Genomic DNA, 57,671 nt, shown 5'->3' on the forward strand with positions numbered 1-57,671 from the left:
TTCTTCAGTTTTGTAACTAAGTTCATCTGTACGCGTTTTGACTTTTAGCTCTAGGTCAATGTTGAGCTTAACTAACTCACTCTGTGTCTTAGTAAGCTCAGTATTAGCTTGATTAATTTCTGCTATATGTGTGTTGACTTGCTGATAGACAAAATTTAGCTCAGTAATGATTGGCGTGAATTCGTTTTGCTCGTCATAAACAATGTTTTCAACGGTTACTTTTTCGTTATCAGTATGCTTGATAGACCCTTTGATCTGGCTAAGCACTAAATCAAAAGGCTTAAAAAGATGCTTCATGATAAAGATAATCAAGACGATGAAAGTGATACCGATAGTTGCACCTCCCAATAAAGTGACTTGAGATACCGCTCTAACTTCTTTATCAATGTCTTTATGTGGGCTGAAAAAACCCAATATAAAACCGCTTTTTGTCTCGAGAAAATACAAGTCATACAGCTTACCGTTTATTTCTAAGCTTTTAAAAGTATTGAACTTAGTATTGGATGAGCCACGATACATTGGTTTAACCCATACTTCATCGGGTGTGGTTTGCATCACCAACTCTGATTTTAATGGAAAACTGATAATTCTATTTGATGCTTTATGGATCAATCGTGGTGATGAGTTATCGGTAATCTTCACTGTTTCTAAAAAAGCAGTTAGTGCAGCCAATGACCAATCTACGGTTGCCATACCAATCATATCGCTATTGGTTAGAATGATAGGCGCATCAACTGTCATTATAGAAGCCAAGCTACCCCCTTCGTCGACATAAGGATGTGTCCAGACAACTGGAAACGCATTTTCTGCAGCTTGTATTCCTAACTGATACCAATCTTGACTATGGTAATCATATTGCTCACCACTTAACTCCCTTTTAAATAGTATACGTTTATTATCTCGATAAACATATGGTCCGAAATATTGTGTATCTTGGAACACTCGCATAGGTTCAAACCAAACACCACCACCTAAGGCAAGTTCAAAAAATGAAAAATGCTGCTCTAAGATGGTACTAAACTTCTGCTTTAATTCTGCTTTTTCAAATTGCGATTTATTGTGCTCAAGATAAAGAGAGACCATGTTGTGCTAGGTTGTAGGCACTTTGTTCCATCAATGTGATTGTGTGGTCAATTTTATTAGCGCTAGATTCGAAGGTTTGAATGATTTCTTGTTCTTTGACATTAGATAACGCGCTGCTGTAGTAAACATTACTAAAAAGTACAATTGACGAATATGCCAATATTTCAAAAATAACCACAAACAGTAAAATACGTGTTTTGAAATTTAAAGTAGGCATATTCACTAAACGAGATTTTATCTGTCTTAAGCATATATCAAAGTGAAAGATGCGCTATTAATATGCCAAATTATTATTTCTCTAAATGCAATTTTATTTTCTCTATTGAGAAAATAAAAAAATCTTCTGCGAGAATTAAATTTCCACAATAGCAGTGATTAGCTTCTAGCCTTAAACATTCAAGTCCATGCTCTCCATGATATCGGACACTAAAATGAGTTAGAATTAGCGTTGGGATTTGGTGAAGCTGCGCAAACTCTGCAACTCTTTTCGCATCTGAATGGCCTGTATGAAAACCCACCTTGTGTAGGTCACTATGTGTAAAAGTTGACTCATGCACTAACACATCAATATCATAACACCAATTAGCAACAAGAGTAGGTTTTTCGTTATCACCGCAAACAATGACTCGACGCGTTTGCCAGCTTTGAAATGTGTAATCTTTACTTAAAAGTAGCTCTGAACCAAATTCAACATCTTCTCCTTTTTGCAATTTATTGTAATGAGGGCCACTTTTAATGCCGTCTTTTGTTAGCTTTTCAATTTTAAGCTTTTTTGGGATCAGCTTTTCAGAAACCTTAAAACCAAAGCTGGAGACTCTATGCTTTAAGGGGATAACTTCAATATCACAAAAATTGAAATCAGATGAACCAGCCATTTCACTAATATCATGCGTGATTAAATCAAAGTTCAATTTGGTATCAGACATATGAAAAGTGGCGTGTAACCATGAAATTACTTCTTTGGGCGCGATTAGGTGAACAGCAGATTTTTTTCCATTCATCGCCATAGAAGAAAATAACCCAGGCAAACCATAGCAATGATCTCCATGAACATGACTAATACAGATAACATCTAAATAAAAAAAAGACAGAGGAGACTTTTGTAGTTGATGCTGTGTTGCCTCGCCACAATCAACCATGACCCATGATTTTGTTTTATCGAATGAAATTGCTGTAGACGATGTGTTTCTAGTTTGACTAGGTACACCTGATGAAGTGCCAAGAAAGTGAATGTGCATATTAAAGACGGTTAACGTTTAGTTGAGTCTATATTGCCAAATTGTCAGGTTTTCGTCATGGTGTTTGTCCTGTTTTTACTGTGAATTAACGGTAAAAAAATGATTTCAAATTAAAAAAGTGGTAGGTTATGCGGCAATTTTGGTATTGAGTATTTTTCATTATGTCGAACGCAGTTGAGACAAAGCCTGAAAATCAACAATCAACAGAACAAAAACCACAGGGTTTGTTTAATCGCTTTTTAGCAACTGTTGAATTTTTAGGTAATTTGTTACCCCACCCTATCACTTTATTTGCTATGTTTTGTATTGCCATTGTCATTTTCAGTGGAATAGCAGATTGGTTTGGCTTAAGCGCCATTGACCCTCGCCCAGAAGGCGCTAAAGGACGTGATCCAGATGGGGTCATTGAAGTTGTAAGCCTTTTAAGTGCTGAAGGTCTACAACGTATTGTTACAGGCCTTGTAACTAACTTCACAGGCTTCGCACCTCTAGGCACTGTATTGGTTGCACTTCTGGGTGTAAGTGTTGCAGAGCACTCAGGTATGCTTTCTGCTGCGATGCGCGGTATGGTGATGGGTGCTTCAAAGCGCCTTGTTACTTTCATGGTTGTTTTCGCCGCAATCTTATCAAATACTGCATCTGAATTAGGCTATGTTGTATTAATTCCGCTTGCTGCAATGATTTTCCATAGCCTAGGTCGTCACCCACTTGCAGGTCTAGCTGCGGCGTTTGCTGGCGTCTCAGGTGGCTATAGTGCAAACCTTTTACTCGGCACAATTGATCCGCTACTTGCAGGTATTACAACACCTGCGGCACAGATGATTGACCCAACTTATGAAGTCGGCCCTGAGGCGAACTGGTACTTCATGATGATATCAGTATTCCTAATTGCCATCGTTGGTACATTAGTTACAGAAAAAATTGTTGAACCGCGTCTTGGCAAATACAACCCTGACGAAGCAAGCATCGACTTAAGCGAAAACAACATTGAAAAATTAAGTGCGAAAGAAAAATCTGGTTTGAAATGGGCTGGTGTTTCTCTGCTTGTTGTATCTGTGCTTCTTGCGTTAACCATTGTGCCTGAAAATGGTATTTTACGTCACCCTGAAACCGGTGAAGTAGCTGGCTCTCCATTCCTAAAAGGTATCGTAGTATTTATCTTTGTTACCTTTGCAATCCCTGGTTTTGTTTATGGTCGCGTTGTTGGCACCATGAAGAATGACCGCGACGTCATTGACGCTATGAGTAAATCAATGAGCTCTATGGGTATGTACATTGTACTTGTATTCTTTGCGGCTCAGTTCGTTGCTTTCTTCAAATGGACGAACCTCGGTACTATTTTAGCAATTAATGGCGCAGCACTGCTTCAAGCGCTTAATCTAACTGGCCCTGAAGTCTTTGTACTGTTTATCTTTATGTGTGCATTAGTTAACCTAAGCTTAGGCTCATCTTCAGCTCAGTGGGCTGTGACTGCCCCTATCTTCGTACCAATGTTAATGCTAATTGGTTATGCGCCAGAAACTATTCAAGCCGCTTACCGTATTGGTGACTCAGTGACTAACTTGATCACACCTATGATGAGTTATTTTGGTCTTATACTCGCAGTTGCAACTAAGTACAAAAGAGATATGGGTATCGGTACGCTAGTAGCGACCATGCTTCCGTACAGTATGTTCTTCTTTGTTGGCTGGGTTGCTCTGTTTTATATTTGGGTGTTCGGTTTTGGTTTACCTGTAGGCCCTAACTCGCCTATTTACTATACGCCTTAGTGAGTAACTAAATCAGCATTTTAAAGCTATAAAACGGCAACTCAGGTTGCCGTTTTTGTTTGTAAAGTGAAGTAATTTCTTGATTAAACAGATTATCTCACCTAAGTTTTTCAAGTATCATTTAACTGAAAGGACACTGCTATCGAAAAACTCTAACTATCTAGGTGAAGTATGTATACTCTGTTTTACTACCCTTGTAATGCCAGTCTTGCTCCTCATTTTGTTTTAAAAGCAATTAATGCCCCTTATCAACTCGAGCTTGTGGATAGAAAAAAGCTTGCCCAAAAGTCTGCACAATATTTATCAATTAACCCAACAGGACGGATCCCAACTTTGGTTGATGATGAATTTGTTCTCTTTGAAAGCGCAGCAATTTGCTTATACCTTGCAGAAAAACACCCTGAAGCATCTCTTATTCCAGCAGATATAAAACAAAAGGCTATTTTCAATCAGTGGTTGATGTATTTAACTAGTACACTGCAAACTGAACTGATGACTTACTTTTATCCAGAAAGACATACACAAAACGCATTAATTTACGATGATATCATTAGAACACAGCAAACTAGATTAAAAGATGTATTACAGATCATTGATAAACAACTCAACGACAATACCTATTTAGTTGGTGAATCAATTACTGTCTGTGATTACATTTTATTTATGCTGTGTATTTGGGCCGACGAAATTAAGAATCCACCATTGAGCTTTAATAATCTTAATAGATATTTAAAAACCATGGCAAGAGATGATGCAATACAACAAGCCAGCAAAATTGAAGGGATAAGCCTAGCGGCATATGCTATTTAATCAATGTAGTGAAAAAACTAAAAAAGGTTGCACTTAGCAACCTTTTGGATATTTTACTTAAAAAGGATTTATTTACTCAACTTTAAAGACTTACCTTTAATCTGCTTTCTCACATTCGCGATACGCGCTCTGTTTTTCGCTCTCGCTTCACCACTTGCCTGATTACTAGGGCGGTTAGTTTTTGGTTTTCTACGTTGATGTGAAGGTTTTTTAGTTAAGTTTTTAATCAGACTTTCACGACTGCTTACTTCATAGCCAGGTAAATAATAGCGCTTAATTTGTTGCCCAATTAACTCTTCAATATGCAGTAATACTTGCTCTTCTTCACGTGCAACAAATGAAATTGCTTGGCCCTGCTGACCAGCACGACCTGTTCTACCAATACGGTGTACGTAATCTTCTGCAAGATAAGGAAGATCATAGTTAACAACACGAGGTAAACCTTCGATATCAATTCCGCGCGCCGCAACTTCAGTGGCAACTAATACGCGAACCTTGCCTTCTTTGAATTCACGAAGAGCACGACGTCTAGCACCTTGCTTTTTATCGCCGTGACAAACAGTGGCAGGAATTCCATCAAGGTTTAGCTCTTTAACAATGTCGTCAGCAACATCTTTCATGTTCACAAATACAAGAACTTGTTGCCAATTCTTTTTGCCAATCAACTCAGAAAGCAGCTCTTGCTTTCTACCTTGCTCAACGGGATAAACAATATGCCTTACCGTTTCTGCTGTCGTGTTTTCAGGTGTAACTTGAACAAACTTAGGGTGCTTTAAAACTTGACGTGCAAATTGTTTCATTGTCGTTGGGAAAGTTGCCGAGAAGAATAATTGTTGTTTATCTTCATGACATAGCTCTATTACTTTTTGGATGTCAGTAATAAAGCCCATATCAAGTAGTCTGTCTGCTTCATCTAACACTAAATGCTTTACCTGAGACAGATTTACACTGCCAAGACGTAAGTGATCAAGAAGCCTTCCTGGTGTTGCAACCAAAATATCACAGCCAGAGTTCAATTGTTCTTCTTGGCCAGCAGTATTCACACCGCCAAATAAAGCAACCACATTAATGTCAGTATATTTAGCAAATTGTTTGCAGTTATTTGCAATTTGTTCTGCTAACTCACGTGTTGGCGCTATGATCAAAGCTCTAGGATGTTGCTCAGCATGTTCAAAAATATTCTGTATGATTGGCAAACTAAAAGCGGCTGTTTTACCTGTACCAGTTTGAGCAGTAGCAAGTACATCATGCCCTTTTCTTACAACAGGGATAGCAACTTGCTGAATTGGTGTAAGGGTGTGAAAATCTAATTCGTCTAGTGCTTGCAGAATAAGCGGAGAAAAACTAAAAGATTTGAAATTCATAACATAAACCTGCGGCCAATCATTAAAAGGCCGCAGATTATACGTCAATAAATGTGTTCTAACAAAGAATAATTGACTCAGAGTCTAGTAAACTTGGTACATGACCAACATAACTACCCGTTGCTAGCTCGGAGATTAATTGTAAGCCTTGTTGTTGTTGAGATGTACTTAACGGAACATAAGGTAATCTAAAGACAGGTTTTACAGCACCAGTCATCATAAGCGCCGTGTTTATTGCGATCGGGTTAGGTTCGCAGAATAACCAAGAGATTAATGGCTGCAATGATTGATTCAGTTCGTCATTACGTTCGTTCATCAAACTTCTAAACTGCTTAGGCACAATATTAGAAGTAACTGAAATGACACCATGTGCACCATGTAAATGTCTTGCATCGTGTGCTTCATCGTCATTACCCGACCAGCATGCGATACCTTGTTGTTCATATTGAGCAATACGTTCATTACCTGCACACTCTTTAACACCAATAAAATTGTCATGCTTCGAAAGAGGCTCAATGATATCTGGTGTTAAATCCTGGCCCGTTCTTCCCGGTACGTTGTAAATAAATGCAGGGCCAATTTCGAGTACTTTTTCGAAGTGTTTTACAACACCTTCAACTGAAGTGCGACCATAGTAAGGGTTTATCTGTAATGCGGCATCCATTCCCGTTGCAAAACCATATTCTGTTGCTTTAACAGCTTCACGGGTATTGTTACTGCCCGTATTACCGATAACTAAAATTTGTTGCTTGTACTTACTTACAGTGTGCGCAATTAACATTAGGTGCTCTTCCCAATTCATTAATTGGCCTTCACCGGTTGTACCACCTACGATAATGCCGTCGACACCCGCTTCGATTTGTAGCTCAACTAATTTGTCATAGGCGAGTAAATCGATTTCGCCAGTTGCTATGTAAGGAGTTTTTATCGCGGTGATCAAGCTTGCTTGTTTAAGTTTTTCGTTAATCTGCATGTTTACAACTTTTCTTATTCCAAGTGCTAATATTCTTACATAAAACAGTAGCAGTTCCGAGCTTTCTTTAGACTGAATGACTTGTAAATTGGTTGTATTACTGATTAAATACAAACACTGTATATTTAACCAGTGTCGCTATGAGTTTACTTAATCATTTCAATGAGAATTTTTATCAAACTATAGAAATATGCCAGTCTGCGAGAGTCAATGAAGACATCTTATTTGAGTGGCAAGAGTCAGGTTTGTTTCCAGCGAGCAGTTTCGTTATAGAAAATAAACTTAAAGTCAATTCTTACTTAGGGATCACAGATCATACAGAGCAGATTGAATATTACCCGAGAGGATATCAAGCTTGGGCTCAAATACTTATAAAGCAAAATATTGAGTCATCAAGTCAAGCATTCATGTATTTTGGGAGTCTCTATCAACAGACTTTGAATCAGTTAGTGCATGGTTTACCCGAAACACTTATCGCCTCATTTACAGAAGATCTAGAAGAATCTATTCAATCGAGTTGGCAATATTTCTTAGTAGGAAAATATGGCGCAATCAGTTCTACTGGAAAGATAGAAGAAATCGTTGCTATCGATCTATTTAAGTATGTTATTTCATTTTTAACTGAAGATTTTAGCTTAGACATACTCGATGAGGAGACACGAAAAACACTTCATGTTGCACTCAGACAACTTAATAACGCAGTTGCACTAGACAATCCAGTTTTACCAAAACAGCTTATTAGACAGCGTTATATTGAGCGTTTAATTAAGCAATATGATTTATCAGTAAGATGAGCTCACTACTCTAAGTGAGCTCTCATAATTTCAAATGCCTTTAAAACTTTTAATTGATCTTCGCAAAGATCGTCGTACCAAGCGTCAAAGCTTTCATCGTCTTGCTCCGCTAATACAACATATTCTGCAAGTAACTCAATGATGTCACTATGAGTACAACTCAACTGATCAAGCTGTTTGTTAATACCACTGTGATCTTTATTTTTGAGCGAATCAATCACGGTGTTATCCAAGTTATTATTTAGCTCTTCCATTGTTGCTTCCCTTAAAAACTTACACCTTATTTATAACAGGCCTACAACGAATAGCTAGAGACAAGTTGTTTGTTTGCGCAACAAACCATCAAAATCGACAAATTTTACCAAAACCCATTTGCAAATAATTTTCATTTAGAATAAGATGCGAGATATTATAACAAAACAAAAGAGCGTTTTATGAAACCTAATATTCACCCTGATTACGAACAAGTGGCATTTCACGATACTTCTATTGATAAATACTTCATTGTTGGTTCAACAATCAAATCTGATAGAACAGTCGAAATTGATGGCGTAACTTACCCATATGTACCAATTGATGTTTCAAGTGAATCACACCCTTTCTATACAGGTAAGCAGAAAATTACTGCTTCTGATGGTCGTGTTGCTCAATTCAACCGCCGCTTCAAAAATCTTGCAAGCAAATAATATAAGGAATATTTATGAAAGTACTCAGTTCTTTAAAAAGTGCCAAAAGTCGCCCTGGTTGCCAAGTGGTAAAAAGACGTGGCCGAGTATTTGTAATCTGTAAATCTAATCCAAGATTCAAAGCCGTCCAAGGCATGAAGAAAAAGAAGAAATAAAAAAGCGGCATTTATGCCGCTTTTCTCTATCCAAATAATAGCTCCCAGACACTTGGTGGCTCGTGTAGCTCATGATATTTCTCTCGAAGTACATCAACTTTCTTTAATTTTGCCTTAGCTTTAGTAATTTCACCCTTCTCTACAAAGCGCTTTGATTCTTGTAATACGGCGATGACCTTATCTAATCCCTCGATTGATTGCTCTTTTAAATCAGGTTTGAAATTAGCCTTTTTACTTTTTTTAATCAAAATAATCATTTCATCTATTTGACTGATTATTTCTTTATCGTCAGTTGAGCGAACTGCCTTTTTGTAAGCATGACCTATGTTTTTCATTGTTACTGATAAATCGCTTGTCTGTGCAGAAGAACTAAAACTGAACATACTGGCTGAGAAAAGCAATAAAACTAAATACTTCATATAAACTCCGAATATTCTAGTGGACATTATAAGTTTTCTAGAAAAATAAAAAAGCGGTTTGTAAAGCCCCTTTACATGAATAAATAAGTTGCAGACAAAACTAAGCAAACACCCGTTATTTGCTTGCTAGACAAAGTTTCTTGATAAAATACGCGACCAATAATCACAGCAAGTACAATACCAATTCCACGTTTAATGGCCTCTACAACACCAGGGTTTAGATATTCAAGCGCAGCAAATTGAAAAAATACAGCACCAAAAAACACCATTACAGCAATAAGCCACCACTTAAAATTTTTAAACAAAGTCCGCCATTGGTAGTCAATTCGCAAACTAATAGACAAAACTGCAATAATTATGGATGTCAGAAACATGCCATGGAAAGAACTTGAGCCAAAAGTTAACGCTTGTTTATCGAAAACAATACAGGTGCCCCATGCAAATGCAGTAATTAATGCGTATAAGCTTGATTTTTCACGTGTATTAATTGATGTGCCAGCAAGTAGCATGGTTGCAAACACAACTAATACAATGCCTAGCCACTCGAATCGAGAGAGTAGTTCGTCTAAGAATAAGAATGAGAACACTGCTGAAATAAAGGGTGTACAAGCAGTAATCGATAATACAATTGCAAGTTTGCCTTTCGAGATAGCGAACATAAAACAAACACTGCCTATTGCAGCGAGTACACCACTTATTGTTGCAGGAAAATAATAAGAATTACTCGGAAATTGATACCCTTGAAATCCCCACAATAAGAAGAACAAAGGCAGAACACTGACACTCATCGCCAGCGACAAGAACTTTGGATTAATATGCTGCGCCAACTCTTTTCTTGAAATATCAAATAAAGACCAGCAAAGCGCACTTAGTAAAGAAAAAATCATATCTTGTTTAGAACTTCTGAAAACTTATCTTGCATAAATTGCGTTATTTTTTTATGTTCAGGTTTCCAACCATTTAAAAAACGATAGAAATCAGACCATACTATTGGCCATAGAGTACGCCACTCATGCTCTAAAAGTTCACACTCTTTCATACTCATGCTATTACTCAGTGCTTTAAGTAAACTTTCAAAGTATAAATTAAGTATAGATGATTCATATTTTGCACACGCATCACCATCAAACACACTTGTCATAAACAACATGACATCTTGTAACCCAATACCAGAACCGACATATTGAAAATCATAGCCAAGTACAGTGTAATTTGGATCGAATGCGTAGTTTGCTAACTTAGAATCTCCATGTATTAACGTCTGATAGCGAGCATTATAAAGTGAGTCTGCCAAATACCTTGCTTGATGTTTTAAATCAATGAATTCCATCTTTTCAAACTCATCAGGCCTTGTTTCAAGATGCCAATATCCACCTAATGGAAATGGTTCTGATTCGATAAGGGTAAGCCCTTGCGCATGAAACTGTGCTAACCATTTAACAACTGCATAGATATGTTCAAGTTTATGATCATTTATATTTTGAAAACCCTTTGATTTAAAGTCTTCTAAGATCAAAATATTTAAAGAACCTAATCTATTTGCAAAGTAACAATAGGGTCTTACTTTCTCGAAAGCTGTATGACAAGTCGGGTAGTTGTAAAAATTGATTTCGTTAAGATAAGACTTATCTTTTCTCTGTTTGGCAAAATCACTTTGTGAAATGACTTGGTGATTTATGTTTTCAGGAATTTCACTGAGTTTAACTATCACTGGATGTGAATTAAAGAAACCAGATTGAATTTGCCCACACCCACTCCAAAGTGAAATAGATAAATCTGTGAGCTTCAGCTCGGGTATGTACTTTTCTAAATTACGTATACTCAAAGCAATAACTTTTAAATTATTATTAAACTAAGATTTATTGTACGCGCCTAAAATAAAAACGCCCAGCGAATTGCTGGGCGTTGTTCTCCACGATTGTTAACTGGCCTGTTGAATATCAGTATTCAACGGACAATCATCAATAAGGTTTAAGTCGAAATCAAACTCATCAACTCGAATCGCTTTTTCACGCTTCTTGTTGTAATCAATTAACTTAGCATATTGCTCGCTAGTAATAACATTCGCAGCTAAAGCATTATCTAGCGTATCAGCAAAACGCACACCTGGTTTTACTTGTTTTGAACGAAGTGCTTTCTTAAGTACTTTAAGTAAATCAAGACAAGCCATCTTAGCTTTATATGCCTGCTCGTTAATATCGTGACCATCACCAGCAGTTGGTTTAACAAGTTTAGTGATTTGTGATTTAAATGCTGTATCTTGTTGAGCGGCAGCAGCTAACTCACGAATCAAATTGTCGTCAATTTTTGCCATTCTGTGGCTAAATTGTAATGTTGCTACACGTAAGAACTTGCGAGCAAAACTTGCTGGGAAGTTATCTAAGAATTTATGTAATGCGATTTCAGCATTTTGTAATGCCCAACGCGTTCCATAATGGAAATAAGGCGCTGCTTGTGCACGCTCTGACTCAGATACTTTCTGCTCATAATACTTAATAGAAGCCATAGCAGCATATAGGTAACTCATTACGTCACCAAGACGCGCTGATAGCATTTCAGCCTGCTTTAATTTACCACCTAGTACCAATAATGAGAAATCTGCAAAAAGAGCTAATCGAGATGATAATTGCATAACAGCTTTCTCGTATGGTTTAACTTCAGACAACGAACTTTGACTACCAGCCATAAATGGCATTAAACCTAGGCCGAATGCACGTAAGCCATTCGAAATACCATAGCCTACTGTTTGACGGAATTTCTTATTAAACTTCTTATCTGCGTCAGCTTCTTCACTATGAATTGCTTCAACCATTTCTTGAAGATGCGGGTGACAACGCATAACACCTTGACCAAAGATCATCAGGTTTCGAGTTAGAATGTTCGCGCCTTCAACAGTGATTGCGATTGGCTGAGCAACATAACCGCTAGCTAACGTGTTCTGTGGACCGTTTTGGATCGCCTTACCAGCTAGAATGTCCATTGCCGAATCAAGCACATCACGACCAATTTCAGTCATATGATATTTTGCGATTGCAGTAACAACTGATGGTTTCAGGCCCATGCCTAAACCTTCAGTGGTTAACACACGCATAGACTCTTGAAGGTAAGTTTTACCCGCAATATCAGCAAGCTTTTCTTGAATACCTTCAAATTGGCCAATTGATAGACCAAACTGCTCACGAACCGCGGCATATTCTGAAGCTGACTTAAGTGCAACCTGGCTTGTTGAAACACCTAAAGCTGGAAGCGAGATACCACGACCGGCGCCAAGACAGCTAACAAGCATCTGCCAACCACGACCAATGTTATTCTGCCCACCGATGATGAATTCCATTGGAATGAACACTTTATTACCCCGTGTAGTACCATTGTAAAAACGAATACCCATAGGGTCATGGCGATTCCCAAGCTCAACACCTGGATGTAATTTTGGAATTAACGCACACGTAATACCTAACTCTTCTTTACCACCTAATAGACCTTCAGGATCAAATACTTTGAATGCCAGGCCTAATACTGTCGCAATAGGTGCTAAAGTGATGTAACGCTTGTCCCACGTAATTTCTAATCCTAGAACTTCTTCACCATTGTGCATACCCTTAGTTACGATACCCTGATCTGGAATACCACCCGCATCAGAACCTGCTTCAGGACTGGTAAGTGCAAAACATGGAATATCAGTACCATTAGCTAGACGAGGTAAGTAATGTGCACGCTGCTCTTCAGTACCATAGTGCATTAATAACTCACCCGGACCTAATGAATTAGGCACCATAACAGTTACCGCTACAGCTGAAGATTTGGTCGCGATTGTACCTACGATGGTTGAATTAGCATAAGGGCTAAACTCTCGGCCACCATAAGATTTTGGAATGATCAAAGAGAAGAATCTTTCTTTCTTCAAGAAATCTAAAATATGTTCAGGAAGATGCTTACTGTTTTGAATAACAGAATCATCAATCATAGCCATTAACTCTTTCACTGGACCATCAATGAAAGCTTGCTCTTCTGCCGAAAGTGTTGCCTCTGGCACTGCACGAAGTGCACTAAAATCAGGCTTACCTTGGTAGATTGAACCTTCTAACCAAACATCACCTGCGTCTAGCGCTTCTTGTTCTGTAATTGAGATACTTGGTAATACTTTTCTAAATTGTGTTCTTAAACTCATAACTAACTCATCAGACCAGTTGAATATACCTACATTACGGCACAAAAAACGCGTTAGATCAATTACTCTATGCAATTATTTAACAAGAAAATTACTATGCCTTTGCAAATGGTAGTTTAAGTCATTGAAATAGATAGGCTTACACGTGTAAGCTCAACTTAGAAAATTTTTGAATATAAAAATTTGGACTTACAGAGTTTGGTTATTAAAACAACAGAAAAACTCAGAGCCAAGTCGGAATTAAAATCTTTAAATTAAATTTTAGTTTATAAATCAATCACTCTAATTTTATAGCTAAAGAATCTGAATTTAGGTGGTTAGTTCTAAACATTAAATTTTAAAAATACAGCTTAAATTGATTGCCAACATAACATGAATCTTTACTTGAACAATGCCGTTTAAGCATTAGACTAAAGTTTAATACTTATGAAAAAGAGATGTCGCATGTGGCTTAAATCAAAGCTTAAAGGGCTCACTCTTTTCATAGGCATGCTGACGGTTACTTCTGCATTTAGTTTCATGAATAACGAGTATGTCACATGGCGAGACACAATGGCCTGTGAGGCAAAATGCCAATTGTTTGGTTGTAAATCAGGAAGTTTATTTGGTAAAAAGGATGGTCAATCACAAGCATGTCGATGTGAGGGTGAACAAGACTATCTATTAATTTTAGATTAGAAAAGAAAAACGGCGCGTAGCGCCGTTTTTGGTTCAACAAATTTTACTTTGTTAAGTCATCGAAGAACTTCTTAACACCATCAAAGAAACCTTGTGCTTTCGGTCTATTTTTACCGTTGTCTGCCCCCATGCTTTCTTCTAACTCTTTTAACAGTTCTTTTTGTCTGTCATTTAAGTTTACTGGTGTTTCAATTACCACTTTACAAATTAGGTCACCGACTGAACCGCTGCGCACAGATTTAACACCTTTACCGCGCATTCTGAACATCTTACCTGTTTGACTTTCAGCTGGTATTTTAAGGTTTGCTCGGCCATCTAGGGTTGGTACTTCAATTTCACCGCCGACTGCTGCTGTAGTGAAACTAATTGGCACCTCACAATACAAGTTATTGCCATCACGCGTGAATATCGGATGCTCACGCACAGAAACTTGCACATATAAATCCCCAGATGGTGCGCCATGCATACCGGCCTCACCTTCACCCGTAAGACGAATACGGTCGCCAGTATCAACGCCTGCTGGAATTTTTACTGAAAGCGTTTTGGTTTTCTCAACTCGTCCTTGCCCGTGACAACTATCACATGGATCTGAAATAACAGAGCCTGTACCTTGACATGTAGGACATGTTTGCTGAACAGCAAAAAAGCCTTGGCGCATTTGCACTTGACCAGCACCATGGCAAGTTGGACACGTCTTAGGTTTAGAGCCAGCTTTAGCCCCACTTCCGTCACATGGTTCACAACTTACCCAAGTTGGCACCTTGATTTCAACTTCTTTACCTCGAACGGCCTCTTCAAGGCTAAGTTCCATATTGTAACGAAGATCTGAACCACGTTGTTGACGAGATTGACGACGACCGCCGCCACCAAAAATATCACCGAATACGTCACCGAAAATATCACCAAAGTCACCATGGCCTCCGCCAAAGCCACCATGGCCGCCACCACCATTTTGATCAAACGCTGCGTGGCCGTATTGGTCATACATCTGACGTTTTTGACTGTCTGTAAGTACTTCGTATGCTTCTTTTACTTCTTTAAACTTGGCTTCTAAATCCGCATCACCCGCTGTTCTATCTGGGTGGTACTTCATTGCTAAGCGTTTATAAGCTTTTTTTATGTCACGTTCACTGGCATCTTTGGAAACACCAAGTACTTCATAATAGTCACGTTTTGACATAGTTTTTATTACTCTTAGATAAGGATAAGCCTACTTGCTCAAGGCTTAATAAACTGAATTTTAGATAGACTAAGGGCGCGTTAAGCAATGCTTACGCGCCCTGGAAATAACAATTACTTGTTTTCTTTTACTTCTTCGAATTCAGCGTCAACAACATCATCATCTTGCTTAGCTGAACCTTGCTGCTGTGCACCGGCGTCAGCACCTTGTGCTTGTTGCGCTTGTGCATTTGCTTGAGCAATTTCCATAAGCTTCTGAGATTTCTCAGCTAGAGCTTGCACTTTAGCATCGATCTCTTCTTTGCTTTCGCCTTTAATTGCAGTTTCTAATTCAGAAAGTGCAGCTTCGATTGCAGTTTTGTCTTCTGCTGGTAATGCATCACCTGCTTCTTCGATTTGCTTACGCGTACCGTGAACCATAGCATCAGCTTGGTTACGTGAAGCGACAAGTTCTTCGAACTTCTTATCTTCTTCAGCATTCGCCTCAGCATCACGAACCATTTGCTCAATCTCATCATCGTTTAGACCAGAAGAAGCTTGGATAGTGATCTTTTGCTCTTTACCAGTATCTTTATCTTTTGCAGAAACGTGTAAGATACCGTCAGCATCAACATCAAATGTTACTTCGATTTGTGGTACACCACGTTGTGCTGGACGAATACCTTCAAGGTTGAATTGGCCAAGAGACTTATTGTCACTTGAACGCTTACGCTCACCCTGTAAAACGTGGATTGTTACTGCTGACTGGTTGTCTTCTGCAGTTGAGAACGTTTGCGACTTCTTAGTAGGAATAGTCGTGTTCTTCTCAATTAGTGCAGTCATTACCTGACCCATAGTCTCAATACCAAGTGATAAAGGACAAACGTCTAGTAATAATACATCTTTTACGTCACCAGCTAATACACCACCTTGAACTGCAGCACCTACAGCAACCGCTTCATCAGGGTTTACGTCTTTACGAGGCTCTTTACCGAAGAATTCAGTTACTGTCTTCTGAACTAATGGCATACGTGTTTGACCACCAACAAGGATGATGTCGTTTACGTCGCTCACAGAAAGGTCTGCATCAGCAAGTGCACGCTTTAATGGCTCAATTGATTGAGTTACTAAATCTTCAACTAAAGACTCAAGCTTAGCGCGAGTTAGTTTTACGTTCATGTGCTTAGGACCAGTCGCGTCTGCTGTCACATAAGGTAAGTTAACTTCAGTTTGCTGTGCACTTGAAAGTTCAATCTTAGCTTTTTCTGCAGCTTCTTTAACACGCTGCATTGCAAGCGGGTCATTCTTAAGGTCAATACCTTGATCTTTTTGGAATTCAGCTACTAGGTAGTTAATAACACGGTTATCAAAGTCTTCACCGCCTAAGTGCGTGTCACCATTTGTAGCAAGTACTTCAAACGTGTGCTCGCCATCTACTTCATCGATTTCGATGATTGAGATGTCGAATGTACCACCACCAAGGTCATATACAGCAACAACATTGTCACCTTGTTTCTTGTCCATGCCGTATGCAAGTGCAGCAGCAGTTGGCTCATTGATGATACGCTTCACTTCAAGACCAGCGATACGGCCAGCATCTTTTGTTGCTTGACGCTGAGAATCGTTAAAATAAGCTGGTACTGTGATTACAGCTTCAGTTACTTCTTCACCTAGGAAGTCTTCCGCTGTCTTTTTCATTTTCTTAAGCACTTCAGCTGAAATCTGAGGTGCAGCACGTTTTTCTCCACGCACTTCTACCCATGCATCACCATTGTCTGCTTTAGTGATAGTGAAAGGCATGATGCTAATGTCACGTTGTACTTCTTCGTCTTCGAAGCGACGACCGATTAAACGCTTGATTGCAAATAATGTGTTTTTAGGGTTTGTAACCGCTTGGCGCTTAGCTGGCTGACCTACTAAAGTTTCACCTTCTTCAGTGAAAGCAATAATTGATGGGGTTGTACGATCACCCTCAGCATTTTCAATAACGCGTGCGCTATCACCATCTAGTACTGCAACACAAGAGTTAGTAGTACCTAAATCGATTCCAATAATTTTACCCATGAATCTTCTCCGACTTCAAAATTCGTTGTTCGTTTCGATGACTAGTAAATAGGGGCAGTGTTTTTGAATTCAAGCGTAAAAATAAAAAAAAATGCATTTTTTTGAAATTATTTTTAATTTGACTGTTTTGTAGGCATTTTTTTATTAAAAAACCAAATAACGCAATTATCTTGCTTTGTGAACTGCAGTAAATCAAACTTATGAAATATTTGAATAGAATTAAACTAGCTATTTATGATCCTCGCCTGCAAACATTGTGACTCATTAGTTCGTGTATCTTCACTTGGAGAACATCAGCGTGCAATTTGTCCTTGTTGTAAAAATGAGATAGTTAGTTATCAAGCTAATCAACAACAATGGTTGATTGCATTCAGCCTTACCAGTCTATTGTTTCTGTTTTCTAGCCTTTACCCCTCTTTTGTAAGCTTCAGCCAACATGGTCTAGTACAAAATATTAGTTTATGGAATGCTTTTAGTTTGCTCGCAGATGAATATAGTGTCGTTCTGTCAGGTATTTTTGTGTTCAGTACATTTTTAATCCCCCTATTCGTCTGTCTGCTTGTGCTGTTAACGAATAGTCATTATTGGCAAGACCTAAATCCTCATAATGCTCGCTATTTAGCACGTTTACTCAATAAGACAAAAACGCTTAATCTCGCTGATATATTCCTAATAGCCGTTTTAGTCAGTGTTTTTAAATTAATGTCACTCGCCGATATTGGGTTTGGTCTTGGTTTTTGGGCTTATATTCTATTTGTAGTTTGTTTTATAGAGACCTTGTCTTTAATAAATGAAACAGAATTATGGGAAAGGCAGATGCTATTTCAGCCCGCATTGCTTCATGATGGTAAAAGTGCAAAAGCACAAGAGCTAAAACAATGCTTAACTTGCTCCCAGCTAACCAGAGAAACTCACTGCCCACGTTGTTATACTAAAACTTACTTTCGTAAACCAAACTCAGCGCAAAGAGCAATTGTTTGGATGTTAACTGCAACGGTCTTTTTAATACCTGCAAACCTTTTACCAATTATGAATACCGTTAACCTAGGCAATGAAACACCTGCTACTATTTTCTCTGGCGTTGTTGTTATGTGGCAATCAGGATCATACCCAGTCGCTATACTTATATTCTTAGCCAGTATCTGTATCCCAATTATTAAAGCGGCTGCATTGTTCTATTTAATTTTACAATCAAGAAAGTGTACCCACCCAAAACGAGCCAGTACAATTTATCGTTGGTTAGAAATAATGGGGAAATGGTCAATGATAGATGTTTTCGTCGTGATTATTTTGGTTTCTTTGGTACAACTTGGTACTGTGCTCAGTGTTGAACCTAGAATTGGTATCGTATTTTTTACTATCATGGTGTTATGTCAGATCGTTGCCGTGAATAGTTTCGACCCTCGGATCTTATGGGACAAGTTTCACAATCATGAATGAACATGCTTATATTGAATCTAAACCAAAGTTTACTGTGATTTGGATTATTCCGATCATCGCACTGATTATAACGACTTGGATGTTATTTAAATATCAAGCTGATCAAGGTCATACGATTTATGTAAAAATGACAACAGCAGATGGCATCACTGCAGGTAAGACAGAAGTTAAAGTAAGAAATGTCAAAGTCGGTCTGGTGAAAGGCTTAGAATTAGATCTATCTCAAAATGGCGTGTTAGCTAAAGTTCAAATCGGCAATCAATATGGTGATTTACTAACTGAAGATGCCAAGTTTTGGGTTGTTAAGCCACGTATAGACCAATCTGGTATTTCCGGTATGAACACCTTACTCTCTGGGGCGTATTTAGAGTTAGAGCCTGGCCAGAGCCAGAACCTGTCATATTTGTTTACCTTACAAGATGAACCTGCTTTGATAAGTAATGATATAGAGGGTAAGCGTTTCAAATTAACCGCGAGCTCAGCAGAAGTACTCGATGTTGGTACTTCTATCTATTTTAGAGGCTACCGAATAGGTCAAATTGAATCTGGACGATTTGATGTTGATACTTTATCTATGCATTACGGGATCTTCGTCTTTTCCCCTTATGATAGGCTTATCACTAATAACACAATTTTCTGGGTTAGCTCTGGTGTTGATTTCAGCCTTAATACTTCTGGCGTGCAATTTTCAACTGGAAGCTTATCAAAATTGATAAAAGGAGGTATATCTGTTGATTACCCTCCAGAGCAAAAGCCAAATGATATAGCACTCGCTAATAAAACTTATGCTTTGCATAAAAACTTTGCGCAGGCGTTAGAGAAACGCTTTGATGATTTTGACTTTTATATTGTCGAGTTTGAACAGTCAATTCGTGGCCTCAATGCTGGTGCACCTGTTGAATACAGGGGAATGAGGATTGGCACTGTTGAACAAGCACCTGCACAAATAGAGAAAGATGGAGAACCTATATATTTCGAGCAAGATAACACACAAGTGCCCGTTCTGATCAAAATTGAATATGGAAGATTTTATAAAAATGAGCAGTTAGCAAAACAATATTGGCAACAAAATATAGACAAATGGATTAATTCTGGATTACGAGCATCACTAAAAAGTGGTAATTTACTAACTGGTGCGGTATATATAGATTTCGATTTTTATAACAATGCTAATGAGATGAGTTATGTTACTAAAACTGACATATACCCTGTTCTTCCAAGCATATCGAGTGGTTTTACTGCTTTGTCAGAACAAATGACAGCCTTAGTTAACAAATTAAATAAGCTGCCATTCGAACAAACCACCAACATATTGAACAATACATTAGTGGCATACCAATCTCTTGCTGAAGAGTTAAAGGTCATGATCCACGAACTAAATAACAACGAGACTGCAGACAAAGTGGCTAAAAATTTAACACAATTAGAGACAACACTGACTCAACTAACTAATAGCTTGAAACAATTTGAATCCACGTTGTCTAGCTACCAACAAGAGTCTGGAGTTGTTGATCAGTTAACAAATACATTACAAGAGCTAGAAAACTTATCAAATACACTTAAACCTCTTTCTAAGGGCCTAAATGAGCAACCAACAATGCTTATATTTGATAAAAATATTCCGAATGACCCAATTCCAGAGAAGCCATAATGCGTAATTTAACTATTCTATTTGTAATACTGACGTTAACAGCTTGCTCGTCAGGCCATAACATTCAGTTAAAATATTATGACTTTGCGTATCAGCAAGAGGATGGTGTAACGACTTCTAAGCTGACGAAAACTAAATACCTACATATCAACCGAGTAAATATCCAAGGTGTTGCAGATCAACAGCCTCTAATACAGATACTAAGAGGTAACTCAGTCAATATTGCCAACTATCACTTTTGGTCTCAACATCCAAAATATACGTTGACCGACTCCATGACACGTGGCTTAGTAAAAAAAATTTCAGCTTACACCGTTATTCCTGCCGGCAAAACAACGCCTCAAGATGGTGAGTTTATGCTCCAGGTTAAAGTAACGAAACTTGCTGGCCACTATGAGTTAGGTTCATTGATTGAAGGCCAGTGGTTTATTTATCAGACTAATGCTGACGGAAAGAAATTATTAGATTCTGAGTTGTTCTCATTTTCAACCCCACTAAAAGATTCTGGGTTTGATGCGCTCATCAAAGCGCATCAATCTAGCTGGGAAAAACTCACTGATAAACTATCAGTAATAATTTTATCGAAATCTATTTAAGTGTAAGTTGATACAGATTACTCACACCCTGCTCTTCGTTTAAAATAACTTGTGTTTCTAACTTGAACTTACATTTTTTTAGTAAGTTTATGCTTGTCATGTTTTCAGGAGCAGTGAGTGCACAGAGATATTTCAGTTCTAGGACATTGAGCGAGTAATCAATGACGCACCTTGCCGCTTCGCTCGCATAACCTAAACCAATATATTCATCTAAAAACGCATAACCAAGATCTGGATACTGTAATGCTGGTCTTTTGTATAAGCCACATATACCAATTTGCCTAAAATCTTTATCATTACTTTTAAGGCACACAATATATGATGAAAAAGTATCTAACTTATAAGGTGTTAAAAAAGCTGTTTCAATGTAATGCTCTGAATCTTTATGAGTTTTAATGCTTTTATCAGCTATATTTTTTTTAAAACTATCTTGATTCAATAATTTAAAAATAAAACCGGCATCATTTAAAGTTGCATGTCTTAGCAATAATCTTTCTGTATTCAATTTCACGATAGAACCCTAATCCCTTACTCTTGGATATACCAAACCAAAACTGTATACAACCTATAATAAATACTACTAATTAAACAGCTAATTATCTAATGTAGAAAGTAATTCTTAAAACTATAGGTTATTAAAATTAACCTTTCTGTAACGTTTTGTTCTTTTATTTTAATTTGAATTTGGTAGGATGCATTGGCTATAAAAACAACAGAACAGGTTAAGTAATGAATACTGAATCACCTATTTGTGATTTCGGCCTTCATCGAGGCGAGAAATACACTAGTTTGCCTGCAAGCTTTTTAAACTGGATGGTTGAAATTGACCATGAGAAATGTGCATTTGCAAAACAAGAATTGTTAAGAAGAGAAACTGCTGCGCTTAAAAGTTGCTCAAAAAGAAATTAATGCCCACCTGTAGCGCTTTAGAGCATATAGTTTAAACTAAGCGCGTAATTACTTCACACGGGTTTATTATGCGCAAATTTTTAGCTCTCTCGGTAGCTTTAGCACTTTCAGGGTGTGCTACCTATACAGATCAGCAATCAAAAGCTGAATATCTTACTATCCTACATACAAACGATAACCATGGACGTTTTTGGCAAAACGAAAAAGGTGAATATGGCATGTCAGCAAGAAAAACACTTGTTGACAGGCTTAGAAATCAAGCCGAAAAAAGTGGTCATGCCGTGTTATTACTTTCAGGTGGCGACATAAATACGGGGGTTCCAGAGTCAGACCTTCAATATGCAGAACCTGATTTCAAAGGTATGCGTTTACTTGGCTATGATGCCATGGCAATCGGCAACCATGAATTTGATAATCCATTACATATCCTTGATAAACAAATTGAATGGGCTCAATTCCCTATTTTATCAGCGAATATTCTTAATAAAAGTGATTCGTCTCATGCATACCAACCATACACAATTATAGAAAAAAATGGTCTTAAAATTGGTGTGATAGGACTTACCACTGTCGATACAGTCAAGATTGCAAACCCCGAGTATGTTGGGCATTTGGACTTTATCAAACCGAGTATCGCTGCAAAAAAAGTACTGAACGATATTAATAATAAATATGAAGATATCGACGTTACAATTGCTGTTACTCACATGGGCCATTACCACGACGCAAAATTTGGTATTAATGCACCCGGGGATGTCACGTTAGCAAGAGAGCTGCCAAAAGGTGCCCTTGATATGGTCATCGGAGGACACTCTCAAGAACCAGTTTGTATAGATTCACTTGGTAGCCCTGATAAGGACTTTGCGCCTGGAAAAGCTTGTAAGCCTGATAATCAAAATGGTACTTGGATCATGCAAGCCCATGAATGGGGAAAGTATGTTGGTAAAGCAGAATTTAAAATCGAAGGTGAAAAAATTACGCTCGAGAATTATCAGTTAATACCGGTCAATTTAAAAAGTGATAATGGTGAAGTGATCGGGGAATATATTCCAGAAGATCAAGACATGTTAGATCTATTAAGGCCATTCCAAAAAATAGGAAAAGGTCAACTAGATTTACCCATCGGTTTTACTGATGCCTATTTAGACGGTAAACGAGGTACTGTGCGATTTAAGCAAAGCCCATTAGCACGCCTTATTATTAAAGCACAAAAAGAATCAGTAAAAGCAGATTTTGGCCTGATCAGTGGTGGGGGAATACGTCACAGTATTGAAGCTGGCAAGATCAGTTATAAAGACGTTTTAAAAGTTCATCCTTTTAAAAATAGAATTACGTTAATGAATTGGATAGGTAAAGATCTTATTGATTACCTTGAAGTCGTTACTTCTTTTCCGATTGATGCTGGTGCTTATTTACAATATGAAGGTCTAAGTTTTGAAAGAAACGATGGAAAGTTAGTTAATATAAAAATTAACGGTCAAGCTTTAGAACTTAACAAAACCTACAGAATGAGCATCAACAGTTACAATGCAGCAGGAGGTGATGGATATCCAGTTCTTGTTGGACGAAAAGGCTTTGTTCCTTCAGAGCGAACTGATGCCGAAGTATTAAAAGCCTATATTGAAAAATACTCTCCTATTAAGGTGAACGAACTATAAGTTCTAGTCGTCTTGTATTCACTAATGGATGCCAGAGCATATCTGGCATCTTCAACGCGTTATTTACCTCTTATCTCATAATCACTGTCTAACAAACCCTTAAGACCATAGCTATGTAACTTAGAGCGCGACCCTTCACCATGCGCTTTAGGTGGGTAAAGCTTTGATTTTAATTCTGGGCTCTCTCTTAAAATTTCGTCAAGTGCCGCCCTAATTTCACTCAGGGTTTTTTCTAAGCTATTCGAAAAATTTGGTCTTTTTCTAACTGTATGTCCTAGAACAGCTAATCTATGAAAATACTTTTCTGCTATATTAAGAAGTTCAATAGGCACATCTTTATTTAGGTGAAGATTCATATCTGGATGAGCATGGCTAAATTCTATCATTGCCAAATAAAAGCAAAGAGGCTTATTAGCCAATTGGCTTTGACTGTCGGTTTTACCCTCAATAAATAGTGATTTAGAGTATAAATCAATCACTAGCTTAGGCATTACACATTCAACCGTAGCAATTCTCTTTTTTGCTCTACTCTCAATATGTTTTCTAAATACTTTGCGATACAGTAATGCGTTAGCCAAACTAAGCAACAACACTATAATGTATGTGTATTTAATATGACTTCTATCAGTAATCAGAACCAGATAAATTGTTTTATAATTCGCAAATAATTCTAAAAACACTACATTAGTTGGCTTAACAGTTGTTATAGATTCAACTTTTACTCTGGAGTGAAGTGAATCGAGTTGTTGATTCAATTGTTCAATATAAATATCTACTTCTTGCTGATTGCCTGCATAGTTAAAAAGTGGTTCAGCTAATGGTAGGCTGCTGACATCGAGTGAGACACGCTTAGCTACTTGTTCACTCTGCAGTTCAACCGCCTTTGTTATTTTATTCTCTTGGCCCAAATAAAATAGCAAGCTTAACAAAACAAAAACGGCTGCTGTGAAAATATAAATTGGTTTTATGTTCATCATTATTTTTCACCAATAAATTTGTAAGGTGAAAGATCGCACTGCCAGAACTTTTCTAAAGATTCAAAATAGGCACTGCCTACTGATTGCGCGATTTGTGTTGTGATTGTTTGAACGGCACAGGCGAGATCTGTATTGTTTTCTGTCAATTTAAGGTACCAACGGCTACCAGTGATATTATCACCAATGGGAATAATATAGTTATGAGAAAACTTTTCGTCATCAGTCTTATCATTCCAATAAGACGCGATAATATCTACTTCATTATTTGCAAGCTTTTCTCTTAGTGCGCTGTGAGAGCTAACATAGGTAATATTTAGGTTTTTAATATCTAAATCTAATTGCTTAAATGCTTTTTTTGGCAAAATATGGCCAGAACGACTGGTTGGATAATCAAGCAAACCAATACGTTTATCAAGGAAATACGCTTTTTCAAGTTTAGGTTTTTCTTTATTCGAGATAAAAAATGCAGAGTAACTTGAATAGCCAATAATCGGTGTGTAGTTATGTGTCGCATCGGCACGAAGTGCTTGCATAATACTGTCTTTGCTCAATATGAGATCTGCGATACCTTTACCAAAGAACTCGATTTGTTCAGCTAAACTCCCCCCCCAAAAAACTTCAACATGGCCATATTGACGTTTTAGAACACTGTTTTGGCAAAGCGCCGGAAGTATTTGCTCAGCAAGTTTTTTTGTGGGTACTTTAACTCTAAATACAGCTTGGTTTTCACTTGATGCAGTTTGGCAGTGGAATTTGTGTTGCTGTATAGGCACCAGATGTAGGGATGTATCAGTAATAACCAATTGTGATAATAGCCAAACTAACCAAGTGCTTGTAATAACAGACAGGAACAAGATAGTTTTTAACGATAATTTATATTTTTTTAACAAAACAAAAAGTAAGTTTATTGACAACCTGACCATTAGAGCAAATTTACTTACTCATTACAATAGGTAAAATTATTTAAATTTCTTAAACCTTTGATTTATCTACTTTGTTAACAAGTAATGATGAATACACTTGAGTCCTTTATTCAAACTTCAAAAACACGGACAATTGACCTTAATAAGATTACGATTTACACGGGTCTGCCATGTTTAATTTGACAACAGTTACAAAAACACTTGCTTTATCATTGACAATGTTAACAGTACTTAGTTCACACAAGGCACTTGCTTGGGGGCAGAATGGTCACAGAGTGATTGGTGAAATTGCCGATATGCATTTAACAGATGCAACCAAAGTAGCTCTGCAGCCATTATTAGCTGGCAGTTCTCTTGCTCAAATTTCAACTTGGCCAGATGAAATGCGCTCTAATCCAGAGCACTTTTGGAGAAAAGAGTCTGGTAAGTGGCATTACATTAATATTAAAGATGCAAAAAAAATGCATCAATATGTAAACACATCTATTGACTCCAGAGACAAAGTTGCACATATTTTAGACGGAATTTATTATTCTATTAATATTTTAAAGAGCAATAATAAAGACTTGGAATCTAAAAAGTTTGCTTTGAGTTTCTTAGTACACTTAGTTGGAGATAGCCATCAACCCTTCCATGCTGGACGCTCTGAAGACCGAGGTGGAAACTTAATAAAGGTATCTTTCTTTGGCAAAGAAACAAACTTACACAGTACGTGGGACACTCATCTTATTGAAAATGAAAATTTATCTTTCACAGAGTTTGCAGATTTCATAAAAACGTCAAATAAAATGACTATAAAGATGTACTTAAATAGCCAGCCTGCTGATTGGTTGGTTGAATCAAATAAAATATCTCATCGTGTGTACGATGAAAATGAAACTAAGCTCAGTTATGGCTATGTCTATAAACATATGCCTGTTGTCAAAAAGCGTTTATCGCAAGGTGGTATTCGTTTAGCAGGGCTTCTTAACCAAATTTTTGACAGTAACGCAAAGCCGTTAACTGAAGCGCTTATTAAAAAGCGTGGTTAGTGGTATGCAAAAAAGTAAGTTAAATAATCTCAACACGGGAAACAATAAAATGAAAATTCAACTACGCAAAACGGCACTATCGCTTGCAGTTATTGCTGGCATCGGTGCAAGTGGTGTTGCTAGTGCGAACTCTCTTACAGCGACTATCAAAGGGACTGTTGTTGGTCCTAATGGCAACCCTGATAAGTCATCTGTTATAACAATAATCCACGAACCAACAGGTTCTAAGAAGACACTTTCACTGACTGAAAACGGCGTATTTAATGCTTCAGGTTTACGTGTTGGTGGTCCTTATACACTTGTAGTTGATTCACAAGTACACAGAGATAAAACTTTATCTGATTTATATCTAACGTTAGGTAAAACATCTTCACTTGATATTGAACTTAACTCTAACGTTGAGAGAATCACTGTTACTGGTGCTTCACGTCACTCAATTATGAATGCTTCTAAAGATACAATCGGAAGCGTATATGGTGCAGGCGACATCGAAAAAGCACCTTCGTTTGACCGCGACCTTAAAGATATCATTAGACAGAACCCATTAGTGAACATCTCAGATGACTCACGTGGTGAAATGTCAGTAGGTGGTGTTAACCCACGCTTCAACAGCATTTCAATTGACGGTGTTAAACAAAATGATGACTTTGGTCTAAACGATAATGGCTATCCAACTAATGGTTCTCCAGTTTCACTGCTAGCTATTGACCAAGTTTCTGTAGACATAACACCTTTCAATGCAAAAGCATCAGGATTTACTGGTGCATCAGTAAACGCTGTTACTAAATCTGGTACCAATGAGTTTTCTGGCGAATTCTTCTATGAATATGAAGATGACTCTCTAGCTGGCACACCAAAGCGTGAAGATGGCACTGAAGTTGAATTAGACTACGAACGCAAAACATTTGGTGCATCATTAGGTGGTAAAATCATCGAAGATGAGCTATTTTTCTTCGTTGCTTACGAAGAGTCAACAACACCTTTCGTTAATAACTGGGGCGTACAAGGTTCTGGTGCAGCAAATGAACTTGATTGGATAACTAATTCAGATATTCAAGAAATTCAAGATATAGCTAAAAACCAATATGGTGTTAATACAGGTAATACGCCTAGCGGCTTAAACAACGATAGCGAAAAGCTATTATTAAAACTTGATTGGAACATCAACGATTATCATCGTGCTGCATTCACTTATCAAGATTCAACAGATAACTCAATCACACCTCAGAACACTCGTTTCAACCGTTTCTCATTATTGAGTAACTGGTATGACAAAAAAGGTGAGATTACCTCTTATGCTGCACAATTTTACTCAGATTGGACTGATGAGTTTTCAACTCAAGTAAAAGTATCATATAAAGATACTAAGACTCAGCAAGCATCTTTCTCAGATGCATTGAACAACGCTAAAGTTGCTCAAGTACGTATTGACTTTGATGACAATAGATTTTATTTCGGTACTGACCCATACCGTCATGCTAACCAACTTGAAAATACAACAACAACATTTGATGTTGAAGGTGAATACCTTCTTGATTACCACACACTGAGCTTTGGTGTGGGTGTTGAAAAAATTGACGTATTCAACCAATTTGTACCATTCTCTCGTGGTGATTGGACTTTTGATTCTCTACAAGACTTTAAAGATGGTAATGCAAGTAGAGTTTCATACTCAAATGCTCACACAGGCAATGCCAATGATGCAGCTGCAGACTTCTCAGTACAAAACCTACACCTTTTCGTAGAAGATCGTTGGGACGTTCGCGATGACCTTTGGATCAATGCAGGTGTTCGTTATGAGCGCATTTCAACTTCTGGCCTAATTAGAGAGAATAGTACTTTCACAGGCTTATACAACTTCTCAAACACTAACAGCTTGGATGGAAAAGACATTTTCCTTCCACGTCTAGGCTTTAACTGGACAGCAGCTGATGATCTAACTATCAGCGGTGGTATTGGTCGTTACTACGGTGGTACACCGAATGTTTGGATTTCTAACTCATATTCAAACGATGGTCAAATCAACGTACGTGCTAACACTAGTGGAGTTGATCTTACAAATCCTGACTTCACTCAAGTACCAGCTGGCGCTACATTAGAACCAGGTGATGGTGATGTAAACTTAATCGATCCTGATTTCGAACTACCTTCTGAGTGGCGTTACGGTATTACAGCAAACTACTCAGCTGATTTCTCTGATATCGGTCTTGGTAATAACTGGGATTTAGAAGCAAGCTTCATGTATGTTAAAGAACAAAACGCTGTTCGTTGGCATGAACTATACCGTGAAACTCAAGAAATTGCTGTTGGCCCAGACGGTAGAAACATCTATGTAGGTACAGGTGAGCGTGATCGTGCCGATATCATGCTAACAAATGGTGATGGTGGTACGCGTAAAACATACTCGTTTAGCCTTTCTAAATCATTTGACAATGGCTTCTACGTAAATGCATCTTATGCAAACCAAGACGCCTCTTCTCTTGTTGGTGGTACTTCTTCAACTGCGAATTCAAACTATGAGAAGTACAACACAGCTGACAGAAACAACCCTGTTGTTGGTCGTAGCCGTTATGAAATTGAACACAGTTTCAAGCTAAACGTTTCGTACTCGGCCGAGCTATTTGATAACTACAAGTCAACTTTCTCACTACAAGGTGAGCGCAGTTCAGGCAGACCTTATAGCTGGGTATTTGCAAATGGCTTCGATACTTTCGGTGGTCAAAACAACTTCGACGATGGTGAGTTCCTAGCTTACATTCCAACTGGTGCTGATGACAGCAACGTCAGATATGCTGATGGTTTCAGTTATGAACAATTAAAAGCAGTTATTGATAAACATGGTTTAGGTGGTCAAGCTGGTGGTGTAGTCGACCGAAATACAGAGACTGGTCCTTGGACTACGCGCCTAGACTTTAAGTTCACACAAGAAATCCCAGGATTCATGGAAGGTCACAAAGGCTCTGTCTACTTCTCAGTTAAGAACTTACTAAACTTAATTGATAGCAGTGCTGGTAAAGTTTACAGAACTGACTTCTTTAATAACCGTGATTTAGTTGGTGTTGAATACGACCAAGTGAATAACCAATACGTATACAGCGAAGGTTATGACATGAACGCTCCTGTTTCTTTCGACGCTGAGCGCTCTTCATGGCGTATCAAGTTAGGTGTAAACTACAAGTTCTAAGCATTCCTTATAACAAACACAGGCTGGTCTTATGACCAGCCTATTTATATTCTTAAATTCAATTTTCTTAATACTTCCCTAAACAATATCTGCTCTTCATGAGATAAAGAACTCAATAAATTCTTTTCCCATTCATTTGCAAGCTTAGAGATACGCTTATAAATATTTAACCCACTCTCTGTTAAAGTTAATACCTTACTCCTCCTATCATCTTCATCAGGCTGAAGTGTTAAAATGCGCCTTTCCTCAAGTTGTTTAATCGCTCGTGACATAGTTGATTTATCAATTCGAGCTAAGTCACACAATTGCTTTGCACTTAGATTATCACTTGCCAAATGCGCAATTACTCTCCATTGAGGCGTAGTTAGATTAGCCTGTTCTTTATATACATTCGCAAAGTCGTCACTTACTTTATTGGCTAAATGTACAAGTTGATAAGGTAAAAACTCTGTAATCTCTAACATAAACTGTCTTTTATTTTCTGCATATCATTAACTTTGTAAACTAAAATATACAAGCAAAGTTTGTTTTTTAATTTGAATATAGTCTCACATGAGAGTATCTTAATTGCAAACATCAAAGGAGCAAGTTCTATGAGCACAGAATTTCAGTACTTAACAGGTTTTGGAAACGAGTTTGAAACCGAAGCTTTACCTGGCGCATTACCGGTAGGTCAATTCTCACCACAAAAAGTAAAATACGACCTATATGCAGAACAATTTAATGTAACCGCGTTCACAGCACCACGTGCTGACAATCGTCGTAATTGGTTCTACCGCATTCGTCCTTCAGTTGTTCAGGGGAACTACATGTCAATGGACAATGGTTTATTAAGAACTGCGCCAATTACTGAAGTTGCAACGCCACCTACTATGCTACGCTGGAACCCTATCGACATCCCAAGTGATGCAACAGATTTTGTCGACGGCCTTGTAACCATGGCAGCCAATGGCAGTGCAAACGGCCAAGTCGGTATTGGCATACATGTTTATGTTGCTAACAAATCAATGCAAGGTCGTTATTTCTATAATGCCGATGGTGAATTACTATTTGTACCGCAACAAGGCGAAATGGTTTTACACACTGAGTGCGGTAAACTTGCAGTAAAACCTGGCGAGATTGCGGTTATTCCACGTGGTATCAAGTTCTCAGTTGAAGTAATTGGCGACAGTATTCGCGGCTATATCTGTGAAAACTACGGTCACCCTTACATTCTGCCTGAGCGTGGTCCTGTAGGCGCCAACGGTTATACAAATGAGCGTGACTTCCAATATCCTGTAGCAGCGTTCGAAGATTTAGAAGGTGATTTTGAGCTTGTAGCTAAGTTTAACGGTAACCTTTTCCGCTGTGACATTGGTCATTCACCATTAGATGTTGTAGCTTGGACTGGTAATAGCGCGCCTTACAAATACGACCTTGCACGCTTCAACGTGATGAATACCGTAAGTTTTGACCACCCAGATCCTTCAATTTTTACTGTACTAACATCTCCATCTGGTACAGCCGGTGTAGCCAATGTTGACTTTGTGATCTTCCCTCCACGTTGGATGGTTGCAGAAGATACATTCCGTCCGCCTTATTATCACCGTAACATTATGAGTGAGTTTATGGGCTTAATCGAAGGTGTATATGATGCTAAAGAGCATGGTTTTGTTCCTGGAGGTATGAGCTTACATAACTGTATGTCGCCACATGGACCAGAAGCCGATGTTTTCGAAAAAGCATCAAACGCAGAACTTGAGCCGCAAAGATATGAAAATACTTTAGCTTTCATGTTCGAGTCTCGTTACGTGATTTCACCAACAAAATATGCACTTGAAGGTAAAGAGAGACAATCAAACTATGCAGAATGCTGGAAAGGCATTAAAAAATATTTCAAGGGCGCTTAAGCTTCCTATAATGTTATAAAAAAATGGGCACGCAACAGCGTGCCTTTGTCGTGATTAAGGATCTAAATATGAAACTTTACACCTATTTTCGTTCTTCGGCAGCGTATAGAGTTCGCATTGCACTGAATTTAAAGGGTATTGCGCATGAAATGTCTGCTGTCAATCTTTTAAAAGCAGAACAAACAAACGAACAATATACAAATAAAAATAGCCAAGGCTTATTGCCTGCGTTAGAAACTGAGCAAGGTGTTTTAGCACAATCTTTGGCAATTTTAGAGTGGCTAGAAGAAACCCATACAGACACCCCTCTTCTGCCAAATGACCCATGGCAGAAGGCTCAAGTTAGAAATTTTTGTTATGCCATAGCGTGTGACATACACCCAATCGATAACTTACGTGTACTTAAATACTTATCTAATGAACTTAATGTTGATGATGAACAAAAGAACACTTGGTACAGACATTGGGTAATTGAGGGATTTAAAAAACTAGAAAGCATGCTAACAGGTAACAATTTTTGTTTTGGAGATAAACCAACACTTGCCGATGCGTGTTTGGTACCTCAAGTCTTTAATGCGATAAGATTTAAAGTAGATATGAGTCAATTCCCAAAAATTGAAGCTATTTACAACCACTGTAATACACATAAAGCATTTATTGATGCAGCGCCTGAAAATCAATTCGACGCTGCTTAATATTACATTCATTGTGCGCTTACTGGAGCGCACAATGGACTTGATCTAAATGTCCGATTAAATCTAAACCTAAGTCCGTCAAATATCCGCCATCAGGACTGTCAATAACACCTTTCTTGTAAAGCCTCTCTGCCGCTGCTATCAAACTTGGATCGGCATCTTTATGGATTTTGATCCCCATTTGCATGCTTGAGCGTGGAAACTTTGCTAAAAGTGTTAACTCAGCCATAAAATTACTGTCTATAGCCATAACCTCTCCCATTAAATTATTGTTCTTGTGGTAACATAGGTTCAAATTTTCTTGAACTAAACTAAGGTTAGCTAAAAATAGGAGTTATGCCATGACATATAACAAATTTAGTTTTCTCAACTTAGTTTTATTTTCTGTATTTATTTCAGGTTATGCTTACGCGAACCCCAAATTGGGCAAAACTAATTTGTTTATAGACAATCTAAATGCTGTCTGCTGGTATAAAGATGCCAAATACAGTGAAGGTGCATTGATTGTCATGGCTGAGAAACTGTTCGTTTGTGCTAACAAGTTCGATAATCAAGCCAATGGCCAACTAACATGGCGAATTGCTGATGAAAACGGGTTACCGGTCCCTCAAAAACCAAAGAAATCTATTCGCATTAACTAAATAAGAAGTCATTATTTATGGAACAACCAAATAACCCACTTCATGGTATAAAACTAGAAGAAATATTAATTAAACTTGAAGCTGAACTTGGCTGGGAAGAAATGGGCAATATTGTCAATATTCGTTGTTTTACTCACGATCCGAGCATCAAATCGAGTCTAAAGTTTTTGCGCAAAACACCTTGGGCAAGAGACAAAGTTGAACAACTTTATTTAGATACATTTCATGGCTTTAAGTGGTCACCTATTAAGAAGTGATTGCTGACTTAAAATTTTAAATGTTCGCTTAATTTTGTCAGTAACATACACTGGAACACGCTTATTACAGGCAAAATAGAGCTTATTATTTATGTTTTGAATTGGTAATATAGGCTCTAATTCAGCCAAAAGAGTACTGTTTTTCGAAGCGGCTTTTACTTGAGCATCACCTAGTACAACCAAGTCCAATTGATTTTTTCTTGTTTTTAAAATATCTAAAACATTATTAAAGCTCGAAATAACAACTAATTGTGATTGCTCAGTAAAGCCGTTTTCTTTTAAGTATTGGTGGCTGAAGTTATTTCTTATTACTGCTGTACGGTATTTTAAGGCGTCTTCTAAAACATCGAGTTTTATCTTACGGCTTTTGAGTGCATAAAAAGAACTTGAGAATTCTGCTACAGGAAATAACCAGCTAAACATATCTTCTCTTTCATTGTTTCTTCCGATAGAAAATATACATGTGTCGCTATCTCGCTGCACCGCATTATATGCGATGTGCCAGGGTTGAACAGATAAATTGAACTGGATATTAGCATCAACAAGTACGCTAGTAACTGTCGAAACGGTTGGACCGGCTAATTTACCATCAGCATCAAGATATTGATAAGTCGGGAATAATTCGGTAACTATATTCAGTGTGTATGCAAAGAGTTTTGTTGAAAATAGTAATGAAACAATAAGAAACGACGCCTTCATAGTACTCCCTATAGATAAAAAAGGTGATGAATAAACTATTCACCACCTAATACTATAGCCTAACTACGATTTATCGCATCTAGAAGAAATGCTGATATTTTCGCGCCTTCGCGTAAAGTTGTTTCTGAACTTGATTGACCGACTAATGAGCTGTCAGTAAAAGGGGCAATTTCCATCATATCGGCGCCTGTGATTGGAAAGCGCTCAGACAATGCCTTCAAAATAACCATGGCTTCATCAGGTGTCATTCCGTTACCTTCTGGTGTGCCTGTTGCTGATGCCCACTGTTCGTCTAAAGCATCGATATCAAAACTAACATACAGCTCATCTACATTGTCAGCTTGCAACTGTGCAATAACATCATCTACGATTGCCTGAGCGCCATGCTCTCTGATTTCATGCGCCCAGTGTTGCTTCACACCAAACGTTGATTCCCAATGAGACTTGTCTTTACCACTTGAACGAATGCCAAACTGAATTAAATGATGTGGTGCAGGTAAGAACTCAAGAATGTGTGTACACCAAGAGCCAAAACATAAATCGATACCTAAGCGCTCTACTAACAAGTCTGTATGTGCGTCAAAGTGAATAATAGCAGTACGCTTACCCGCATCTCTTTTAGCTTTCAAGTACGATTTTGTTAATGGATAACTAATCGAGTGGTCACCACCAATACCGAAAATGCCTTTGTTTGGATAATGCTGGTAGAAACCATCACAAACATCTTCAGTGATTGACAAAGGTGATACGTGATAGCCTTCTTCAGTACTTTGATAAAGTGCCTTTTGACAATTCTCTATAGTGCCATCATTCAAATACTTATCATGCAGAAGGTGAGGGATAACGCGAACATCACCTAAATCAAACGCCTCAACATGAGGTTGCTGTTCTATTAATGTGCTTCTTAAAAATAATGGTCCCCAGTTAGCGCCTCTTAAAATACCACCGCCGCAGTCTGAGCTGATCCCCAAAATTGCCGCTTTATGTTCTGACTCTTCAATCTTCAATAATGACTCTTTCCAGATCTGCTCAATACCTTCAGTTTGCCCATAAAGTTTTGTTCGCAACGCATCTTTTCTTTCTTTCGCAGTATTAACAGTAAATACCCCATCTCCCGGAGGACATAAACACTGAGTCATTTTATTGTAAAATTGTTCTTTGCTAATACTCATAGAAACCTCTGCTTGCTTTGCATATTCATGCTGAAACTTTGTTAAGAAAAAATATCTCACCAAATACTGTGCTCACTAAAGCGCACAGCAAAAACACGTTCAAAAAAGACAAAAACATTTCAATATATTCTTTAAGTACAATGCTTTAACTTTAATTGGACGTAAAATGGTAAAACAGAATTTTTGTTTGTGGGCAGAGATATAGCATGCTGTCATTTTATGTCAACAAGGGCCGTTTTATTACAAAACAGCCCTTGGTTTAATATTCATATAAAATGAATAAGTTACTCATAACCTCTTGGTTTCTTGGTCTTTATAATAGCAATATAGCCATGCCAACTTGCGTAACTAAGTAATGGCATAATCACTATAAAGGCCGTGCCGCCTGTGGCAAAACCAAACATCACTAAAAATAATATGATGAATGCCCACACTAACATAGCCGAAGCGTTAGTCCTAACCGCATTAATTGACGACACCACGGCAGTCATAATGTCAACACGCCTCTCCATCATAATTTGGGGCGTGAAAGCTGAAATTGCAAAAACACTGATCATTAAAATTCCGCCAATTAAACTGCCTAGCGCTAAGAACGATTGTAGCTGCTCAAATGTTGGATTTGGAACATTTGGATAAAGTGCGTGTACAAGTGCCGCTAAACGCATCCAAACTATCATTATTACCATAAGTAAAATTGCAAAACCCCACTCTCCCGCAGGGTTTCGAAACATAGATTTCAAACTATGTCCTAGCGTTGGTTTATGGCCCTTTTCTAATTCCCATGCAACATCATACAAACCGGCTGCGAAAGCTGGACCAATCAGTGCAAAGGCAACGGCGGCAGGAAGAATCACAAGATGCGTATCTAATTGGTAGATTAAATATAAGATAGTGACGGGTATGGCTGTAAATACTAACCCATAGATCAAGCTTAACATTGGTGCTCTAACCATATCGGCAATCGCAAGCGAAAGCCAATGAAATGGTGCCAGAGAGCTGATCCTGTTGCTTTCGAGACAGCGAGCAAATTCTGTATTTTTATCGATTGGTGGTGAAGCTGGCATAATAACCCCTTTTTTGTTGCGGCTATATTAATGTTTAGAAGAACAACTCCAATCTTGCAAGGAATTGCATGATCGTGCACAAAGACAATCGGACATCTGTCCTTTACTTTATACGCTAATCTTTCAAACTACGGTTTTATAATAAATAAGGTTTACTATGGATAAGGTATTTCATTTGGGCCTATGCACCGAACAATTAAAAGGTGCTAATTTAGCAATTGTGCCTGGCGACCCTGAAAGAGCTGAGCGTATTGCTAACAAACTCGATAACAGTATTTGCCTTGCAAGAACACGAGAATTTCACGTCTATCTCGCAGAACTAAAACAACAACCGGTCGTGATCTGCTCAACTGGGATCGGTGGCCCTTCTACGTCAATTGCAGTTGAAGAGCTCGCTCAACTGGGTGTTAAAACTTTTCTAAGAATTGGCACAACCGGCGCAATACAACCTCACATCGACGAAGGTGATATTTTAGTAAGTACGGCGTCGGTGAGACTTGATGGTGCTAGCCAGCATTTCGCTCCTCTGTCTTACCCGGCTGTCTCTGATTTCCACTCAACCGCTGCAATGGTGCAAGCCTGTGAAGAGATTGGTGTGACATATCATGCCGGCATAACGGCATCGAGTGATACTTTCTATCCTGGTCAAGAGCGTTACGATACATACTCTGGTTATGTGAATAAAGCGTTCCAAGGTAGCTGTGAAGAGTGGCAGAAACTCAATGTAATGAACTATGAAATGGAGTCTGCAACCTTATTTACTATGTGTGCAGCTTTAGGTTTGAAAGCGGCTTGTATCGCGGGTGTGTTAGTGAATAGAACTCGTCAAGAAATCCCAAATGTGGATCATCAAGAGATTGAACAAAAAGCAATTGCTGTTGTTCTAAAAGCTGCAGAAATTATGTTAGAAAAATAGTCTCTAAAATTTTGGAAAAGCGTATGTAAGACTAGCTTACATACGCTTTTTTTATTTCATAATTGCCAGTAAAACTGTCTAATACTACATCAGCTACACCCGATTGATTTTTATATTGCTCAGTTTCAACTAACGTAATTTCAACCACTTCAACCTCATCAAGACTCAACCCTGATAGTGCCATTTGACTCAAAGCACTTTGTAATGGTGAAAGGCTCGGGTTGTACGCCACATTTTCAGCATAACGACCGTAGAAATTCCCATGCTGTGCCGTTTTAATTTCTACTGCTGATTTATTACCCGAATATGGTGCATATGAAGCCTGATAATGTTTAAGCAACAGAGGTGAAACAGTTATGTTAGCTTCAGAATCTCGTGAATCTGATACATCAAGAAGGCGTGTTTCATTACCCAAGTCTGCCGGACCGAAAGAGTGAGGTAATAACTCAAGTAATGAAGTATTGGTATTTGGTAAAAGTATTTCTATCTGCTCTGATAGCTTCACTTCATTGATAAACTGCCTGCAATGACCACAGGGTGCATCTGTGATGGCGATGTGTGAGATATGTGTTTCGCCATTTAACCAGGCTGTATTAATAGCAGATTGTTCAGCATGAACCACTAAACACAATGCAGCGTGATTAAATTCTAAATTAGAGCCTATGTAAGCACAACCAGATGCGCTACTGTAGGCAATTGCACCTACATTAAAGTTAGAAATCGGCGCTATTGAAAATCTTGCAGCTATGGGCAAGAGGCTTTGCAAAAGAGGTTTGATTTCTACATCAAACCTAGCCATTAATGAATCAAGTAGTGTTTTAGAAATGACACCACCATTAGATTGAATTTTTCGTTGTAATTCTTGTTCTAGTTCTTTTGGGATCGTTAGCATAAAAATGCCACACGTTATGAAAAAAGGCCGAATAGTTTATCCCTTTATCAAGTGTTAGACAACCAATGCTTAGCACTCTTGAAGCAATCGAAGTTCTCTGCCGTAATACCAAAGCGTTTTGCTTTTTGCAGAAACAAATCATGCATGTAACCATCAAAGCTAACAACACGGGCAAGCTTGATATTGTGAAGTGCATGCGCAACTTTGGGCATTAATGAAACAATATCGATTGCAGCAAAATCATGTTTTAACTCAGTAACATCGATTAATAATTTTGAAGACTTATAATTCATCGCGTAAGTGTTCGCTCTTTGATATGTTTTTATTACATCTTCAGCAGAAACAACTCCTCTTAAAGTCATCATCACAAGTGATGTTGATTCGTCATAAGTAATACTGGTAGATAATGTAGACATAAAACCTCAAATAACGTGTTAACCCTAAAGCGCCATTTCCTTTACCCTAAAATTCCATATATGTTTAACGATATTCGATTTGATAAGTGCACTTATTTTAAGCAATCAGCGGTTCCTAGCAGTGAAATGCGCTTATTCGAATGACGAGGGTGTAGACGTCGGATGAGATTCTATGTATGCAATCTAAACAGTCAATAAAATTAATACAAAAAAACCAATTAAAGATAAAAAAATAGCAAAAAGTATGAGTTTCAATCCATACTTTTTGTTAAAAATTTAACACCTGATCAATAATTATCGCTTTAATTAACGCGTTACTTATCCTGAATTTCTCATTCCTGCAGCAACACCTGTCATAGTAACCATGAGTGCCTGATCAATTTGTTCATTTTCATGCTCTCTGGTGCGTTTTAACAGCTCTACCTGTAGTAAGTTAAGTGGATCTATGTATGGATTTCTCAATTGTAGAGATTGTCTTAACCATGGTTGCTCTAGTAGTAAGGTATTTCCTGGTGCCAACTCTGTTATCAGTGCTTGAGCTGATTTAAGGTCTTGTCTAAGCTGCTCACCAAGCGCTTTAGCATCCGTTGTCATCAATACTTTTTCATAATGCTCAGATAGCCAAGTGTCTGTTTTACAAAACACCATTTCTAACATTTCTAATCGTGTTCTAAAGAACGGCCATTGCTCACGCATTTCATGCAATATCTCAACGCCGTATTGATTAATTGCAGCTTGTAAGCCTTGATAAACGCCAAGCCAAGCAGGCAGCATTAATCGGTTTTGACTCCAAGCAAATATCCATGGAATGGCTCTTAAACTCTCAACGCCACCATTCGGATTACGTTTTGATGGTCGAGAGCCAAGGGGTAACTTGGCCAATTCCAACTCAGGGGTGACTTGTCTGAAGTATGCGACAAAATCTGGATTTTCTCTGACGATTTGTCGGTAATATTTACATGAGCTTTGGGCAATGAGCTCAACTACTTCAATCCAATGAGATTTAGGTGATGGGACTGGGGTTAAGTTCGCTTCAATAATTGCACTGGTATAAATCGAAAAGCTTTGCACCGCGACTTTCGGTAATCCATATTTAAAGCGGATCATTTCACCCTGCTCGGTAACACGCAACCCATTACTTAAACTGCCAGGAGGCTGTGACTGTAAAGCCTGAGCCGCTGGTGCTCCACCACGACCCACTGTGCCACCACGACCGTGAAATAATACCAGCTCAACGCCAAAATCTTTCGCAGCTTTTAGTAGTTTGTCCATAGCTTGATATTGCGCCCAACCAGCGGCCATCATACCCGCATCTTTCGCTGAGTCAGAATAGCCAATCATCACGTATTGCTTATGGTTGATATGAGTTCGATACCAGTTACAGGCTAACAATTGGCTTATAACATCAGCCCCCCGATTTAAATCATCCAAAGTTTCGAATAACGGCGCAACAGGTAAATTGAAACGACAACCCGTTTCTTTTAAAAGTAATTTAACAGCCAGCACATCAGAAGCATATTGCGCCATTGAAATAATATAAATGCCTAGCCTATCAGTGGTTTGCTGGCTCACTAATTGGCAAGTTTTTAAAACTTCTTCAACTTCATCAGACGCAGACAAATTTTTTGGCAATAGTGGTCTTTTTGACGCTAATTCTTCAATCAAAAACTGCTGCTTTTGTGCTTCACTCCAAGCAGTATAATCACCCAGTTCTAAGTGCTCAACAATGGCTCCAATCGCATCAGCGTGTCGAGCAGAGTCCTGACGGATATCTAAGCTGCAGAGATTAATACCAAAGCACTCTAATCTGAGTAGCGTATCGAGTAGCAGTCCATCTGCAATTTGCGACATATTACAGTTATGCAGCGAGTTATAAATGAGTGTAAGCGGTGATTTTACTTGCTCAATATGTGTGATTACTTCTAGCTCTGAGCCTACTTCACCTTTAATTTTATTTTCGAGCGCTTGAATGGTTTCATCAAGTTCGCCTTTCAACTGCTTCAATAAGTAACGATACGGTTCATGTTGCTCCCCTATCAATGATTTCACATGCTCATCTGCTTGATACATAGATAACTCGCTACTGAGCATATCAATGTCACGAGAGATTAAATCAATCGCCATCCAGCGGCCGTGATCTAGCACTGATTGAGTCACTTCTGAGGTCACAAATGGATTTCCGTCTCTATCGCCCCCCATCCATGAGGTAAAGCGGATTGGACTATGAATTTTCTTTAACTGAATACCTAATTCATCTTGAGTAACTTGGTTGAAGTAACGAATAAACTGAGGAACGGCATGCCATAAACTATTTTCAATAACTGCATAACCCCATTTCGCCTCATCAAGCGGAGTTGGGCGTTTAGCACGTATATCATTGGTATGCCAAGCTTGACTGATCAATTGCTCAATGCGGCTAATAATGACTTTACGTTCGTCTACATCTAGACACTGTAATTCAAGGGCAGATAAACAGTCACTCAGTTGTACGTGTTTGTTAATAATAGTTCTACGAGTCACTTCAGTAGGGTGAGCTGTAAGTACTAAATCGATGTCTAACCCAGCGAGCACAGACTCAACTTGCTCATGGTTTAATTCGTCGTTTGCTAACATATTCGAAAGCTTTTCGACTTGCTCATTTAATGCTTTGTAAATACCTTCGGGTGCACCTGTCACCGAAATTGTATGAAATTGTTCTGCTACATTCGCTAGATTCAAAAAATGGTTAAATGCACGTGCAACAGGTAATAGTTCTCTATCAGTCAGGCTATGTAAAGTATCAAGCAATCTTATTCGGGCATCGCTATCACCTTGACGAGATGACTTTGCCAAAAGACGAATTTGTTCAATCTTTTCTAGCATTCCCTCACCCAGTGTTTGCTGGATAATACGACCTAGACAGCCACCTAATTGGCTCACATTCGCTCTCAGGTTTTCGTACTGCTCTCCCATAACGACTCCTTTTAACTATTATTTCTCAAAAAAAACTGCTTAAAACACCATTTGTTAAAAACACTAATTGTTCAATAATCACTCTCTACTATACAGAGAATTAAAGGTAGATCGAGTGATCTCAATATGAATTTTAAGCGTAATTTTAACTACTTAATTACCAAGCAGCATAAAGCCAATGCAACTACTCTATGACGGCCAGTGCTCTTTGTGTGCCAAAGAAATGATAAAACTCAAGCAGTTTGACCTTGAGAATAAGCTCACTTTGATCAATGTGCATGATATTCATGAGCTCGATTTCAAACGACTTTACCCAAATATAACTAAATCAGATACGCTGAAAATATTACATGGTTACTCTGATGATGGCAGGTTATTGCTTGGCTTAGATGCAAACGTACAAGCTTGGCAAACTGTTGGTAAATATCCGTTTTTGAAACTGTTAAGAGTACAACCAATAAAGTGGTTCGCTGACAAGGGCTATTTATTTTTTGCCAAACATAGATTGAAGATTTCACGCTTTTTAGTAAAAGACGAGTGTAATAATGGACAATGCCAAAGATAAATCACTACATATTGTTATCGGTGCGAGCAGTAAAATTGCTGTTGCTTTTATTGATAAACTTACCGAGCAAAATCCTGACGACTTAGTGGTTAGTTTTAGTCAGAAAACGTTAAATTTTGACTCTGAAAACATTCATCACTTCACCACGAACTACTCTGGTGAATCGATTTCTGACTCAGTCTCGACTTTTCAAACTGCTTACTTATCTGAATTTGTAAAAATTAAAACCATCACATTTTTTAATGGTCAATTACATTCAGACTTACATGTCCCAGAAAAGAGCATACGACAATTTGACGCAGCTTATGCACAATCTCTTTTCAATTCGAATGTTATCACTCCCATGCTTTGGCTTAAGCATCTCGTTAAATTGCTCAAGCGCCAAGATAACTGTGTTGTCACTGCGCTATCAGCCCGTGTTGGCAGTATCGAAGATAACGGCTTAGGTGGTTGGTACAGCTATCGAAGCTCAAAATCAGCACTTAATATGATGATGAAAAGTTTTGCGATTGAACTAAAACGTCAAAGCCCTCAAAGTACAGTTTTACTTTTCCACCCAGGTACCACAGATACTCCCCTGTCGAAACCTTTTCAAAAAAATGTACCGGCAGGCAAGTTATTTAAACCCGAGTTTGTTGCCGAGTGCTTATATAACCAAATCGTTGAATCGAATAGTAACGATTTAATTAATTATCTCGACTGGCAAGGCCAGTCTATACAATGGTGAATCATGTTTTTTAATACCCAATCTCTCAATGAATTAGAACAAAGATATCGTGCTCATTTGATAAATAGTTTGTCAGGTTTCAAAAGTGCAAACTTATTAGGCACGGTTGATACAAATGGTCAGGAAAACCTATCTATTGTCAGCTCTGTTTTTCACCTTGGTGCTAACCCAGCCTTATTTGGTATGATAATTCGCCCACATTCAGTACCAAGACATTCTTTTGAAAACCTATTAGAAACGGGTTTCTATACACTAAATCATGTGAACGGAGATATAGTCACACAAGCGCACCAAACGTCAGCTCGTTACGAAAAAGAACAATCAGAATTTACTGAAACAGGTTTAACCGCAGAATATTTGAATGACTTCAAAGCGCCGTTCGTTAAAGAGTCAGATATTAAAATGGGTCTAAAACTTGTTAGTGAGCAAGTAATTGAGCTGAACCAAACTCACTTAGTCATTGGTGAATTAATTGCGCTTCACTGCCCTGACTCGGTCATACAACCAGATGGTTTTATCGACATTGAAGCGGCAAATACCGTCGCGATAACTGGATTGGACAGTTATCACACTACAAGCAAAATCAATCGTTTAAGTTACGCTAAACCTGATTCAAAGCCTAAGCCTTTAGTTACACTTTAGGGTTTGTTTTTTCTTTGGGTTGCTTTAAACTCAAAAAGACCGACCATCAAAGAGAATAACCATGTGGCGTAATAACTTAAAGAAGTTTGCACTCGTCGGCTTAATGAGCGTGTGTTTTACTGCAACTGCAGGATTAGAAGAAGGCATTGAAGCTGCAAATGCTGGTGATTTTGAAAGGGCTTTACAGGAATTTCAGTATTTATCTGATATGAATTATGCCCCTGGCATTTATGAGTTAGCTAAATTACATGAAGGCGGTTATGGCGTTATTAAGAACCCACGTAAAGCAGCAGAGTTATTTCAAAAAGCTGTAAAACTGGGTAGTGCTGATGCCATGTTTTCATTGGCAGTCATGCATGAAGAAGGTCGTGGCGTTAAGCAAGATAAGCAGCGTGCTATTGAGTTATTCACTCAGGCTGCAAACAAAAATCTTGCTGCCGCACAATTTAACCTTGGGGTTATGTATACCAATGGTGATGGCGTGTTAAAAGACTACGCCGTCGCGATGGACTGGTACGAAAAGGCCGCTGCGAGCAACTACACTTTAGCAATGTTTAACCTCGCCTTAATGTACTATGAAGGTTTAGGTGTTGAGAAAAACATCGAAAAGTCATTTATCTGGAATACATTGGCTGAATATAATGGCAATCGCCAAGCAATGAAAAGCCGAGAGCTTGATGAACAACAGCTTTCTCCTTCTCAGGTTGAAAAAGCGATTGAAAAAGCCAACAAGCTGTATTGGCGTATCCAAGAAAAAACCTATTTTCCAGGTTCTAAAATTGATTAATAAAAAAGCGCTAAGGCGCTTTTTTTATGTCTACATTATTTCTGCAAGGTTTTTACAAACCAAGTAAGTAGTTTCGACCGTGACAGTAGCAGTTGCATTCTTGGTTTACCTAAACTGCCGGTTTTAAAAACACTTTTAGCATGACTGAAAGTCAAAACGCCTTCTTTACCGTGATACTGTCCCATACCAGACGTACCTACACCACCAAAAGGTAAATCTTCAACGGCTACATGAAGTAGTACATCATTTATCACTAATCCGCCACACTGTAGTTCTCGCTGAGCACGCTTAATGATTGTCTTATCTTCGGTAAATAAATACGACCCGAGTGGATTGGGGTTTTCTTTTATACCCTTTAAAGCCTCATCAAAACTAGATACGGTTTTTATTGGTAAGAGTGGGCCAAAAATTTCTTCACTGTGTACCCGAGCTTGATTCGAGGCATTATCGATAAGATGTAAGCCTAGTTTTCGAGTTTCATTATTTTCGCTATGCGGTTCGCTCCAAACCTCAGCGCCGTTATGTAGTGCATCTCCAATTAATTCAATCAACCGCTCATACTGTTGCTGATTAATAATTGAGGTTAAATTGTCAGAGTTTGCACCTAATTTAAATTGTTTTTTGTAATGCTTTTTAATCTCAGCAATTAACTCGCCCTTACATTTTTCATGAACAAGCAAATAATCAGGTGCAACGCAGATCTGTCCCGCATTGGCGGTTTTACCAAAAACAATACTTTTAGCCGCGTGTTTGATGTCTGCATCGTCCATCACGATAATCGGAGACTTACCACCTAGCTCTAAGGTAACTGGCACTAAATTATTTGCGGCGGCACGCATAACATGCTTGCCAATCTCAGTGCTTCCTGTAAAAAACAAATGATCAAAGGGGATGGCACTGAAGCTTTTTGCAACAGCTGGGCCCCCTTCCACAACACAGCAATGATCTGAAAAAGGCTCTAATACTCTTTTTATAACTTGATTCGTTGCAGGCGTATATTCACTGAGCTTTAACATGACTCTATTACCCGCTGCCAAGGCTGTGAGAACAGGCATCAGAGCTAGCTGTATCGGGTAATTCCAAGGAGAGATAACACCCACCACACCTTTTGGCACATATTCAACATGGGCTTTTGACGGAGCAAACTGAATACCGACTTTGCGTTTACTGGGCTTAAGCCAAGATTTTAGATGTTTAATGATATGATCTAGCCCGCCAATCACTGGCATAAAATCCGCCATTTGTGTATCAAACGTGCAGCGATTTCCAAAGTCTTTGTTAGAGGCCGCAATAAAGTCATGCTCGGCTGTAACAAGCTGAATTCTTATTTTCTTTAATAAAGAAATGCGTGTATCTACGGATGAATTAGGATGATGCATAAAAGCAACTTTGAGAGATTCAAGTTGCTTTGTCAGTTGGGGATCTATCTCGTATTGCACAACATGGCTCATTTATCGGTATTTGAATAAATACACTATAAATGAGCCTGTTAGTTGTTTCAAATTAGAAAGAAAGGACGCTTCTTGCGACGGTCAGTGTTAGTACAGTAATAAGTACAATCGCGACAATATTCAACACAAGACCTGTACGGATCATATCGCGCATTTTTATCTCGCCAGAGCCAAATACTATGGCATTTGGTGGCGTTGCAACTGGCATCATAAAGGCACAACTCGCTGCAATGGCGGCAGGAATAACCCATACTAATGGCGTGCCCATAATAGACACGGCGACAGGACCTAGTAAGGGTAAAAAGCCAGCAGCCGTTGCTGTATTCGACGTGATCTCGGTTAAGAAAGTAATCAAACCTGCCACCAGCAATACACTTACTACCAATGGAATGGTGTCGGCCGAAACCAATAGGTTAGCAATGTACGTTGCCAAACCTGACGATTTAATTTGTGAAGCCAAGGTCAAACCACCACCAAACAGTAATAAAATGCCCCATGGTACTTTTGCCGCACTATCCCAATCTAAGATACGCTCACCGGTTTTCTTATCAGCGGTGATCACAAACAACAATAGCGCAGCTGCAATCGCAATAGAGGTATCTGATATCTTCAGCCCAGTCCAATCGCCCAATAGCGGTCTAAAGACCCAACTTAAGGCTGCGAAAATAAATACGGCTAAAACGCCTTTTTCCGCGCGAGACATAGCACCCAATTTTGCTAATTGGCTTTTAAACAATGATTTGGTATCAACTTCTGCGTCTGAATTATCAACTTTATAACTGACTTTGGTTAACCAAAACCAAGTAATGAATAACATGGTGACAGATAAAGGTAAGCCTACTGCCATCCAAGTCGCAAAACCAATTTCGATTTGATAACTGTCAGCTAAATTGGCTGCCATCAATGCATTTGGAGGCGTGCCTATCAGGGTAGCAATACCACCAATACTCGAACCATAAGCTATCGAAAGCAGTAGCGCTTTACCAAACGCCTCATTGCTGCTGTCACGTTCCTTAACAAGATGAATAACCGATAATGCAATCGGCAACATCATCACCGCAGTGGCCGTGTTCGACATCCACATAGATAAGAATGCCGTCACTAACATCATAGCTAGAATTTGTACGCTTGGCTTAGAGCCAGCATAAAGCATGGTTTTTAATGCAATACGCTTATGTAGGCCCCACCTTTCCATAGCAATTGAAATTAAAAAGCCACCTAAGAATAAGAAAATAAGCGGGTGCGCATAAGGTGCTGCGACCGATTTAATGGGCGCGATGCCAGCAAGTGGTGATACCACCAAAGGTAACAAAGATGCCGCAGGAATAGGCACGACTTCGCTTACCCACCAAGATGCCAGCCAAAAGGCTAAACCCGCTGTACGCCAAGCCTCAACACTCATGCCCTCGGGTGGTGACACAAGACAAGTAAGTAACATTGCCAGTGGTCCTAAAAACAACATGGCATATTTTATTGGATGTGCAGATGAATAATCAGACATACTTTAATCCTCAAAACTTATACTTCATGCCGACAGCGATTGATGTGTCATCGTCTGACTCAAGGTCTAGTTGTGTCACTAATGCATATAGATTAGTTTGCTTATCGAGAATATAGTCTGTACCAAATGTCCATTGTGTGGCTTCTTCGGCATGACGTAATTTGCTTGTATCTCTACCTAATTGAATTTTAGGCACCCAACTACCCGCTTTATAACTTGCACTGACTAAATAGCCTGTGCCAGATTTGCTGCCATCTAGGTTTTCACTGTCTTGAACAATTGCGCCAAGTTGGAATGCATCAAACTTATACGCTGCAACCAAACGTGTCGCAACCAAAACATTCAAGCTATCAGTGTGGCTTAATGAGATATAATAAGGCTTAGTCTTTAAAGCTCGGTCGCCATAAATCGCGGTTGCTGCAAACCCAGTTTTCTTTATTTGAAGCATCATCTTTCGGCGCATAGGTGAAAGAGAATGACAGGTCATTATAGGTTTTACTGCTATAAGTGAGGGTATCGCCGAGTCGGTCTTGACCCGGTAAGATTTGCGCAATATCACTTTGAGTTTCGTTGAATTGATCAACTTTACCTTCGCTGTATTTAAAGCGCGTATCGTTACGGCCAACAACTAAGGTACCCCTGTTGCCTGCCAAACCTACATAGGTGTTACGCGATGAAAATGGCGATTCAGTGTAGTCGTTTTCAAAACACTTTACTTGTACTTCGTATTTAAACACAACTTTAAGAGAATCACTTAGTTTGTGATCGCCTTTAATGCCGATACGTGAAAATGGCGCGTCAATATGCGTGCCCGCCTTGTTATAACGCATTAATCCTTTATCCGTATCTGCAATTTGAACTTCGGCTTTGCCATACACATTGTAATCAGTTGCAAAAGCGGTGCTTGAAAATGTGGCCATCACACCGAATGCGATTAGAGTTTTGCTTGCTGTCATCTTGTTTTACCTTTTTTTATGCTTATTCTCTAGTGTTATAAGATGGTTGCCAAAAAGATAAAATCATTTATTTTCATATGCTTTTAATAATACTCAACAATAAAACTCAAAAAAATGTGCGGATTATCACACACGCTTTTACTTCACTTGTCACCAAAGCCACACACTCATTCTGATTCGGTAAACATAGTACGGGTTAGACCATACTTTGCCATTTTGTCATATAAGGTTTTACGTGGTAATTGCAACAACGCCATGGCTTCTTTAATACTGCCTTGTGATTGAGAGAGGGCTTCTTCAATTAACGATTGCTCAAAGTAACTAACCTTTTCTTGCAAGCTCAGAGACTCATCAGTTTGCGAGACTTGCTCTAAATCTTTAAGAGCCAAGGCTTTACCCAATAAAACCGTTCTTTCAGCGTGGTTTCTAAGCTCTTGTACATTACCGGGCCAAGGCTTTTCTCTAAGAAGCAAGGCTTGCTCGGGTGTAATAGGTTCAAATGTCTTATGAAAACGGTTCGCCGCAATGGAGCAAAAATGCTTATACAACAGCGGAATATCTGCTTTTCTCTTACGCAGTGCCGGAATAGGCACTTTAAGTAAATTCAAACGGTAAAAAAGATCGGCTCTAAACTGCTGTGCATCCACCAAGCTTTGTAAATCTACTTTTGTTGCAGCAATGACTCTGACATCTAAATCAATCGGTGTGTTTTCACCAACGGGTGTGACTTTACGCTCTTCTAACACCCTTAATAACTTAACTTGTAAGCTAGGTGACATAGCTTCAATTTCATCGAGAAATACTGTGCCACTCTGCGCATATTCAAACTTACCAATACGCGAACTATGTGCTCCCATATAAGCACCACTTTTTGCACTAAACAACTCACTTTCAATCAGCTCTTCTGGAATGGCACCACAGTTAATGGCCACAAAGTTAAGTTTACCGCGGTTACTGTGCTCATGAAGGTAACGTCCTACCAACTCTTTACTTGTACCAGTTTCTCCCTCAATTAAAACGTCGGCAGGGGTATCTAACACCGCATCGAGTAGTTGTAGCATATCTTGCATGACTTGAGTTTGACCTAAAATTCTAATCCCTGGTCCAGAATGTTGTTTCACACTTTGCTTTAGCTCGCGGTTTTCAAGTACCAAAGCGCGCTTTTCAGAGGCTCTGGCAATACAATCTAACAACTTGTCGGTAATTGGTTTTTCAAATAAGTCATAGGCACCTAGGTGCATGGCCTTAACCGAAATGTTCACATCAGCAAACCCTGTTAAGAAAATAACCGGTAACTCGCTGTCGAATTGCTTAACTTGTTCTATAAATTCAAGGCCGTTCAGTTTAGGCATATTGATATCACTTAACACCACACCATTAAAACGGCGGCTTAATTTACTCAGCGCGGCATTGGCATAGCAAAACACCTCATAGCCTTCTAATTCTAGTAGCTGCTTTAAGGCATTGTAACTCCCACTAATTAGTACAAGTTGGTTGAAACTAGCTTCATATATTAGGATTAAAATGAAGCTAGTTTTATATATTGGATTTAAATCTTATGAATGAACACGGGGATTTTTACATTGAATATTCACATAATATACTTTATGTAAAGGTACTTGGGCCTTGGAATTTTGAAACGTTTGAACACTACAATAATGACTTCACAAGCTATTGATAGGCAATAAGTGCCCATCATATTCTGTATTAGTTGTCCTTGAAGGTGACAGCTTAATAATCCCTGAAGTGTGCGAAACATTTAAAAAAGCGACAACTAAACGCATTGCGACAGGGCTTAAATACGTCGCATTTTACCTATCAAAATCAGCTTGCCCGAACGCATTTAAGCAACAAGTTCACGATCTTTATCAAAATAAAAACATAAACTTTAAGTTTTTTAATGACATTGATTCAGCTAAATCTTGGTTAAAAACATATGAAATTATTCTAGAAGATAAGTTAGTCAACAAATTACATTATCTTACCAGAGAATAAGCACAAATTTATATCTACTTATTTCTTACAATATAAGATTAAAGTATTGTCCATAAAAAAGGGGTTGCCCCCTTTTTTATAATATCCAAGCTGTTTAATTGCTAGAATGTTCTGATCAGCTTTTCATTAACAAACTCTTTTATACCAAGGTGGCCTAACTCTCTACCATAGCCTGACTTTTTAACGCCACCCATAGGCATTGTTGCATAGGTCCAAGACATGTGATTAACAAACGCAGTACCTGCCTCCATTTGTTCTGCTACACGTATGCCTCTAGCTTCGTTTTCTGTGTAAACAGAGCTACCTAGGCCAAATTGACTGTCGTTAGCCACTTTAATAGCTTCAGCTTCATCTTTGACAACAAAAACATTAGCTACAGGGCCAAAGATTTCTTCATCAAATGCCGGAGTACCAGACGGAATATCAGTAAGAATTGTAGGTTGGATAAATGCCCCTTCTCGTTTACCACCTAATAATAGTTTTGCTCCACCTTCAACTGATTTTTTGATCTGAGCTTCCACGTCAATAGCTGCTTTTTCTGTTGAAAGAGGACCATAATGGTAACCTTCTTTTGTGGGGTCACCCGGCATTAACTCTTGAAGGTGTGCTTTAACCTTATTCAAAAATTCTTCTGCAATAGACTCAACTAAAATGATACGTTTAGGCGAAATACAAATCTGACCGCTACATAGCATTTTGGTAAATGCTAGATATTCGGCAGTTTTATCAAGATTAGCGTCATCTAAAACGATAAATGGATCAACACCACCTAACTCCATCACTGTCTTCTTAACATTTCGACCTGCTTGTTCTGCAACTTTTGCACCTGCTGCGTTACTGCCAGTAAATGATACACCTTGCACTCTGTCGTCATCAATAATAGCGCCTGCATTGCGCGAAGATACAACCAAGTTAGTATAAACCCCCTCAGGCGTACCTGCATCAATCATAATTTGCTCAAAGGCTTTAGCACACTGAGGTACATTTGAAGCATGCTTAGTTAAAACAACATTACCAGCTATAAGGTTTGGTGCTGTACACCTGGCCGGTTGGTAAAATGGGAAGTTCCAAGGTTGAATGCCGTAAATGATTCCAACTGGTTGGTTGATCATTGTACCTTCACCATCTTTTGTCGAAAGCTTTTTGGGTGCTAATAATGATTCACCTTCATCAGCATAATAATCGAAGATCTCAGCAACTAAATCTATTTCAGCTCTACCGTGTTCAAGTTTTTTACCCATCTCTTCAGCCATTAACATAGCTAACTCTTCTTTGCGCTCTCTATATAACGCTGCGGCACGACTCAAAACAACAGCTCGTTCACTGAAGCTTTTATTTTTCCAAGTCTTAAAAGCCAAATTGGCCTTAGCGATAGCTATATCAACTTGGTTAGAAGTCATTTCCTCAAATGAAGCCAATACTTCACCGTTTAAAGGGTTTATTGAATTTATCGCCATACTGTTCTCCAAATATAAACAATATAAAAATCAAAACTCTCTTCTAGTTTTGTTTTAAATAGACTCATTGTGAGATGAAAAACTAAATTAATATCTAAAAAGAAATAATCACATGATACTTACCTCACAAGCAGGTTTAATTTATATACCTTTAGTTTATTTTCAATTAGTATACTTTTTTATACTTAGCTTCTTTTTCAGCATTAATGAAGTAAATATCAACAATTACAGATGGTTAGGTGTGTATATTTATTTTTAGAATTTTAAGAATGTTTTTAATATTTAAAAGATAACGTTTTCACACGCCATATATTTGCTTAAATAAGTTATGCGCGGTATGAAGTAATTAACAAAAAAACATCCAGAAGCTTTCAAAAATTATTCAGAAAACTTCTGTGTACAGAATTACTGTAATGAAAGACGATGGGTTAAAATAGAGCAGGTTTTGTAGAAATTTATTTAGATATTTCGATATTGTGTGTTTCTGACCAAACTTTAAGGTCATCTAATATTTTTAGTGCAGAACGGCCAAAATCTGTCAGCTCATATGTCACCGCTATCGGTCTATCGCTAATTACTTTTCTAATGACCATCCCTTCTTCTTCTAATTCTTTTAAGCGTTGATCGACCATTTTTTTAGTAGCCCCACCTAACATTCTAGATAAATCATTGAATCTAACAGGCTCATCTTTCAAATGGTAGATAATTGAACCCTTCCATTTACCGCCGATTAAACGCATGCCTTTTTCTATCGCACAAGGCTCCATACATGCGTTATAAACTTTTTTTCTTCCTTTACTGTCTGTTTTTACTGAACTTTCCACGAAACACCTCTTATTTAGCCTAGGTTACTAAAAGTATACTAATTGATTACTGTTAAATGGTAACTAAAATATACCACAAATAACCGTTCAAAATAAATTTTAATTTTGGAGAAACACAGATGAGCAACATTTTAATTATCAATGGTCACCAGTATTACCCTTTTTCTGAAGGTAAGCTTAACAGTACCCTAGTAGATAAAGCTGCAAGCTTATTAGAAGGAAAAGGACATAGTACACGTATCGTCACTATGTCTGAAACGATAGATGTTGAAAAAGAACTAGAGAACCATCAGTGGGCGGATTTCGTTATTTTCCAATCACCAATTAATTGGATGGGGGTTACTTGGTCTTTTAAAAAATATATGGATGAAGTGTATACAGCAGGAATGGGCGGTGCTTTATGTAATGGTGACGGTCGCCACCATGACTCACCTAAAGAAAACTATGGTATGGGTGGCACACTAACGAATACGAAATACATGATGTCATTGACTTTCAATGCACCAGAAGAGTCATTTAATGACGAAACTGAGTTCTTTGATGGCAAATCTGTTGATGATCTTCTGTTCCCTATGCATATGAACTTCAAGTTCTTTGGTATGAAGCCAATGGAAACATTTGCATGCTTTGACGTGATGAAAAATGCCGATGTTGAAAATGACCTAAAACGTTTTGAAGCACACATTAACAAGCACTTTTAAGGAACAATCATGAGCGTTGAATATACGACTAAATTGCACGCAGGAGCTGATTTTCCTGTAATCAAAGCAAAACTACTAAATGATAATATTAAAAAATTGTCTACTCCTGAAAATGGTTTGGATTGGAAAATGGTTGTAGTTTACAGAGGTCAACATTGCCCGCTTTGTACCCGCTACTTAAACCAGTTAGAAAATGCGAAAGACCTTCTTGCTCAAACAGGCGTAGATTTGATCGCCGTTTCAGGTGACAGTAAAGAACAACTAGAAAGTCATATGGAAAGACTTAATGTGACTTTCCCTATAGCATATGGCCTCACTGTTGAACAGATGGAAGAGCTTGGGTTGTATATATCAGATCCTAGGTCGCCTGAAGAAACGGATCATCCTTTTGCTGAGCCGGGTCTATTCGTCGTCAATGATGAAGGTAAAGTTCACGTAGTGGACATTTCAAACAATCCATTTGTAAGACCTGAACTTCAGTCATTGATTAGTGGCTTAGATTGGATAAGAAATCCTGCAAACAACTATCCTATTCGTGGTATGTATAAATAGGAGTTCAAATGAAAAAGGTTGTATTAGCTGGTGTCTTTTCAGCCCAATTATTTGGAAATGCGCTTGCTGAAGACTCGAAAATCGAGTCTGCGCACATAGCATCACCAAAACATTACAAACTACTGCTTGAGAATGAAGAAGTCATCGTGCTCAAGATGACACTAAAACCTGGGGAACAGGATAATTGGCATAAACACAATGCTGAGACTGTTTACTTCGAAAAAGGTGGTAAGGCGACGATAACAACCAGTGAGAAAGACATGACTTTGGAGATCCCGAATGGCTATGTAATGTGGCATGACCAATGGGAGCACCAAGTTAAAAATGTTGGTGACACAACTATCACTGCAATTATCGTTGAAAAGAGAAAATGATGTCAAAGACACAAATTAACATTGATATCGTTTCTGATGTGGTTTGTCCTTGGTGTGTAATTGGCTATGGTCGCTTAAAAGCGGCATTAGCCAATTTTTATACTAAATTCGACGTTAATATTGTCTGGCACCCCTTCGAGCTTAACCCCAATATGCCAAAAGAAGGTGAAAACCTAAGACAACATTTGTCGAAAAAGTACGGAACTACATTAGAGGGCAGCATTAGAGCCAGAGCCATGTTGACTGAAGAAGGCAAAAAAGTCAGCTTCAAGTTTAACTACTTTGATGAAATGAAAATGCTTAATACACATCAATGTCATCAACTGCTTTGCTGGGCCAAAGAAAGTGATTTTCAAAACCAATTAGCAGAGGCATTTTTTGAGCATTTCTTTAGTAATAGAGGTACTTTTACAGAGCCAGAACTTATTCATATCGTGGGTAAAGTTGGCTTGAATACCGAGCAAGCACAGTCAGTGTTAGCTAATAACTCATGTACTGAAGAAGTGAAGTTAACCGAAGAACACTGGCATCAAATAGGAATACAAGGCGTACCATTATTCATTTTTAACAGTGAAAAAGCACTATCAGGTGCGCAAGAAGTCGCAACCTTTGAAAATGTACTTAATCAATATTTAAAATAGAGACAACTTATCATGTTTACTTATTATGAACCGGATACGGCTCCAGAAGAGTCGAGACCACTAATGGAGCAATCTTTAGCAGGTTTTGGCATGATCCCAAACCTTCACAAAATTTTAGCTGAAGCGCCAGCAACATATAAAGCGTATAACCAAACCTTTACAAGCTTCATGAAAGAAACAACGTTTAGCCCAGTTGAGCAACAAGTTGTTTTTATGACGTCAAACTTTGAGAATAATTGCCACTATTGTGTTCCGGGCCATACATGGATGATGAAGTCATCTAAAATGCCAGATGATGTTATTGAAGCTTTGAGAAATGGCACTGTTCTACCAGACGCAAAACTTCAAGCGCTTCATAATTTCACAAAAGCCTTATTAGACAACCGAGGTCACATTGGTGACGCTAAGTTAAATGAGTTTTTGAATGCTGGATATACTAAGCGCCAAGCTTTGGAAGTGCTCACCGGACTGGCATCAAAACTAATCTCAAACTTCACAAACGCATTAACGCATACAAAAGTGGACGATGCTATGAAGCCTTATGCTTGGGAAAAGCCGGAGAAATAGTATGTCACTAGAAAATCATCCGATGTGGCGATTGCCAAAGCACCACTTAGATCATGATGATGCCCATGACCATGTTCATTGGGTTGAGTTATTTTATGATCTGATCCATGTGGTCATAATTTTCTTACTTGGAAACTTTTTAAGTGACCACTTGAGTGTGGGTGGTTTTCTAGCGTTTGCGGGACTATTTATCGCTGTGTGGTTCGCCTGGGCAGACTCAAGCGTATATAACTCGCTGTATGTCAGCACTGACGTAAAACATAGACTCATTATGTCTTGCCAAATTGTAAGCGCAATGGTGATGGCTGCGTCGATTCCACATGTTTTAGATAAGGGCTGGATGTATTTTGCCCTTGCTTATGCCGCCAATAGAATGATCACCGCCTATTTGTATCACAGAACAAATAGGCTTGGTGTTGAAGCAACAGTGCTTTCACAAACAGTAAGCCGCAACTTCTTTGTTCTTGCTATCGTATTCGCAATAAGTGCTTTTCTACCTAAACCATATAATTTTGCGGTATTTGCATTTGCCATACTTTCGATCCAACTCCTGTATATGCTTCCAAAAGTTGGGGTTTTAGAATGTAAACGATTTTTACCTAGACTAGGGCACATGTCTGAGCGTTTTGCTCTACTACTTCTCATTGTTGTTGGCGAAGGGTTCTTTAAACTCGTGATCACTCTTTCCGAAAAAGGCGTTTATAAAGTCACTCCAGAGGTACTGTTTAACTTTATGTTTGGAGGTATAGCGGTATTTGTTCAATGCTGGATTTATTTCGATTTTGTAGGCAATGGAAAACCTAAAAATCAAAGAAAGTGGACGCTAGTTAGCTGGTGGTTAGCGCATTTGTTTCTAATGCTTTCTGCTGTGATGGTGGGTGTTGCGCTGGCTGGTGAAGTAAAAGTAGGATTTTGGGACCCATACCCGCTCAAATATGGCGCCATAGGTTGTATCGGGCTTGCCTCATATTTACTGTGTCTACTTTTGATTCAATTCAATATTGAAGCACGCATTGCCCATCGATTTGCTACCGCAAAAGTACGAATGTTTGGTGTTGTTTTAGCTTTAGTAACATTATTGGTCCTACCCTACGTGCCAGCTCTAGTAGGTAACCTTTTATGGGGTACAGCGTTAATCTCTCAAATAGCAATTCCGGTAACAAGAGCATACATCACCTTTTCCAAAGAAGAACAGGCTAATGCCTAAGAATTGCGCACTAACGGTTAACTCAATAATTAGCGGGAATAATTGATGGACAAGGCACTTACAACTAGAAAAAAGGTATATGATATCCTTGAACATGGGTTCGATGGTTCAAGTACTAGCCGATTATTTAGCGGCTTTATCGTGTTGCTCATCATTTTAAACGTAAGTGCCATCATTCTTGAATCTTACAAACCAATAGGAGAAATGTACCATCAAGAGTTTCTCTTGTTTAACATTTTTTCTGTTGTTGTGTTTACACTGGAGTATTTCGCGAGAATATGGGTTTCTGTTGAGTCACCGCTCAGTGAGCGTTCTGGACCAACAAAATCAAGGCTTAAGTATTTATTAAGCCCGGTATCACTGATTGATCTGTTAGCAATAGCCCCTTTTTATTTATCATTCATATTTGCAATAGATCTAAGATATCTGCGTATGCTAAGAATGATCCGACTATTGAAGCTAACACACTATTTCAAAGGGCTTCATTTATTCATAGACGTTTTCAAAAAGGAGTTACCCAGTATAGGTGCTGCAATTATAATAATGAGTGTTTTAGTAATAATGTCAGCCAGTGTTATGTACGGCCTTGAACATGAGGCTCAACCCGATGTTTTTGATAGTATTCCAAGCGCTATTTGGTGGTCTGTAGTGACAATGACAACCGTTGGTTATGGGGATGTTATACCAGTGACTTTTTTAGGCAAATTTATATCCATTTTTATCATGTTGTTAGGTGTTGGTATCGTCGCTCTTCCTGCTGCTATGCTTGCTGCCAAGTTCGGTGATGAGCTGAGAACGCGAAAGCAACTTCTAGAACGTGAAGTAGAGAACGCTCTTAAGGACGGTATAATTACTTCAGAAGAACAAGCTGCTATTGAGAAGTTATCTCAATCAATGGGGATCTCATCTCAAGAACTTGAGCACGTAATTTTAAACTATAACAGACACAATTCTAAACCAGTGACATGCGAACATTGCGGTCAAACCTAGCTTTTTAGCGACCCCATATTAAAGCTTTTTGTTTAGGTGTGTAGTAAATACGTTTTTTTTGTTTCATTGCAACGTTCTCCATAATTAAGGATAGCATTGCATCCACCAATTGAACTCACAGCTCGATAGAGACCTTAACTCTAACTCACTTTGGGGCAGAAACGAGTTACGAAGTGCACCTGTGAAGGCTCTGGACAGAAATGAGTTAGAGATGAATGACAGTTGTGTGCCAAAAGCGGACATTCAATACTTATTTTTTATATATATTTTTGATTCGCATCATTGGAAACGGATTTAACGTGTTTCTCCCCAATTGAATAAAAGTAAATCGAATTAACGTCTTATGAAAACCTGCATTTGGAATTGCTTGCTTCACTTCTTTAATAAAGTTTTTATCAACGCCATTCTTAATG

At 38.4% G+C, this 57,671-nt stretch carries 57 protein-coding genes and 2 pseudogenes (2 of these 59 running past the window's edge); 29 read left to right on the forward strand and 30 right to left on the reverse strand.

The window, feature by feature from the left end:
* The 3 genes from ACGHEH_RS07740 to ACGHEH_RS07750 all read right to left on the reverse strand — a co-directional run.
* Nucleotides 1–1,083: the 5' portion of a hypothetical protein gene (locus tag ACGHEH_RS07740; RefSeq protein ID WP_390443629.1), read on the reverse strand. 45 nt of this gene lie to the left of the window's left edge; only the first 1,083 of its 1,128 coding nucleotides appear in the window; its start codon is at nt 1,081–1,083; its stop codon lies off the left edge, out of view.
* Nucleotides 1,064–1,300, reverse strand: coding sequence for a hypothetical protein (locus tag ACGHEH_RS07745; RefSeq protein ID WP_390443631.1), 237 nt, complete (start codon nt 1,298–1,300; stop codon nt 1,064–1,066). Before ACGHEH_RS07745 ends, ACGHEH_RS07740 begins: the two co-directional genes overlap by 20 nt.
* A gap of 73 nt (nt 1,301–1,373) precedes the next feature.
* Nucleotides 1,374–2,321, reverse strand: coding sequence for a ribonuclease Z (locus ACGHEH_RS07750; RefSeq protein WP_390443634.1), 948 nt, complete (start codon nt 2,319–2,321; stop codon nt 1,374–1,376).
* A 161-nt stretch (nt 2,322–2,482) separates the two neighbouring features.
* Between ACGHEH_RS07750 and ACGHEH_RS07755 the strand changes: the two genes are divergently transcribed.
* On the forward strand, nt 2,483–4,090 hold the full coding sequence (locus tag ACGHEH_RS07755; RefSeq protein WP_390443637.1) for an AbgT family transporter: 1,608 nt from the start codon (nt 2,483–2,485) through the stop codon (nt 4,088–4,090).
* Nucleotides 4,091–4,261: 171 nt separating this feature from the next.
* A complete protein-coding gene (locus ACGHEH_RS07760) occupies nt 4,262–4,900 on the forward strand; it encodes a glutathione S-transferase family protein (protein WP_390443640.1) in 639 nt (212 codons plus the stop codon).
* Nucleotides 4,901–4,968: 68 nt separating this feature from the next.
* Here ACGHEH_RS07760 and ACGHEH_RS07765 read toward each other — a convergent pair whose 3' ends face one another.
* Entirely contained in the window at nt 4,969–6,264 is a 1,296-nt protein-coding gene (locus ACGHEH_RS07765) for a DEAD/DEAH box helicase (RefSeq protein WP_390443642.1), read from the reverse strand.
* Nucleotides 6,265–6,322: 58 nt separating this feature from the next.
* A complete protein-coding gene (gene dapA, locus ACGHEH_RS07770; RefSeq protein WP_390443645.1) occupies nt 6,323–7,237 on the reverse strand; it encodes a 4-hydroxy-tetrahydrodipicolinate synthase in 915 nt (304 codons plus the stop codon).
* A 140-nt stretch (nt 7,238–7,377) separates the two neighbouring features.
* On the opposite strand from dapA, the gene ACGHEH_RS07775 reads away from it, so the two are divergent.
* Nucleotides 7,378–8,031: a DUF6058 family natural product biosynthesis protein gene (locus tag ACGHEH_RS07775; RefSeq protein WP_390443647.1), complete on the forward strand. Its 654-nt coding sequence runs from the start codon at nt 7,378–7,380 to the stop codon at nt 8,029–8,031.
* 5 nt (nt 8,032–8,036) lie between these two features.
* On the opposite strand, the gene ACGHEH_RS07780 is transcribed toward ACGHEH_RS07775, so the two are convergent.
* Nucleotides 8,037–8,285, reverse strand: a complete 249-nt coding sequence (locus ACGHEH_RS07780; protein ID WP_390443650.1) for a hypothetical protein — start codon at nt 8,283–8,285, stop codon at nt 8,037–8,039.
* A 180-nt stretch (nt 8,286–8,465) separates the two neighbouring features.
* Between ACGHEH_RS07780 and ACGHEH_RS07785 the strand changes: the two genes are divergently transcribed.
* Both ACGHEH_RS07785 and ykgO read left to right on the forward strand, forming a co-directional pair.
* The gene (locus tag ACGHEH_RS07785; RefSeq protein WP_390443652.1) at nt 8,466–8,717 is read left to right on the forward strand and encodes a type B 50S ribosomal protein L31; all 252 of its coding nucleotides are present in this window, start codon (nt 8,466–8,468) and stop codon (nt 8,715–8,717) included.
* Nucleotides 8,718–8,731: 14 nt separating this feature from the next.
* Complete coding sequence (ykgO, locus tag ACGHEH_RS07790) at nt 8,732–8,872, forward strand: type B 50S ribosomal protein L36 (RefSeq protein WP_058032458.1); 141 nt, start codon at nt 8,732–8,734, stop codon at nt 8,870–8,872.
* A gap of 26 nt (nt 8,873–8,898) precedes the next feature.
* On the opposite strand, the gene ACGHEH_RS07795 is transcribed toward ykgO, so the two are convergent.
* The 4 genes from ACGHEH_RS07795 to ACGHEH_RS07810 all read right to left on the reverse strand — a co-directional run bounded on the left by ACGHEH_RS07795 (nt 8,899) and on the right by ACGHEH_RS07810 (nt 13,459).
* The gene (locus ACGHEH_RS07795) at nt 8,899–9,291 is read right to left on the reverse strand and encodes a cytochrome b562 (protein WP_390443655.1); all 393 of its coding nucleotides are present in this window, start codon (nt 9,289–9,291) and stop codon (nt 8,899–8,901) included.
* A 71-nt stretch (nt 9,292–9,362) separates the two neighbouring features.
* Complete coding sequence (locus ACGHEH_RS07800) at nt 9,363–10,178, reverse strand: DMT family transporter (protein WP_390443658.1); 816 nt, start codon at nt 10,176–10,178, stop codon at nt 9,363–9,365.
* Entirely contained in the window at nt 10,175–11,116 is a 942-nt protein-coding gene (locus tag ACGHEH_RS07805) for a kinase (protein WP_390443661.1), read from the reverse strand. Before ACGHEH_RS07805 ends, ACGHEH_RS07800 begins: the two co-directional genes overlap by 4 nt.
* A 96-nt stretch (nt 11,117–11,212) precedes the next feature.
* Nucleotides 11,213–13,459, reverse strand: a complete 2,247-nt coding sequence (locus ACGHEH_RS07810) for an acyl-CoA dehydrogenase (protein WP_390443663.1) — start codon at nt 13,457–13,459, stop codon at nt 11,213–11,215.
* Between the two features lie 444 nt (nt 13,460–13,903).
* Between ACGHEH_RS07810 and ACGHEH_RS07815 the strand changes: the two genes are divergently transcribed.
* On the forward strand, nt 13,904–14,137 hold the full coding sequence (locus tag ACGHEH_RS07815; protein WP_390443666.1) for a hypothetical protein: 234 nt from the start codon (nt 13,904–13,906) through the stop codon (nt 14,135–14,137).
* Between the two features lie 43 nt (nt 14,138–14,180).
* Here ACGHEH_RS07815 and dnaJ read toward each other — a convergent pair whose 3' ends face one another.
* Both dnaJ and dnaK read right to left on the reverse strand, forming a co-directional pair.
* Nucleotides 14,181–15,317: a molecular chaperone DnaJ gene (dnaJ, locus tag ACGHEH_RS07820; protein ID WP_349286966.1), complete on the reverse strand. Its 1,137-nt coding sequence runs from the start codon at nt 15,315–15,317 to the stop codon at nt 14,181–14,183.
* A gap of 113 nt (nt 15,318–15,430) precedes the next feature.
* Complete coding sequence (gene dnaK / locus ACGHEH_RS07825; RefSeq protein WP_390443671.1) at nt 15,431–17,359, reverse strand: molecular chaperone DnaK; 1,929 nt, start codon at nt 17,357–17,359, stop codon at nt 15,431–15,433.
* Between the two features lie 234 nt (nt 17,360–17,593).
* On the opposite strand from dnaK, the gene ACGHEH_RS07830 reads away from it, so the two are divergent.
* Genes ACGHEH_RS07830 through ACGHEH_RS07840 form a run of 3 tightly spaced genes read left to right on the forward strand, consistent with a single transcriptional unit; the run spans nt 17,594 to nt 21,046 of the window.
* Nucleotides 17,594–18,799, forward strand: a complete 1,206-nt coding sequence (locus ACGHEH_RS07830) for a PqiA/YebS family transporter subunit (RefSeq protein WP_390443673.1) — start codon at nt 17,594–17,596, stop codon at nt 18,797–18,799.
* The gene (gene pqiB / locus ACGHEH_RS07835; protein ID WP_390443676.1) at nt 18,792–20,450 is read left to right on the forward strand and encodes an intermembrane transport protein PqiB; all 1,659 of its coding nucleotides are present in this window, start codon (nt 18,792–18,794) and stop codon (nt 20,448–20,450) included. Before ACGHEH_RS07830 ends, pqiB begins: the two co-directional genes overlap by 8 nt.
* Nucleotides 20,450–21,046: a membrane integrity-associated transporter subunit PqiC gene (locus ACGHEH_RS07840; RefSeq protein ID WP_390443679.1), complete on the forward strand. Its 597-nt coding sequence runs from the start codon at nt 20,450–20,452 to the stop codon at nt 21,044–21,046. The genes pqiB and ACGHEH_RS07840 overlap by 1 nt, the downstream gene beginning before the upstream one ends.
* Here the strand turns inward: ACGHEH_RS07840 and ACGHEH_RS07845 are convergent.
* Nucleotides 21,039–21,557: a GNAT family N-acetyltransferase gene (locus ACGHEH_RS07845; protein ID WP_390443682.1), complete on the reverse strand. Its 519-nt coding sequence runs from the start codon at nt 21,555–21,557 to the stop codon at nt 21,039–21,041. The two genes, ACGHEH_RS07840 and ACGHEH_RS07845, sit on opposite strands and share 8 nt — an antisense overlap.
* Nucleotides 21,558–21,775: 218 nt before the next feature.
* On the opposite strand from ACGHEH_RS07845, the gene ACGHEH_RS07850 reads away from it, so the two are divergent.
* Both ACGHEH_RS07850 and ushA read left to right on the forward strand, forming a co-directional pair.
* Nucleotides 21,776–21,955: a hypothetical protein gene (locus tag ACGHEH_RS07850; protein ID WP_390443684.1), complete on the forward strand. Its 180-nt coding sequence runs from the start codon at nt 21,776–21,778 to the stop codon at nt 21,953–21,955.
* A 68-nt stretch (nt 21,956–22,023) separates the two neighbouring features.
* Nucleotides 22,024–23,613 (forward strand): bifunctional UDP-sugar hydrolase/5'-nucleotidase UshA, encoded by a 1,590-nt coding sequence (ushA, locus tag ACGHEH_RS07855; protein WP_390443687.1) that lies wholly within the window; start codon nt 22,024–22,026, stop codon nt 23,611–23,613.
* 59 nt (nt 23,614–23,672) lie between these two features.
* Here ushA and ACGHEH_RS07860 read toward each other — a convergent pair whose 3' ends face one another.
* Together ACGHEH_RS07860 and ACGHEH_RS07865 are read right to left on the reverse strand one after the other, a co-directional pair.
* Nucleotides 23,673–24,590: a hypothetical protein gene (locus tag ACGHEH_RS07860; RefSeq protein WP_390443690.1), complete on the reverse strand. Its 918-nt coding sequence runs from the start codon at nt 24,588–24,590 to the stop codon at nt 23,673–23,675.
* The gene (locus ACGHEH_RS07865) at nt 24,590–25,444 is read right to left on the reverse strand and encodes a PhnD/SsuA/transferrin family substrate-binding protein (RefSeq protein WP_390443692.1); all 855 of its coding nucleotides are present in this window, start codon (nt 25,442–25,444) and stop codon (nt 24,590–24,592) included. The genes ACGHEH_RS07860 and ACGHEH_RS07865 overlap by 1 nt, the downstream gene beginning before the upstream one ends.
* Nucleotides 25,445–25,731: 287 nt before the next feature.
* Here ACGHEH_RS07865 and ACGHEH_RS07870 point away from each other — a divergent pair, with 287 nt between their 5' ends.
* Both ACGHEH_RS07870 and ACGHEH_RS07875 read left to right on the forward strand, forming a co-directional pair.
* Nucleotides 25,732–26,544 carry a S1/P1 nuclease gene (locus tag ACGHEH_RS07870; RefSeq protein WP_390444185.1) on the forward strand — a complete coding sequence of 271 codons (813 nt, stop codon included), beginning with the start codon at nt 25,732–25,734 and terminating at the stop codon, nt 26,542–26,544.
* 49 nt (nt 26,545–26,593) lie between these two features.
* Nucleotides 26,594–29,728: a TonB-dependent receptor domain-containing protein gene (locus ACGHEH_RS07875; protein WP_390443695.1), complete on the forward strand. Its 3,135-nt coding sequence runs from the start codon at nt 26,594–26,596 to the stop codon at nt 29,726–29,728.
* 44 nt (nt 29,729–29,772) lie between these two features.
* On the opposite strand, the gene ACGHEH_RS07880 is transcribed toward ACGHEH_RS07875, so the two are convergent.
* On the reverse strand, nt 29,773–30,192 hold the full coding sequence (locus ACGHEH_RS07880) for a MarR family winged helix-turn-helix transcriptional regulator (RefSeq protein ID WP_390443697.1): 420 nt from the start codon (nt 30,190–30,192) through the stop codon (nt 29,773–29,775).
* Between the two features lie 129 nt (nt 30,193–30,321).
* Between ACGHEH_RS07880 and hmgA the strand changes: the two genes are divergently transcribed.
* Nucleotides 30,322–31,617 (forward strand): homogentisate 1,2-dioxygenase, encoded by a 1,296-nt coding sequence (hmgA, locus tag ACGHEH_RS07885; protein WP_390443699.1) that lies wholly within the window; start codon nt 30,322–30,324, stop codon nt 31,615–31,617.
* A 68-nt stretch (nt 31,618–31,685) separates the two neighbouring features.
* Entirely contained in the window at nt 31,686–32,312 is a 627-nt protein-coding gene (gene maiA, locus ACGHEH_RS07890) for a maleylacetoacetate isomerase (protein ID WP_390443702.1), read from the forward strand.
* Between the two features lie 19 nt (nt 32,313–32,331).
* Here the strand turns inward: maiA and ACGHEH_RS07895 are convergent, their stop codons facing one another.
* The gene (locus tag ACGHEH_RS07895) at nt 32,332–32,562 is read right to left on the reverse strand and encodes a TIGR02647 family protein (RefSeq protein ID WP_390443705.1); all 231 of its coding nucleotides are present in this window, start codon (nt 32,560–32,562) and stop codon (nt 32,332–32,334) included.
* A 91-nt stretch (nt 32,563–32,653) separates the two neighbouring features.
* Between ACGHEH_RS07895 and ACGHEH_RS07900 the strand changes: the two genes are divergently transcribed.
* Together ACGHEH_RS07900 and ACGHEH_RS07905 are read left to right on the forward strand one after the other, a co-directional pair.
* Complete coding sequence (locus tag ACGHEH_RS07900; RefSeq protein ID WP_390443708.1) at nt 32,654–32,953, forward strand: DUF1496 domain-containing protein; 300 nt, start codon at nt 32,654–32,656, stop codon at nt 32,951–32,953.
* A 17-nt stretch (nt 32,954–32,970) separates the two neighbouring features.
* Nucleotides 32,971–33,168 (forward strand): annotated as a pseudogene (locus ACGHEH_RS07905) (VF530 family DNA-binding protein); the annotation flags it as partial.
* Nucleotides 33,169–33,192: 24 nt separating this feature from the next.
* Here the strand turns inward: ACGHEH_RS07905 and ACGHEH_RS07910 are convergent.
* The 3 genes from ACGHEH_RS07910 to ACGHEH_RS07920 form a co-directional block, all read right to left on the reverse strand.
* Nucleotides 33,193–33,909, reverse strand: a complete 717-nt coding sequence (locus ACGHEH_RS07910) for an amino acid ABC transporter substrate-binding protein (RefSeq protein WP_390443711.1) — start codon at nt 33,907–33,909, stop codon at nt 33,193–33,195.
* 59 nt (nt 33,910–33,968) lie between these two features.
* Nucleotides 33,969–35,081, reverse strand: coding sequence for an arginase family protein (locus ACGHEH_RS07915; protein ID WP_390443713.1), 1,113 nt, complete (start codon nt 35,079–35,081; stop codon nt 33,969–33,971).
* A gap of 284 nt (nt 35,082–35,365) precedes the next feature.
* Nucleotides 35,366–36,145: a DUF2189 domain-containing protein gene (locus ACGHEH_RS07920; protein ID WP_390443715.1), complete on the reverse strand. Its 780-nt coding sequence runs from the start codon at nt 36,143–36,145 to the stop codon at nt 35,366–35,368.
* Nucleotides 36,146–36,302: 157 nt separating this feature from the next.
* Here ACGHEH_RS07920 and udp point away from each other — a divergent pair, with 157 nt between their 5' ends.
* Nucleotides 36,303–37,061 (forward strand): uridine phosphorylase, encoded by a 759-nt coding sequence (udp, locus tag ACGHEH_RS07925; RefSeq protein WP_390443717.1) that lies wholly within the window; start codon nt 36,303–36,305, stop codon nt 37,059–37,061.
* 31 nt (nt 37,062–37,092) lie between these two features.
* Here udp and cdd read toward each other — a convergent pair whose 3' ends face one another.
* From cdd to ppc, 3 genes are all read right to left on the reverse strand, one after another.
* The gene (cdd, locus tag ACGHEH_RS07930) at nt 37,093–37,953 is read right to left on the reverse strand and encodes a cytidine deaminase (RefSeq protein ID WP_390443720.1); all 861 of its coding nucleotides are present in this window, start codon (nt 37,951–37,953) and stop codon (nt 37,093–37,095) included.
* Between the two features lie 47 nt (nt 37,954–38,000).
* Entirely contained in the window at nt 38,001–38,369 is a 369-nt protein-coding gene (locus ACGHEH_RS07935; protein ID WP_390443722.1) for a hypothetical protein, read from the reverse strand.
* A 318-nt stretch (nt 38,370–38,687) separates the two neighbouring features.
* Nucleotides 38,688–41,321, reverse strand: coding sequence for a phosphoenolpyruvate carboxylase (gene ppc, locus ACGHEH_RS07940; RefSeq protein WP_390443725.1), 2,634 nt, complete (start codon nt 41,319–41,321; stop codon nt 38,688–38,690).
* A 178-nt stretch (nt 41,322–41,499) separates the two neighbouring features.
* Between ppc and ACGHEH_RS07945 the strand changes: the two genes are divergently transcribed.
* The 4 genes from ACGHEH_RS07945 (at nt 41,500) to ACGHEH_RS07960 (ending at nt 44,042) form a co-directional block, all read left to right on the forward strand.
* On the forward strand, nt 41,500–41,886 hold the full coding sequence (locus ACGHEH_RS07945; protein WP_390443728.1) for a thiol-disulfide oxidoreductase DCC family protein: 387 nt from the start codon (nt 41,500–41,502) through the stop codon (nt 41,884–41,886).
* Entirely contained in the window at nt 41,867–42,613 is a 747-nt protein-coding gene (locus ACGHEH_RS07950; protein WP_390443731.1) for an SDR family NAD(P)-dependent oxidoreductase, read from the forward strand. Before ACGHEH_RS07945 ends, ACGHEH_RS07950 begins: the two co-directional genes overlap by 20 nt.
* A gap of 3 nt (nt 42,614–42,616) precedes the next feature.
* The gene (locus ACGHEH_RS07955; protein WP_390443733.1) at nt 42,617–43,255 is read left to right on the forward strand and encodes a flavin reductase family protein; all 639 of its coding nucleotides are present in this window, start codon (nt 42,617–42,619) and stop codon (nt 43,253–43,255) included.
* 61 nt (nt 43,256–43,316) lie between these two features.
* The gene (locus ACGHEH_RS07960) at nt 43,317–44,042 is read left to right on the forward strand and encodes a tetratricopeptide repeat protein (RefSeq protein ID WP_390443735.1); all 726 of its coding nucleotides are present in this window, start codon (nt 43,317–43,319) and stop codon (nt 44,040–44,042) included.
* Nucleotides 44,043–44,077: 35 nt separating this feature from the next.
* Here the strand turns inward: ACGHEH_RS07960 and ACGHEH_RS07965 are convergent, their stop codons facing one another.
* The 6 genes and pseudogenes from ACGHEH_RS07965 to ACGHEH_RS07990 form a co-directional block, all read right to left on the reverse strand.
* Nucleotides 44,078–45,481: a coniferyl aldehyde dehydrogenase gene (locus tag ACGHEH_RS07965; RefSeq protein ID WP_390443737.1), complete on the reverse strand. Its 1,404-nt coding sequence runs from the start codon at nt 45,479–45,481 to the stop codon at nt 44,078–44,080.
* Between the two features lie 64 nt (nt 45,482–45,545).
* A complete protein-coding gene (locus ACGHEH_RS07970) occupies nt 45,546–46,994 on the reverse strand; it encodes an SLC13 family permease (protein ID WP_390443739.1) in 1,449 nt (482 codons plus the stop codon).
* 10 nt (nt 46,995–47,004) lie between these two features.
* Nucleotides 47,005–47,950: pseudogene (locus ACGHEH_RS07975) on the reverse strand (porin).
* A 167-nt stretch (nt 47,951–48,117) separates the two neighbouring features.
* Complete coding sequence (locus tag ACGHEH_RS07980; RefSeq protein ID WP_390444188.1) at nt 48,118–49,464, reverse strand: sigma-54-dependent transcriptional regulator; 1,347 nt, start codon at nt 49,462–49,464, stop codon at nt 48,118–48,120.
* A gap of 582 nt (nt 49,465–50,046) precedes the next feature.
* Nucleotides 50,047–51,402, reverse strand: coding sequence for an NAD-dependent succinate-semialdehyde dehydrogenase (locus ACGHEH_RS07985; RefSeq protein WP_390443742.1), 1,356 nt, complete (start codon nt 51,400–51,402; stop codon nt 50,047–50,049).
* 455 nt (nt 51,403–51,857) lie between these two features.
* Nucleotides 51,858–52,226, reverse strand: coding sequence for a winged helix-turn-helix transcriptional regulator (locus ACGHEH_RS07990; RefSeq protein WP_390443744.1), 369 nt, complete (start codon nt 52,224–52,226; stop codon nt 51,858–51,860).
* A 119-nt stretch (nt 52,227–52,345) separates the two neighbouring features.
* Between ACGHEH_RS07990 and ACGHEH_RS07995 the strand changes: the two genes are divergently transcribed.
* The 7 genes from ACGHEH_RS07995 to ACGHEH_RS08025 are packed head-to-tail and all read left to right on the forward strand — an operon-like array spanning nt 52,346 to nt 57,258.
* Nucleotides 52,346–52,927 carry an NAD(P)H-dependent oxidoreductase gene (locus tag ACGHEH_RS07995; protein WP_138634193.1) on the forward strand — a complete coding sequence of 194 codons (582 nt, stop codon included), beginning with the start codon at nt 52,346–52,348 and terminating at the stop codon, nt 52,925–52,927.
* A gap of 9 nt (nt 52,928–52,936) precedes the next feature.
* The gene (locus tag ACGHEH_RS08000; protein WP_390443747.1) at nt 52,937–53,479 is read left to right on the forward strand and encodes a redoxin domain-containing protein; all 543 of its coding nucleotides are present in this window, start codon (nt 52,937–52,939) and stop codon (nt 53,477–53,479) included.
* A gap of 8 nt (nt 53,480–53,487) precedes the next feature.
* Nucleotides 53,488–53,853, forward strand: a complete 366-nt coding sequence (locus ACGHEH_RS08005; RefSeq protein WP_138566650.1) for a hypothetical protein — start codon at nt 53,488–53,490, stop codon at nt 53,851–53,853.
* Complete coding sequence (locus tag ACGHEH_RS08010; RefSeq protein ID WP_390443750.1) at nt 53,850–54,494, forward strand: DsbA family oxidoreductase; 645 nt, start codon at nt 53,850–53,852, stop codon at nt 54,492–54,494. Before ACGHEH_RS08005 ends, ACGHEH_RS08010 begins: the two co-directional genes overlap by 4 nt.
* Before the next feature lie 12 nt (nt 54,495–54,506).
* A complete protein-coding gene (locus ACGHEH_RS08015; protein WP_390443752.1) occupies nt 54,507–55,061 on the forward strand; it encodes a carboxymuconolactone decarboxylase family protein in 555 nt (184 codons plus the stop codon).
* Nucleotide 55,062: 1 nt separating this feature from the next.
* Entirely contained in the window at nt 55,063–56,268 is a 1,206-nt protein-coding gene (locus ACGHEH_RS08020; RefSeq protein ID WP_390443755.1) for a low temperature requirement protein A, read from the forward strand.
* Between the two features lie 45 nt (nt 56,269–56,313).
* On the forward strand, nt 56,314–57,258 hold the full coding sequence (locus tag ACGHEH_RS08025; RefSeq protein WP_390443757.1) for an ion transporter: 945 nt from the start codon (nt 56,314–56,316) through the stop codon (nt 57,256–57,258).
* A gap of 250 nt (nt 57,259–57,508) precedes the next feature.
* Here ACGHEH_RS08025 and ACGHEH_RS08030 read toward each other — a convergent pair whose 3' ends face one another.
* A protein-coding gene (locus ACGHEH_RS08030; protein WP_138634174.1) for a hypothetical protein crosses the window boundary here: on the reverse strand, nt 57,509–57,671 show its final stretch. Its footprint extends 398 nt past the window's final position; the window shows 163 of its 561 coding nt (coding positions 399–561); its start codon lies off the right edge, out of view; the stop codon is at nt 57,509–57,511.

It is taken from the genome of Pseudoalteromonas sp. MTN2-4 (assembly GCF_042848605.1).
Lineage (GTDB): Bacteria > Pseudomonadota > Gammaproteobacteria > Enterobacterales > Alteromonadaceae > Pseudoalteromonas.

Bases quoted from the DNA above. Each gene is read 5' to 3' on its own strand.
- ACGHEH_RS07745 (WP_390443631.1), bottom strand. From the start codon at position 1,300: ATGCCTACTTTAAATTTCAAAACACGTATTTTACTGTTTGTGGTTATT.
- ACGHEH_RS07750 (WP_390443634.1), bottom strand. From the start codon at position 2,321: ATGCACATTCACTTTCTTGGCACTTCATCAGGTGTACCTAGTCAAACT.
- ACGHEH_RS07755 (WP_390443637.1), top strand. From the start codon at position 2,483: ATGTCGAACGCAGTTGAGACAAAGCCTGAAAATCAACAATCAACAGAA.
- ACGHEH_RS07760 (WP_390443640.1), top strand. From the start codon at position 4,262: ATGTATACTCTGTTTTACTACCCTTGTAATGCCAGTCTTGCTCCTCAT.
- ACGHEH_RS07765 (WP_390443642.1), bottom strand. From the start codon at position 6,264: ATGAATTTCAAATCTTTTAGTTTTTCTCCGCTTATTCTGCAAGCACTA.
- dapA (WP_390443645.1), bottom strand. From the start codon at position 7,237: ATGCAGATTAACGAAAAACTTAAACAAGCAAGCTTGATCACCGCGATA.
- ACGHEH_RS07775 (WP_390443647.1), top strand. From the start codon at position 7,378: ATGAGTTTACTTAATCATTTCAATGAGAATTTTTATCAAACTATAGAA.
- ACGHEH_RS07780 (WP_390443650.1), bottom strand. From the start codon at position 8,285: ATGGAAGAGCTAAATAATAACTTGGATAACACCGTGATTGATTCGCTC.
- ACGHEH_RS07785 (WP_390443652.1), top strand. From the start codon at position 8,466: ATGAAACCTAATATTCACCCTGATTACGAACAAGTGGCATTTCACGAT.
- ykgO (WP_058032458.1), top strand. From the start codon at position 8,732: ATGAAAGTACTCAGTTCTTTAAAAAGTGCCAAAAGTCGCCCTGGTTGC.
- ACGHEH_RS07795 (WP_390443655.1), bottom strand. From the start codon at position 9,291: ATGAAGTATTTAGTTTTATTGCTTTTCTCAGCCAGTATGTTCAGTTTT.
- ACGHEH_RS07800 (WP_390443658.1), bottom strand. From the start codon at position 10,178: ATGATTTTTTCTTTACTAAGTGCGCTTTGCTGGTCTTTATTTGATATT.
- ACGHEH_RS07810 (WP_390443663.1), bottom strand. From the start codon at position 13,459: ATGAGTTTAAGAACACAATTTAGAAAAGTATTACCAAGTATCTCAATT.
- ACGHEH_RS07815 (WP_390443666.1), top strand. From the start codon at position 13,904: ATGTGGCTTAAATCAAAGCTTAAAGGGCTCACTCTTTTCATAGGCATG.
- dnaJ (WP_349286966.1), bottom strand. From the start codon at position 15,317: ATGTCAAAACGTGACTATTATGAAGTACTTGGTGTTTCCAAAGATGCC.
- dnaK (WP_390443671.1), bottom strand. From the start codon at position 17,359: ATGGGTAAAATTATTGGAATCGATTTAGGTACTACTAACTCTTGTGTT.
- ACGHEH_RS07830 (WP_390443673.1), top strand. From the start codon at position 17,594: ATGATCCTCGCCTGCAAACATTGTGACTCATTAGTTCGTGTATCTTCA.
- pqiB (WP_390443676.1), top strand. From the start codon at position 18,792: ATGAATGAACATGCTTATATTGAATCTAAACCAAAGTTTACTGTGATT.
- ACGHEH_RS07840 (WP_390443679.1), top strand. From the start codon at position 20,450: ATGCGTAATTTAACTATTCTATTTGTAATACTGACGTTAACAGCTTGC.
- ACGHEH_RS07850 (WP_390443684.1), top strand. From the start codon at position 21,776: ATGAATACTGAATCACCTATTTGTGATTTCGGCCTTCATCGAGGCGAG.
- ushA (WP_390443687.1), top strand. From the start codon at position 22,024: ATGCGCAAATTTTTAGCTCTCTCGGTAGCTTTAGCACTTTCAGGGTGT.
- ACGHEH_RS07860 (WP_390443690.1), bottom strand. From the start codon at position 24,590: ATGATGAACATAAAACCAATTTATATTTTCACAGCAGCCGTTTTTGTT.
- ACGHEH_RS07870 (WP_390444185.1), top strand. From the start codon at position 25,732: ATGTTAACAGTACTTAGTTCACACAAGGCACTTGCTTGGGGGCAGAAT.
- ACGHEH_RS07875 (WP_390443695.1), top strand. From the start codon at position 26,594: ATGAAAATTCAACTACGCAAAACGGCACTATCGCTTGCAGTTATTGCT.
- ACGHEH_RS07880 (WP_390443697.1), bottom strand. From the start codon at position 30,192: ATGTTAGAGATTACAGAGTTTTTACCTTATCAACTTGTACATTTAGCC.
- hmgA (WP_390443699.1), top strand. From the start codon at position 30,322: ATGAGCACAGAATTTCAGTACTTAACAGGTTTTGGAAACGAGTTTGAA.
- maiA (WP_390443702.1), top strand. From the start codon at position 31,686: ATGAAACTTTACACCTATTTTCGTTCTTCGGCAGCGTATAGAGTTCGC.
- ACGHEH_RS07895 (WP_390443705.1), bottom strand. From the start codon at position 32,562: ATGGCTATAGACAGTAATTTTATGGCTGAGTTAACACTTTTAGCAAAG.
- ACGHEH_RS07900 (WP_390443708.1), top strand. From the start codon at position 32,654: ATGACATATAACAAATTTAGTTTTCTCAACTTAGTTTTATTTTCTGTA.
- ACGHEH_RS07910 (WP_390443711.1), bottom strand. From the start codon at position 33,909: ATGAAGGCGTCGTTTCTTATTGTTTCATTACTATTTTCAACAAAACTC.
- ACGHEH_RS07915 (WP_390443713.1), bottom strand. From the start codon at position 35,081: ATGAGTATTAGCAAAGAACAATTTTACAATAAAATGACTCAGTGTTTA.
- ACGHEH_RS07920 (WP_390443715.1), bottom strand. From the start codon at position 36,145: ATGCCAGCTTCACCACCAATCGATAAAAATACAGAATTTGCTCGCTGT.
- udp (WP_390443717.1), top strand. From the start codon at position 36,303: ATGGATAAGGTATTTCATTTGGGCCTATGCACCGAACAATTAAAAGGT.
- cdd (WP_390443720.1), bottom strand. From the start codon at position 37,953: ATGCTAACGATCCCAAAAGAACTAGAACAAGAATTACAACGAAAAATT.
- ACGHEH_RS07935 (WP_390443722.1), bottom strand. From the start codon at position 38,369: ATGTCTACATTATCTACCAGTATTACTTATGACGAATCAACATCACTT.
- ppc (WP_390443725.1), bottom strand. From the start codon at position 41,321: ATGGGAGAGCAGTACGAAAACCTGAGAGCGAATGTGAGCCAATTAGGT.
- ACGHEH_RS07945 (WP_390443728.1), top strand. From the start codon at position 41,500: ATGCAACTACTCTATGACGGCCAGTGCTCTTTGTGTGCCAAAGAAATG.
- ACGHEH_RS07950 (WP_390443731.1), top strand. From the start codon at position 41,867: ATGGACAATGCCAAAGATAAATCACTACATATTGTTATCGGTGCGAGC.
- ACGHEH_RS07955 (WP_390443733.1), top strand. From the start codon at position 42,617: ATGTTTTTTAATACCCAATCTCTCAATGAATTAGAACAAAGATATCGT.
- ACGHEH_RS07960 (WP_390443735.1), top strand. From the start codon at position 43,317: ATGTGGCGTAATAACTTAAAGAAGTTTGCACTCGTCGGCTTAATGAGC.
- ACGHEH_RS07970 (WP_390443739.1), bottom strand. From the start codon at position 46,994: ATGTCTGATTATTCATCTGCACATCCAATAAAATATGCCATGTTGTTT.
- ACGHEH_RS07985 (WP_390443742.1), bottom strand. From the start codon at position 51,402: ATGGCGATAAATTCAATAAACCCTTTAAACGGTGAAGTATTGGCTTCA.
- ACGHEH_RS07995 (WP_138634193.1), top strand. From the start codon at position 52,346: ATGAGCAACATTTTAATTATCAATGGTCACCAGTATTACCCTTTTTCT.
- ACGHEH_RS08000 (WP_390443747.1), top strand. From the start codon at position 52,937: ATGAGCGTTGAATATACGACTAAATTGCACGCAGGAGCTGATTTTCCT.
- ACGHEH_RS08005 (WP_138566650.1), top strand. From the start codon at position 53,488: ATGAAAAAGGTTGTATTAGCTGGTGTCTTTTCAGCCCAATTATTTGGA.
- ACGHEH_RS08010 (WP_390443750.1), top strand. From the start codon at position 53,850: ATGATGTCAAAGACACAAATTAACATTGATATCGTTTCTGATGTGGTT.
- ACGHEH_RS08015 (WP_390443752.1), top strand. From the start codon at position 54,507: ATGTTTACTTATTATGAACCGGATACGGCTCCAGAAGAGTCGAGACCA.
- ACGHEH_RS08020 (WP_390443755.1), top strand. From the start codon at position 55,063: ATGTCACTAGAAAATCATCCGATGTGGCGATTGCCAAAGCACCACTTA.
- ACGHEH_RS08025 (WP_390443757.1), top strand. From the start codon at position 56,314: ATGGACAAGGCACTTACAACTAGAAAAAAGGTATATGATATCCTTGAA.